Origin of the sequence: Helicobacter suis, from assembly GCF_902196135.1 — a bacterium.
Lineage (GTDB): Bacteria > Campylobacterota > Campylobacteria > Campylobacterales > Helicobacteraceae > Helicobacter > Helicobacter suis_A.
This window is the reverse complement of the sequence record NZ_CABIKE010000011.1, coordinates 1-55,358: the sequence shown is the minus strand read 5'-3', so window position 1 is coordinate 55,358 and position 55,358 is coordinate 1. Positions and strand designations below refer to the sequence as shown.

The 55,358-nt window shown below is 40.8% G+C and carries 70 protein-coding genes (1 of these 70 running past the window's edge); 42 read left to right on the top strand and 28 right to left on the bottom strand.

All coding sequences use genetic code 11. The features are described from left to right. From G6Q06_RS06850 to G6Q06_RS06830, 5 genes are all read left to right on the top strand, one after another. Positions 1-308, top strand: partial view of a tRNA dihydrouridine synthase gene (locus tag G6Q06_RS06850; protein WP_205435987.1) — the final stretch only. 682 nt of this gene lie to the left of the window's left edge; only the last 308 of its 990 coding nucleotides appear in the window; its start codon lies off the left edge, out of view; the stop codon is at positions 306-308. Further along, the gene (locus G6Q06_RS06845) at positions 309-1,301 is read left to right on the top strand and encodes an outer membrane beta-barrel protein (protein ID WP_163566123.1); all 993 of its coding nucleotides are present in this window, start codon (positions 309-311) and stop codon (positions 1,299-1,301) included. Positions 1,302-1,415: 114 nt separating this feature from the next. Then, positions 1,416-1,868, top strand: coding sequence for a TonB-system energizer ExbB (gene exbB, locus G6Q06_RS06840; protein WP_163564032.1), 453 nt, complete (start codon positions 1,416-1,418; stop codon positions 1,866-1,868). Beyond that, positions 1,868-2,257 (top strand): TonB system transport protein ExbD, encoded by a 390-nt coding sequence (exbD, locus tag G6Q06_RS06835; protein WP_006564231.1) that lies wholly within the window; start codon positions 1,868-1,870, stop codon positions 2,255-2,257. The genes exbB and exbD overlap by 1 nt, the downstream gene beginning before the upstream one ends. Then, positions 2,223-3,023 (top strand): energy transducer TonB, encoded by an 801-nt coding sequence (locus G6Q06_RS06830; RefSeq protein ID WP_163564031.1) that lies wholly within the window; start codon positions 2,223-2,225, stop codon positions 3,021-3,023. The genes exbD and G6Q06_RS06830 overlap by 35 nt, the downstream gene beginning before the upstream one ends. A 42-nt stretch (positions 3,024-3,065) precedes the next feature. On the opposite strand, the gene G6Q06_RS06825 is transcribed toward G6Q06_RS06830, so the two are convergent. From G6Q06_RS06825 to G6Q06_RS06780, 10 genes are read right to left on the bottom strand one after another with little or no spacing between them, the layout of a single operon-like run. After that, positions 3,066-4,472, bottom strand: coding sequence for a 4Fe-4S binding protein (locus tag G6Q06_RS06825; RefSeq protein WP_163566122.1), 1,407 nt, complete (start codon positions 4,470-4,472; stop codon positions 3,066-3,068). 21 nt (positions 4,473-4,493) lie between these two features. After that, entirely contained in the window at positions 4,494-5,495 is a 1,002-nt protein-coding gene (locus G6Q06_RS06820) for a L,D-transpeptidase family protein (protein ID WP_205426686.1), read from the bottom strand. A 38-nt stretch (positions 5,496-5,533) separates the two neighbouring features. Further along, complete coding sequence (gene era, locus G6Q06_RS06815) at positions 5,534-6,424, bottom strand: GTPase Era (RefSeq protein ID WP_205435986.1); 891 nt, start codon at positions 6,422-6,424, stop codon at positions 5,534-5,536. Next, the gene (hslU, locus tag G6Q06_RS06810; RefSeq protein ID WP_163534447.1) at positions 6,421-7,761 is read right to left on the bottom strand and encodes an HslU--HslV peptidase ATPase subunit; all 1,341 of its coding nucleotides are present in this window, start codon (positions 7,759-7,761) and stop codon (positions 6,421-6,423) included. The genes era and hslU overlap by 4 nt, the downstream gene beginning before the upstream one ends. Continuing rightward, positions 7,761-8,303, bottom strand: a complete 543-nt coding sequence (gene hslV / locus G6Q06_RS06805) for an ATP-dependent protease subunit HslV (protein WP_163533551.1) — start codon at positions 8,301-8,303, stop codon at positions 7,761-7,763. Before hslV ends, hslU begins: the two co-directional genes overlap by 1 nt. Before the next feature lie 7 nt (positions 8,304-8,310). After that, positions 8,311-8,757, bottom strand: a complete 447-nt coding sequence (rplI, locus tag G6Q06_RS06800) for a 50S ribosomal protein L9 (RefSeq protein WP_163533449.1) — start codon at positions 8,755-8,757, stop codon at positions 8,311-8,313. A gap of 57 nt (positions 8,758-8,814) precedes the next feature. Then, positions 8,815-9,891 (bottom strand): tetratricopeptide repeat protein, encoded by a 1,077-nt coding sequence (locus tag G6Q06_RS06795; RefSeq protein WP_163566121.1) that lies wholly within the window; start codon positions 9,889-9,891, stop codon positions 8,815-8,817. Between the two features lie 8 nt (positions 9,892-9,899). Further along, positions 9,900-11,027 carry a tetrahydrodipicolinate N-succinyltransferase N-terminal domain-containing protein gene (locus G6Q06_RS06790; protein WP_163566120.1) on the bottom strand — a complete coding sequence of 376 codons (1,128 nt, stop codon included), beginning with the start codon at positions 11,025-11,027 and terminating at the stop codon, positions 9,900-9,902. Continuing rightward, positions 10,993-12,075, bottom strand: coding sequence for a flavodoxin-dependent (E)-4-hydroxy-3-methylbut-2-enyl-diphosphate synthase (gene ispG, locus G6Q06_RS06785; protein ID WP_163566119.1), 1,083 nt, complete (start codon positions 12,073-12,075; stop codon positions 10,993-10,995). Before ispG ends, G6Q06_RS06790 begins: the two co-directional genes overlap by 35 nt. Positions 12,076-12,134: 59 nt before the next feature. Beyond that, on the bottom strand, positions 12,135-13,199 hold the full coding sequence (locus G6Q06_RS06780) for an ATP-binding protein (RefSeq protein ID WP_240329312.1): 1,065 nt from the start codon (positions 13,197-13,199) through the stop codon (positions 12,135-12,137). Between the two features lie 160 nt (positions 13,200-13,359). Here G6Q06_RS06780 and rpsJ point away from each other — a divergent pair, with 160 nt between their 5' ends. From rpsJ to G6Q06_RS08440, 30 genes are all read left to right on the top strand, one after another. Further along, a complete protein-coding gene (gene rpsJ / locus G6Q06_RS06775; protein ID WP_006564220.1) occupies positions 13,360-13,674 on the top strand; it encodes a 30S ribosomal protein S10 in 315 nt (104 codons plus the stop codon). A 42-nt stretch (positions 13,675-13,716) separates the two neighbouring features. After that, complete coding sequence (gene rplC / locus G6Q06_RS06770; RefSeq protein WP_163564026.1) at positions 13,717-14,301, top strand: 50S ribosomal protein L3; 585 nt, start codon at positions 13,717-13,719, stop codon at positions 14,299-14,301. Continuing rightward, entirely contained in the window at positions 14,295-14,918 is a 624-nt protein-coding gene (rplD, locus tag G6Q06_RS06765) for a 50S ribosomal protein L4 (RefSeq protein ID WP_205435988.1), read from the top strand. Before rplC ends, rplD begins: the two co-directional genes overlap by 7 nt. Positions 14,919-14,920: 2 nt before the next feature. After that, positions 14,921-15,202: a 50S ribosomal protein L23 gene (locus G6Q06_RS06760; RefSeq protein WP_163533443.1), complete on the top strand. Its 282-nt coding sequence runs from the start codon at positions 14,921-14,923 to the stop codon at positions 15,200-15,202. Between the two features lie 9 nt (positions 15,203-15,211). Then, on the top strand, positions 15,212-16,042 hold the full coding sequence (gene rplB / locus G6Q06_RS06755; RefSeq protein WP_163564024.1) for a 50S ribosomal protein L2: 831 nt from the start codon (positions 15,212-15,214) through the stop codon (positions 16,040-16,042). After that, positions 16,042-16,323 carry a 30S ribosomal protein S19 gene (gene rpsS / locus G6Q06_RS06750; RefSeq protein ID WP_006564215.1) on the top strand — a complete coding sequence of 94 codons (282 nt, stop codon included), beginning with the start codon at positions 16,042-16,044 and terminating at the stop codon, positions 16,321-16,323. The genes rplB and rpsS overlap by 1 nt, the downstream gene beginning before the upstream one ends. Before the next feature lie 28 nt (positions 16,324-16,351). Beyond that, on the top strand, positions 16,352-16,678 hold the full coding sequence (rplV, locus tag G6Q06_RS06745; protein WP_163566118.1) for a 50S ribosomal protein L22: 327 nt from the start codon (positions 16,352-16,354) through the stop codon (positions 16,676-16,678). Next, positions 16,678-17,370 (top strand): 30S ribosomal protein S3, encoded by a 693-nt coding sequence (rpsC, locus tag G6Q06_RS06740; protein WP_163533440.1) that lies wholly within the window; start codon positions 16,678-16,680, stop codon positions 17,368-17,370. Before rplV ends, rpsC begins: the two co-directional genes overlap by 1 nt. Positions 17,371-17,372: 2 nt before the next feature. Beyond that, the gene (gene rplP, locus G6Q06_RS06735; RefSeq protein ID WP_163533439.1) at positions 17,373-17,798 is read left to right on the top strand and encodes a 50S ribosomal protein L16; all 426 of its coding nucleotides are present in this window, start codon (positions 17,373-17,375) and stop codon (positions 17,796-17,798) included. Further along, a complete protein-coding gene (rpmC, locus tag G6Q06_RS06730; RefSeq protein WP_163566117.1) occupies positions 17,785-17,985 on the top strand; it encodes a 50S ribosomal protein L29 in 201 nt (66 codons plus the stop codon). Before rplP ends, rpmC begins: the two co-directional genes overlap by 14 nt. Then, positions 17,975-18,235 (top strand): 30S ribosomal protein S17, encoded by a 261-nt coding sequence (gene rpsQ, locus G6Q06_RS06725; RefSeq protein WP_034376677.1) that lies wholly within the window; start codon positions 17,975-17,977, stop codon positions 18,233-18,235. Before rpmC ends, rpsQ begins: the two co-directional genes overlap by 11 nt. A 2-nt stretch (positions 18,236-18,237) precedes the next feature. Continuing rightward, the gene (rplN, locus tag G6Q06_RS06720) at positions 18,238-18,606 is read left to right on the top strand and encodes a 50S ribosomal protein L14 (protein WP_006564210.1); all 369 of its coding nucleotides are present in this window, start codon (positions 18,238-18,240) and stop codon (positions 18,604-18,606) included. Then, a complete protein-coding gene (rplX, locus tag G6Q06_RS06715; protein ID WP_163533436.1) occupies positions 18,606-18,827 on the top strand; it encodes a 50S ribosomal protein L24 in 222 nt (73 codons plus the stop codon). The genes rplN and rplX overlap by 1 nt, the downstream gene beginning before the upstream one ends. A 3-nt stretch (positions 18,828-18,830) precedes the next feature. After that, entirely contained in the window at positions 18,831-19,376 is a 546-nt protein-coding gene (gene rplE, locus G6Q06_RS06710; protein WP_163566116.1) for a 50S ribosomal protein L5, read from the top strand. Further along, positions 19,376-19,561: a type Z 30S ribosomal protein S14 gene (locus G6Q06_RS06705; RefSeq protein ID WP_034376675.1), complete on the top strand. Its 186-nt coding sequence runs from the start codon at positions 19,376-19,378 to the stop codon at positions 19,559-19,561. The genes rplE and G6Q06_RS06705 overlap by 1 nt, the downstream gene beginning before the upstream one ends. 9 nt (positions 19,562-19,570) lie before the next feature. After that, positions 19,571-19,966, top strand: a complete 396-nt coding sequence (gene rpsH, locus G6Q06_RS06700) for a 30S ribosomal protein S8 (RefSeq protein WP_163534451.1) — start codon at positions 19,571-19,573, stop codon at positions 19,964-19,966. 8 nt (positions 19,967-19,974) lie between these two features. After that, complete coding sequence (gene rplF / locus G6Q06_RS06695; RefSeq protein WP_163533433.1) at positions 19,975-20,511, top strand: 50S ribosomal protein L6; 537 nt, start codon at positions 19,975-19,977, stop codon at positions 20,509-20,511. Positions 20,512-20,520: 9 nt separating this feature from the next. Then, entirely contained in the window at positions 20,521-20,877 is a 357-nt protein-coding gene (gene rplR, locus G6Q06_RS06690) for a 50S ribosomal protein L18 (protein ID WP_163533432.1), read from the top strand. An 8-nt stretch (positions 20,878-20,885) separates the two neighbouring features. Beyond that, a complete protein-coding gene (gene rpsE, locus G6Q06_RS06685) occupies positions 20,886-21,326 on the top strand; it encodes a 30S ribosomal protein S5 (protein ID WP_006564203.1) in 441 nt (146 codons plus the stop codon). 8 nt (positions 21,327-21,334) lie between these two features. Next, positions 21,335-21,739 (top strand): 50S ribosomal protein L15, encoded by a 405-nt coding sequence (gene rplO / locus G6Q06_RS06680; RefSeq protein WP_163566115.1) that lies wholly within the window; start codon positions 21,335-21,337, stop codon positions 21,737-21,739. Further along, on the top strand, positions 21,739-22,998 hold the full coding sequence (gene secY / locus G6Q06_RS06675; RefSeq protein WP_163566114.1) for a preprotein translocase subunit SecY: 1,260 nt from the start codon (positions 21,739-21,741) through the stop codon (positions 22,996-22,998). The genes rplO and secY overlap by 1 nt, the downstream gene beginning before the upstream one ends. Continuing rightward, on the top strand, positions 22,998-23,759 hold the full coding sequence (gene map / locus G6Q06_RS06670) for a type I methionyl aminopeptidase (RefSeq protein ID WP_163566113.1): 762 nt from the start codon (positions 22,998-23,000) through the stop codon (positions 23,757-23,759). The genes secY and map overlap by 1 nt, the downstream gene beginning before the upstream one ends. Next, complete coding sequence (gene infA / locus G6Q06_RS06665; RefSeq protein ID WP_006564199.1) at positions 23,760-23,978, top strand: translation initiation factor IF-1; 219 nt, start codon at positions 23,760-23,762, stop codon at positions 23,976-23,978. Between the two features lie 61 nt (positions 23,979-24,039). Then, a complete protein-coding gene (gene rpmJ / locus G6Q06_RS06660; RefSeq protein WP_006564198.1) occupies positions 24,040-24,153 on the top strand; it encodes a 50S ribosomal protein L36 in 114 nt (37 codons plus the stop codon). 2 nt (positions 24,154-24,155) lie between these two features. Continuing rightward, the gene (gene rpsM, locus G6Q06_RS06655; RefSeq protein WP_006565265.1) at positions 24,156-24,518 is read left to right on the top strand and encodes a 30S ribosomal protein S13; all 363 of its coding nucleotides are present in this window, start codon (positions 24,156-24,158) and stop codon (positions 24,516-24,518) included. 10 nt (positions 24,519-24,528) lie between these two features. Next, entirely contained in the window at positions 24,529-24,921 is a 393-nt protein-coding gene (rpsK, locus tag G6Q06_RS06650) for a 30S ribosomal protein S11 (RefSeq protein ID WP_163564020.1), read from the top strand. Positions 24,922-24,930: 9 nt separating this feature from the next. After that, positions 24,931-25,557 carry a 30S ribosomal protein S4 gene (gene rpsD, locus G6Q06_RS06645; RefSeq protein ID WP_163533427.1) on the top strand — a complete coding sequence of 209 codons (627 nt, stop codon included), beginning with the start codon at positions 24,931-24,933 and terminating at the stop codon, positions 25,555-25,557. 9 nt (positions 25,558-25,566) lie between these two features. Continuing rightward, complete coding sequence (locus G6Q06_RS06640; protein ID WP_163564018.1) at positions 25,567-26,577, top strand: DNA-directed RNA polymerase subunit alpha; 1,011 nt, start codon at positions 25,567-25,569, stop codon at positions 26,575-26,577. After that, entirely contained in the window at positions 26,577-26,927 is a 351-nt protein-coding gene (rplQ, locus tag G6Q06_RS06635) for a 50S ribosomal protein L17 (protein WP_163534457.1), read from the top strand. Before G6Q06_RS06640 ends, rplQ begins: the two co-directional genes overlap by 1 nt. Further along, a complete protein-coding gene (locus tag G6Q06_RS08440; protein WP_100069285.1) occupies positions 26,927-27,091 on the top strand; it encodes a hypothetical protein in 165 nt (54 codons plus the stop codon). The genes rplQ and G6Q06_RS08440 overlap by 1 nt, the downstream gene beginning before the upstream one ends. On the opposite strand, the gene G6Q06_RS06630 is transcribed toward G6Q06_RS08440, so the two are convergent. From G6Q06_RS06630 to G6Q06_RS06605, 6 genes are all read right to left on the bottom strand, one after another. Then, positions 27,086-27,559: a methylated-DNA--[protein]-cysteine S-methyltransferase gene (locus G6Q06_RS06630; RefSeq protein ID WP_163566112.1), complete on the bottom strand. Its 474-nt coding sequence runs from the start codon at positions 27,557-27,559 to the stop codon at positions 27,086-27,088. The genes G6Q06_RS08440 and G6Q06_RS06630 overlap by 6 nt on opposite strands. Next, positions 27,556-28,935, bottom strand: a complete 1,380-nt coding sequence (gene glcD, locus G6Q06_RS06625; protein ID WP_163566111.1) for a glycolate oxidase subunit GlcD — start codon at positions 28,933-28,935, stop codon at positions 27,556-27,558. The genes G6Q06_RS06630 and glcD overlap by 4 nt, the downstream gene beginning before the upstream one ends. Positions 28,936-28,944: 9 nt before the next feature. Further along, positions 28,945-30,027, bottom strand: a complete 1,083-nt coding sequence (locus G6Q06_RS06620) for a plasminogen-binding N-terminal domain-containing protein (RefSeq protein ID WP_205435983.1) — start codon at positions 30,025-30,027, stop codon at positions 28,945-28,947. Then, positions 30,020-30,619 (bottom strand): NUDIX domain-containing protein, encoded by a 600-nt coding sequence (locus G6Q06_RS06615; RefSeq protein ID WP_163564014.1) that lies wholly within the window; start codon positions 30,617-30,619, stop codon positions 30,020-30,022. The genes G6Q06_RS06620 and G6Q06_RS06615 overlap by 8 nt, the downstream gene beginning before the upstream one ends. Continuing rightward, positions 30,620-31,723 carry a peptidoglycan DD-metalloendopeptidase family protein gene (locus G6Q06_RS06610; protein WP_240329318.1) on the bottom strand — a complete coding sequence of 368 codons (1,104 nt, stop codon included), beginning with the start codon at positions 31,721-31,723 and terminating at the stop codon, positions 30,620-30,622. Positions 31,724-31,799: 76 nt separating this feature from the next. Next, the gene (locus tag G6Q06_RS06605) at positions 31,800-32,060 is read right to left on the bottom strand and encodes a hypothetical protein (RefSeq protein WP_163566109.1); all 261 of its coding nucleotides are present in this window, start codon (positions 32,058-32,060) and stop codon (positions 31,800-31,802) included. A gap of 64 nt (positions 32,061-32,124) precedes the next feature. Here G6Q06_RS06605 and G6Q06_RS06600 point away from each other — a divergent pair, with 64 nt between their 5' ends. The 3 genes from G6Q06_RS06600 (at position 32,125) to flgK (ending at position 34,656) form a co-directional block, all read left to right on the top strand. Next, the gene (locus tag G6Q06_RS06600; protein WP_163533419.1) at positions 32,125-32,334 is read left to right on the top strand and encodes a flagellar biosynthesis anti-sigma factor FlgM; all 210 of its coding nucleotides are present in this window, start codon (positions 32,125-32,127) and stop codon (positions 32,332-32,334) included. A 61-nt stretch (positions 32,335-32,395) separates the two neighbouring features. After that, positions 32,396-32,824, top strand: a complete 429-nt coding sequence (locus tag G6Q06_RS06595) for a hypothetical protein (protein ID WP_163566108.1) — start codon at positions 32,396-32,398, stop codon at positions 32,822-32,824. An 11-nt stretch (positions 32,825-32,835) separates the two neighbouring features. Then, on the top strand, positions 32,836-34,656 hold the full coding sequence (flgK, locus tag G6Q06_RS06590; protein ID WP_163566107.1) for a flagellar hook-associated protein FlgK: 1,821 nt from the start codon (positions 32,836-32,838) through the stop codon (positions 34,654-34,656). A gap of 552 nt (positions 34,657-35,208) precedes the next feature. Here the strand turns inward: flgK and G6Q06_RS06585 are convergent. The 12 genes from G6Q06_RS06585 to accB all read right to left on the bottom strand — a co-directional run bounded on the left by G6Q06_RS06585 (position 35,209) and on the right by accB (position 48,363). After that, positions 35,209-35,787 (bottom strand): 4Fe-4S single cluster domain-containing protein, encoded by a 579-nt coding sequence (locus G6Q06_RS06585; protein WP_163566106.1) that lies wholly within the window; start codon positions 35,785-35,787, stop codon positions 35,209-35,211. A gap of 2 nt (positions 35,788-35,789) precedes the next feature. Continuing rightward, positions 35,790-37,397, bottom strand: a complete 1,608-nt coding sequence (locus tag G6Q06_RS06580; RefSeq protein ID WP_205435982.1) for an AAA family ATPase — start codon at positions 37,395-37,397, stop codon at positions 35,790-35,792. Further along, complete coding sequence (locus tag G6Q06_RS08435; RefSeq protein ID WP_205435976.1) at positions 37,346-37,633, bottom strand: hypothetical protein; 288 nt, start codon at positions 37,631-37,633, stop codon at positions 37,346-37,348. Before G6Q06_RS08435 ends, G6Q06_RS06580 begins: the two co-directional genes overlap by 52 nt. A gap of 2 nt (positions 37,634-37,635) precedes the next feature. Next, positions 37,636-38,979: a hypothetical protein gene (locus G6Q06_RS06575; RefSeq protein ID WP_163566105.1), complete on the bottom strand. Its 1,344-nt coding sequence runs from the start codon at positions 38,977-38,979 to the stop codon at positions 37,636-37,638. After that, positions 38,976-41,336, bottom strand: a complete 2,361-nt coding sequence (locus G6Q06_RS06570; RefSeq protein ID WP_163566104.1) for a hypothetical protein — start codon at positions 41,334-41,336, stop codon at positions 38,976-38,978. The genes G6Q06_RS06575 and G6Q06_RS06570 overlap by 4 nt, the downstream gene beginning before the upstream one ends. Beyond that, complete coding sequence (locus tag G6Q06_RS06565; RefSeq protein ID WP_163533412.1) at positions 41,333-42,166, bottom strand: DEAD/DEAH box helicase; 834 nt, start codon at positions 42,164-42,166, stop codon at positions 41,333-41,335. The genes G6Q06_RS06570 and G6Q06_RS06565 overlap by 4 nt, the downstream gene beginning before the upstream one ends. 7 nt (positions 42,167-42,173) lie before the next feature. Continuing rightward, positions 42,174-42,512, bottom strand: a complete 339-nt coding sequence (locus G6Q06_RS06560) for an AAA domain-containing protein (protein ID WP_275896961.1) — start codon at positions 42,510-42,512, stop codon at positions 42,174-42,176. A gap of 14 nt (positions 42,513-42,526) precedes the next feature. Further along, positions 42,527-44,392 (bottom strand): AAA domain-containing protein, encoded by a 1,866-nt coding sequence (locus G6Q06_RS06555; protein WP_163566103.1) that lies wholly within the window; start codon positions 44,390-44,392, stop codon positions 42,527-42,529. A gap of 77 nt (positions 44,393-44,469) precedes the next feature. After that, positions 44,470-45,219 (bottom strand): hypothetical protein, encoded by a 750-nt coding sequence (locus tag G6Q06_RS06550; RefSeq protein WP_163566102.1) that lies wholly within the window; start codon positions 45,217-45,219, stop codon positions 44,470-44,472. A 173-nt stretch (positions 45,220-45,392) separates the two neighbouring features. Next, positions 45,393-46,544 (bottom strand): pyridoxal phosphate-dependent aminotransferase, encoded by a 1,152-nt coding sequence (locus tag G6Q06_RS06545; RefSeq protein ID WP_163533408.1) that lies wholly within the window; start codon positions 46,542-46,544, stop codon positions 45,393-45,395. Positions 46,545-46,547: 3 nt separating this feature from the next. Further along, positions 46,548-47,891 (bottom strand): acetyl-CoA carboxylase biotin carboxylase subunit, encoded by a 1,344-nt coding sequence (locus tag G6Q06_RS06540; protein WP_163533407.1) that lies wholly within the window; start codon positions 47,889-47,891, stop codon positions 46,548-46,550. Between the two features lies 1 nt (position 47,892). Then, positions 47,893-48,363, bottom strand: coding sequence for an acetyl-CoA carboxylase biotin carboxyl carrier protein (accB, locus tag G6Q06_RS06535; RefSeq protein ID WP_163535362.1), 471 nt, complete (start codon positions 48,361-48,363; stop codon positions 47,893-47,895). Positions 48,364-48,488: 125 nt separating this feature from the next. On the opposite strand from accB, the gene aspA reads away from it, so the two are divergent. The 4 genes from aspA to polA are packed head-to-tail and all read left to right on the top strand — an operon-like array spanning position 48,489 to position 54,355. After that, on the top strand, positions 48,489-49,901 hold the full coding sequence (gene aspA, locus G6Q06_RS06530; protein ID WP_163533405.1) for an aspartate ammonia-lyase: 1,413 nt from the start codon (positions 48,489-48,491) through the stop codon (positions 49,899-49,901). Next, the gene (locus tag G6Q06_RS06525) at positions 49,876-51,159 is read left to right on the top strand and encodes a transposase (protein WP_240328688.1); all 1,284 of its coding nucleotides are present in this window, start codon (positions 49,876-49,878) and stop codon (positions 51,157-51,159) included. The genes aspA and G6Q06_RS06525 overlap by 26 nt, the downstream gene beginning before the upstream one ends. An 8-nt stretch (positions 51,160-51,167) precedes the next feature. Beyond that, complete coding sequence (gene thyX / locus G6Q06_RS06520; RefSeq protein ID WP_163533404.1) at positions 51,168-51,788, top strand: FAD-dependent thymidylate synthase; 621 nt, start codon at positions 51,168-51,170, stop codon at positions 51,786-51,788. Then, entirely contained in the window at positions 51,785-54,355 is a 2,571-nt protein-coding gene (polA, locus tag G6Q06_RS06515) for a DNA polymerase I (protein WP_163566101.1), read from the top strand. Before thyX ends, polA begins: the two co-directional genes overlap by 4 nt. Positions 54,356-55,358: the final 1,003 nt, after the last annotated feature.

The window sequence follows — 55,358 nt, the reverse complement described above, 5'->3', positions numbered from 1 at the left end:
TTCAGCCTTGGATTTTTTGGCAAATCAAACATAACACTGAAGAATTACCCGCGATTCTTAAAAAAGATTTAGTCTTAGAGCATTTTGATAAAATGGTGGCTTTTTATGGGGATAGGGGGGTTGTCATGTTTAGAAAAAATCTCCATGCCTATGCCAAAGGGCATGTAGGGGCTGGGGCTTTTAGATCGGCTGTGAATGCGATGGTGTTGCCGGCACAGAGCCGCGCTCAGATTGAGGATTTTTTTAGCACCCATGCACCCCTTAGCCCCCTACCACAAATCATTACTCTAAATCGCCAAAGCCTTTAGATGAACAAAAGCCTTGTATTTTTTGTTATCTCAAGTGTGCTTTGTTGCCAGTTTTTAGGGGCAGTTAAAAACCATGTCTTTACCGGTGTGCGTCTGGGTTATATTAAAAATTCTGCTAGCACCTTGAGTCAACAAGTGAGCATGCAAAATCCTAGCACTATGCCAAATGGTACTTTTGTTTGCCCTAATGAATTATGTAAAGAAAATAAAATTGTAGGTTTTTATAAATCCAATACACTTAGTCCAGCCTTTACTTACACGCTAGGCGATGAAATCTTTTTTGATAAATTGGCCATTAGTGGGATTCGTGTTTATGGGACTATTGAATACGCACAGGCTAATTTAGGGAGTCGTTATAAGATTCAAAATCAAGGGGGGCAAAACTATAACCCACAATCCATTAAAGCCATTAATTCTAACAATAATCAAGTCATTGGGGGGAGTATCCCCAGCGATTATGCCTCCCCTTGTGCTACTCTAAGTACAACTAACCCTCTAGGATTATGCCCTACACCAAACCCGCAAGAGATTTTATTACAACGGCCGGCTAACTTGGTTACTCTAGGGCTTAATGTAGATTTTTTTCTGAATATCCCCCTTGATTACTGGATCAAACGCCTTTATTCTAAAATGTTCTTTTTTAAAATGGGGGTTTTTGTAGGCGGGGGTGTGGAGTATGCGATGCTTTGGAGCGATGATTTTAACAACCAAGCTTTAAGTACTCTGGGTGGATCTTCTCTTAGCAAAGGCCATATACAAAAAACCCGCTTTTTTACCGCTGGCAATGGCTTTTATGTGAATGTGGGCTACCAATTATATTTAGGAAGACATAACCGCTTTAATTTAGGCTGGAAGATTCCCTACTATAAAATTACCGCCCAAAATTGGTATAACTATGGAAATAATAATCCCGGTACCCAACAAACTATCAAGCAAACCCTAAGTATTTCTGCACAAAGCCAATTTTATGTTAGTTATGCCTTTTTATTCTAAATTCTTAGAATCGTATTTATTATTATTGTCATAATAGGGCTTTTTGTATTGACTTTTTATTACAAAGCCAATACAATCAACACTTCTTTTTTAACTTTTTCAACAAGGATAGCCATGCACTCTGGTTTATCTGTTAAGCTAATTGGCGAGTATGTAGACATCGCCATTTTTTCGGCACTAGGTTTAATGAGCTTTATAGCGGTATGGTTTACCATTGAGCGAATCATCTTTTATACTAAACTAGATTTTAGTTTATATGACGATCCAGATCGCCTAGATTTAGATTTAAGTAGAAATCTAACCACTCTTTATATTATCTACTCTAACGCACCCTATGTAGGGCTTTTGGGCACGGTTTTAGGGGTGATGGTTACTTTTTATGATATGAGTACGAGTTCTACAGGTCTAGATGCTAAGGCTATCACTTTAGGGTTATCTCTAGCTTTGAAAGCTACAGCCTTTGGCTTGGTGGTGGCAATTCCAACTTTGGTTGTTTATAACGCGATGTTGCGTAAAACTGATGTGCTATCTGAGCAATTTAAATTAGCGCATAAAAAGAGGGCTTAATGCGTGCCAAATTAAGAAGGGGCGATGGTTTAAATATCGTTCCCTTTATTGATGTGATGTTAGTGCTTTTAGCATTAGTTTTAAGTGTTTCTACCTTCATCGCTCAGGGCAAAATCAAAGTTAATTTACCCAGCGCCTCTAGTGCAGAAAAGGCAGGGAAAGAGGATAAGAAAGTTACAATTGTGGTAGATAAATCCGATGGGATTTTTATAGATGATAAACAAAAGAGTTTAGAGCAGTTACGCGCCTTAATCTCTACTCTAGATCCAAAAACCCTTGTAGATTTGCGTAGCGATAAAGATTCTAAATTTGGTACTTTCATTGAGATCATTGATATTCTCAAAGAACACAACCATGAAAACTTCTCCATCTCTACAGAAAAAAAGTAAGTCTGCAACCTGGATTAGCTTTTTTATTACTTTAATCTTATACGCAGGGGCGCTTTGGGCTTTTTTTTCTAACTCTAATCATATCCAAAAAATAGCTCAGGCAGGTACGCAATCTGTAACCATGAGCCTAGCTAGTATCAACACACATGCCAATCATCTTAGCCATGCTAAGCAAGCCCCACAAGTACAAGAAAAACCTAAAGATAAACCTAAAGAACAACCTAAACCAAAACCCAAACCAAAGCCCAAGCCTAAGCCTAAACCTAAACCAAAGCCTAAGCCACAAGAAAAGCCTAAACCCACGCCTGAGCCCAAACCTGAGCCTAAACCTAAGGTAGAGGAAAAACCTCAGCCTAAGGAGGAAACTAAAGAAGCGCCCCCTCAAAAAGCGCCACCAGCCAAAGAGCCACCTAAAGAGAAGAAGGTAGAGCAATCTAACCAGACAGCAGAAGGGGCTAAGGCAAGCCTAGCGTATAATCAAGGGGTTAGCGATGCCTTTTTAATGCAAATTCAACAGGCTATCTCATCTAAAAACCGCTACCCTCGCATGGCTATGGCAAGGGGCATTGAGGGGGAAGTTTTGGTTGAATTTGTACTCAATGCTAATGGCAGCACTGAGGATATTAAAATCTCTAAAAGCTCAGGTTCAGATATTCTTAACCATGCCGCCTTGCAGGCTGTTAAAGAGGCTTCTAAACTCTTCCCTGCTCCCAAACACACCGTGCGTTTGCGCATTCCCATTGCCTATACAATCAAAGAAGAATAGTCTTTGTTAAGCTATTGGCTAAAAGATAATCTTAAGCTTAAGCTAGCGTAAAATTGAGGTGATGTCTAGCATGTCTTCTAGCATAACCTTAACCTTGCAATCAGCGCAAGCATAAAGAGAGGCGATACGGCGCGCATCGCCTTTAAAACGAGGTTCCATAAATTTAGCAATTTTTAGCACACTTTTAGTTGTACCCATAGGTTTACCACACACACGGCAGGTAAATAAGCTATCTTGAGCCATGACTTGGGGTTTAAAATAGGCCGGGTTTAGAGCAATTCCATCGCGCTCTAAACTCAAACAATCTTTTTCAGGACAAGTAGGTACGCAGTAGCCACAAGTGGTACAAAGAGATGGGTTAAAAAGCAAAGTATACTCGTTTCCATCAATGCTTAAAGCATGGGTATTACACGCCCCCACACAAGAAAGACAAAGGGTACAATTATCTTGGATTTGAATATGCCCATAACGGATAAAGTCTCCACAGCCTACCTGACCATAATCTTTTTCTCCAACTACATACGCTAGCCGTTTAGCAAAGAGATCGCGCTTGGTATGTGTGGGAGTTGTTGGCGGGCTAAAGTGGGTGTACTCTAAAATTCTAGCCTGTTCTAAACATTCTTTAAGTTTAGTGGGATCGGAGGCATATAAAATCGCATCTAATCCATAGAGTTTTTGATAAATGCTATTAAGTAGTGTGATACTCTCTAAAGTCCCTATCCCTAGTTCTGGTGCATACAACACCACCTGTGCACCGCTTTCTTGCAAGAGTGTTAAAAGATAGGTTTGTTCTAAAATATTAGCATTCAAGCATAGAGGCAAAACTTCCTGTTTGAGCGCAACATTAGGCAAGGTTACATTGCGATCTATAACCAAAGGGATATAATCCTGATAAAGTTTAGCCACAGCCTGCATGCATTCTAAACTCAAAGCCCCATATTCCAAACTCCCACTAGGACAAACCGCTATGCATTTACCACAATCAATACAAGACTCGTATTTAAAAACCAAGTGGCGGTTATCATGGCATTCTAAACCCTTTTCTTGGGCAATTTGTGGATCTAGTTTAGTGATAGCCAAAGTTGGACACACCTCGCTACATTTGCCACAACATTCTACGCGTCTTTGATGGTATTGGCAGATATTATTATCATAGGTGAAGTATTCTATAAGAGAACCTTCCTGCGTTTCTAAAGTTTTAGTGTGTTTAAAGTCAAATTGCAGGCCATGAAGTTCATAGAGTAAAGAAAGACTCTTGGCTAATTCTAAAGGATCTTGGGCGCTGTGCTCTATTAAAAAATTAATTTCAGGCGCTACTCTTTGAGCGCCCTTTAAAGGCACATTAGATACCACACATTCTACATCTATAGGAGCATCTAACACTTGAATATGATCATGGAGTACCGCGTGGGGATAATGTGGGTTTTTAACATAGACAAATTCAACCATGTACTAGCCACCCAATAATATTTATTTCTCCACTAAAATTTGCATCTTTTTATTTTTGAGTTCTACATATAACTCTTTAATGCCATGTGAGGAGTAAGTGGGTTTTTTGTGTTTGTAAGCTTCATAATCTTGTAAAAAAGTGATGCGGAAAAGCCGTTTGCCTTCAATATTAGGGTAGGGGGTGATGTTGATATTTGAAAAGCGAATTGTCTTATCCTCATTTTTAGCAAAAATCTTAGTTTTGAATTTTTCAAACTTTTTTAAACCCATGCCATTAAAGTGCTTGAAATTAGGGGAATAAAACTCTAAATAAGAGATCAAATTATTCTTAGCCCAAGCCATGCGCCAAGCATATAAATTACTCAACAACAATGCTAACTCTTGTTTACTTGCATGGGGAAAATCTCCCTCATAAACAACTAATAGGGTCTTTTTATTCCGCACCAACTTATCGTAATTTTGTAAGATTTTATTATCAATGGCAATACAGCCCTTAGTGTAGGAATTATCGCGATCACCTTTTAAAGGCATGCCATGAATCCAAATTCCATGACCTGTATGTTTAAGCACCACATCTAAGGGATTTGGATAGTTAGTTACAAGGGCTAAGGGTCCATAGTAAGCACTTAAACTGGTGATCTTTTTAATAATCTGATAAACACCAATGGGAGTAGCCTTATCCCCTTCACTCACCTTCATCCCGATTTTAGAACCCACCAATGCCTTACTTTCATTAACCTTAGAGATTTTTTCCCCATCCATTTTGTAAAGAATAAGTTTGGGATCGGCTTTATTAATGATAAAAAGATAGTCTAGGCTTTCATAGTATCCATAGGTGGTGTCTTTTGTTTCTAGCACATCCTCCCAAAAATCTTTTTGGCTTAAATAGGACTGCAAAAGTCTTTCAATAGAGCCTATCCCCTTTTCATGGTAGGCTTTAACAAAACCCATTAAAGTGCCTGCTTGAGCCCCTAAAGTTAGAGCAAAAATTAAAAAAGCAGATCGCAAACCCATTCTAACCATTCAAAACCCCTAAGCGTAAAAATCAAAAAGAAAACGCGCTATTCTATCATATAGCCCATTTTTTTTAGCTGATCTTTTTCCTGAGTCCAGTTTTTCTGTACCAGTACCTCTAGCTGTAAAAACACTTTTTTTTCAGAAAAAGCCTCTATTGCTAACCTTGCCTCCCGCCCGATTTTCTTAACCACACTCCCCCCTTTACCAATCACCATTCTTTGTTGGCTCTCTTTTTCTACGATGATTCTAGCATCAATAAAATCCCTAGTCTTTCCCTCCTCTATGCGCATAATCAGCACATCGCTAGCATAAGGGATTTCCTCACTTAAAAAGCGAAAAATCTGTTCGCGAATCATCTCTTTATAAATCTCTTTAGTCTGTATATCGCTAAGGAGCTTGGGATCATAATAAAAAGGAGATTCAGGCAAGAGTTTAGCCACTTCTTCTAAGAGAATTTCTAAATGATAGCCCTTAGCCGCGCTTAAGGGAATAAGTGTACTAAAGTGCGCGCTATAAACTTGGTAGGCTTTAATCTGGGCTAGAATTTTAGCAGGAGTGGCTGTATCTGTTTTATTAAGGGCTAGGATATGGGGTTTGTTGGGGGCTAGATTTAAAAATTCTTGGTATTTTTCTGGACTGTCATGGATACTAGCTAGAAATACAGCCAAATCACAAGACTCTAGGGCATGCCTAATTTGCTTTGTCATAGCTTGGTTAAGTAATTTAGTGGGCTTACAAATTCCGGGGGTGTCTAAAAAAACCATCTGGCATTCTATATCCCCTTGAGTATAGGGTACAATGGCCTTTAAGATTTTGCGGGTGGCATTAGCTTTATGAGAAATTAGGCAAAGACGCTCATAAACTAGCGCATTAATTAAGGTGCTTTTACCGGCATTTGGCCGGCCAATGAGTGCAATAAAGCCGGCTTTACTCATAAAATAAAACGCGCTAGATCCACATCCTCTACCAAATCTTGTAATGTTTGGCTCACATTTTCTTTAGAAACCACCACTTTTTGCCCCGCATAAGCTGTAGCGTTAAAACTAATATCCTCTAGCACTTTTTCTAAAGTGGTGTGCAAACGGCGCGCGCCAATATCCTCTGTTTTTTGATTGGCTAAATATGAGAATTTAGCAAGTTCTCTTAAAGCTTCAGGTTCAAAAGCCAAATCTACATTTTCTACTTCTAAAAGCGCTTGGTATTGCTTAATCAGCGAACTTTTAGGGCGAGTCAAAATCTCATACATAATCTCCTCAGACAAACTTTCTAATTCCACACGCAAAGGAAAGCGCCCTTGTAATTCAGGGATCAAATCGCTAGGTTTACTTAAATGAAAAGCCCCAGCGGCAATAAAAAGAATGTGATCGGTGGCTATGGGCCCATATTTAGTTTGAATGGTGCTCCCCTCCACAATGGGCAAGAGATCGCGTTGTACACCCTCTTTACTAGGGTCTTGAGTACGCCCCTCTTTTGAACCAACTGCAATTTTATCAATCTCATCAATGAAGATAACCCCGCACTGCGCGGCTCTTTGTACTCCCTCTCTTTGTACTTGTTCCATGTCTAAAATGGCTTGAGAAACATCGTGGCGTAAAGCTTCTTTGGCCTCTTTAATGGTCATTTCTTTACTAACCTTTTCACTCCCTTTATTTAAAATTTTAGTTAGACTTTCTTGAACTTTGATAATTTCAGGTGGCATATTAAAATCCCCCTCTACGCCCCTTTTATCTAATTCAATTTGGATTTTTTGATCATCTAAAACATGGCTGCGTACTTTTTGTTTGGTTTTCTCAAAATTTAGCGCATACTCTTGCTGTTTATCCTTACCTACACCGCTAGGAAGGGGGGGCAAAAGCTTTTTAGTGATGCGCTCAATGATTAAATCCTCAATCTTAGCTTGATTTTTTTCCTTCTCCTCGTTTTCTACTAAATGAATACTTGCCACGACCAAATCGCGCACCATAGATTCTACATCGCGCCCTACAAAGCCTACTTCTGTGTATTTACTAGCCTCCACTTTGATAAAGGGTAAACCCATCATCTTAGCCATGCGCCGTGCAATTTCGGTTTTGCCCACACCTGTTGAGCCTATCATCAAAATATTTTTAGGCATGACCTCCTCTTGGAGTTCTTTACTTAATTGCAAACGCCGCCAGCGATTACGCAGAGCAATAGCAATCATCTTTTTTGCATCTTGTTGTCCGATGATATAGTCGTCTAAATAATGGACAATCTCTTGAGGTGTTAAATTTAATTTTGCATGGCCTAGCATTAAAGCTCCAAAATTTTAATGTTTTGGTTGGTATAGATACAAAGATTACCCGCGATTTTAAGCGATTCTTCTACTAAAGTTTTAGGCGGTAGGTGTGCAAATAAATCAAGCGCACGGGCTGCACTTAAAGCATAATTACCCCCACTCCCAATAGCAGCGATCTTGCCATCTTCAGGTTCAACTACATCTCCTGTTCCGCTTAAAATAAAGATAGATTGTTTATTAAGCACGATCATCATTGCCTCTAAACGGCGTAAAAATTTATCCTTGCGCCACTCTTTGCTAAAATCCACCACACTTTTAAACAAATCCCCTTTTTTACCCTCCAAAATGCGCTCAAACATATCAAATAAACTAAAGGCATCGGCTGTACTACCTGCAAACCCGCTTAAAATTTGGCCATGGTGGAGAGTGCGGATTTTGGTAGCATTGCCCTTAAGAATACAATTATTAAAACTAACCTGTCCATCTCCGCCAATAATGGCATAATCCTTCCCCTCAAAATGGGTTTTATAGCCCAAAATCGTAGTGGCATGAAACATTATAAAATCACTCAGCCACGACATCAATTTTTAAAACACCTACAACGCCTAATCCAAGCTTAACATCAATTTCATAAATCCCGGTACTTCTAATAGGCGTTTTAAGATCCAATGTTTTTTTATCAAGGCTGATAGGGTGGTTTGCCTGCAGGGTTTCAATCACCTCCTCTTTAGTGATAGAACCAAAAAGTGCGCCATTAGCCCCTACTTTTTTGCTAATTTTTAGAATAATCCCTTCTAGTGTTTGGGCAAGCTCTTGTTTGGCAGCTAACTCCAAAGCCTCTTGTTGTGCTCGTTTTTGCACATTGGCTTTATATCTACGAATCACCTCTGTAGTGGCTAATTGGGCTAAATTTTTAGCCAGTAAAAAATTGTTTGCGTAGCCATCTTTAACCTCACATACATCTCCAGCTTTGCCTAGATTTTTAACATCTTGTAGCAGTAATACTTTCACATCTATCCTTTTAAAATTAAAATTCCTAATTGTAAAATATTCGGGTTGAAAGTGCCTTTAACGCAAATTAGGATCAAGCGGGAGAAACAAACGCCCATAATTGGGATTAGAGCGCAATAATTTTTCTTTAAAAATGCCGTAATTATCACAACCAGATTGCAGGCCATACTGGCACACATAGGAAAATAAATCAAGGGCGCGTTTGTCATTTTGGGGCACGCCTAAACCCTTTTGGTACAACACACCTAAATTATTGCAACTAGAAAGATTCCCACTCTCACAAGCTAGCTGGAAATACTTAGCAGCATAAAAATTATTAATGGGTACGCCCTCTGCTCCCTTAGCATAAATCCAACCTAAGTTGGCACAACCCTGCATGTCCCCCGCGTTACAAGCCAAGTAATTTAAATCTACATTGTTTAATTTAGCCTTATCAATTCCATAAATATTTTTAACATTACTCATTAAACCTAAATTATAACAACCTAAATCACTCCCATGTTCACAGGCATATTTGTAATAATCTATCGCTTTAAAATAATTCTTAGGCACTCCCACCCCATTAGCATACATCCATGCTAAATTATTACAGGCTAAAGCGCTCCCTCCACGACAACCCACCGCATAAAGCTGGGCAGCCTTTTCTTTATCATCTAAGGTTGCATTTTGTTTATAGTCATAGGTCTGGGCTAAATCTGCACAAGCGCTTGCATCGCCTCCACTACAGCCCATTTCATAATAACGCGTGGCTTTTTCCGTATCGGTTTGGATACCCACCCCATTAGCATACATCGTACCCACCGCAAAACAACCGGCTGGATTACCCTGATCACAGGACCTAGAAAAGAGCTTAAAGGCATCTTTATAATCCCCACTTTTAACCGCAGCAATGCCCGCACTCAAGGCATCTTGTGCCACTGCAGGAGGGGTGAGGCGATCTGTCATGGGAGGGGAGGGGGGAGGAGCTGTTAGAGCGGGGGGTGTATTTGTAGGGGGTCTGGCATTTTGTGGGGCTGTAGGAGGCGCAGCCGGAGGTGTGGCTTGAGTTTGGGCATTAGGCGGTGTGGGCGCGGCATAGATTATATTTAAAAGGAGCAAGCAAAAAAGACAAAAACCCCATTTTTTAAAATCCATTTTATTCCCTAGTGGTGTAAATCCGTGTTGAGCGCAATCAAGCGCGTACTACGCAAAACGACCATTTTACCCGTTTGGCTGTGTTGTCTAAAATGCAAACCATGCAAACCGGATAATTCTCTACCCTTATACAGCCCTGAATCTCTTGTTTCTAGTTGTGGGTTGATCTCTTGCAATTTGGCTAATTCCTCAGAGGCTATATAAAAAATTGTACCGGCTAGCACGCCAATACCTGCATCTACAATACAACCATTTCCTAAACTAATGCCTAGTACACTATTAACCCCCAAAAGACAATCTTTTCCCACACTAATAGGTTTACTATTGCCTCCGCTAAGTACGCCTAAAATCCCCGCGCCCCCGCCAATATCTGTACCCTCCCCTACAATCACAGAGGAGGAGATACGCCCCTCATTCATGCAAGCCCCCTCTACACCGGCATTAAAATTAATATAGCTAGCCCCGGGCATCTGGGTATAGCCCCCTTTGCCAAGATAAGCTCCAAAGCGCGTTTTAGCGCTATCTAGCAGGCGGATATTATCAAACTGAGGGGTAATTTGCATTAAATAGCGCGGGAATTTGTCTACAAAATCTATACAAGGAAATTTATCCTGCATTTTTAAAGAAATTTCATGTTCGCGTAACCATTCTAATTCATAGGCTTTATGGCCACTCCAAGCCACATTAGGCAACAGCGCAAAAATACCCTCTAAATTCAGACTGCGCAAAGGGGCTTTACCTAGAGAAAGGGCATGGAGTTTAAGATAAGCCGTTTGTAGACTTTGGCATGGCGCGTCTTCATAGAGAATAACAAAGTGATAAAAAGAAAGCTGCGGGTTTTGCTCTTGCTTATCTAAGGCTAAAAGCACTTCTGAAAGGGGGGTTTTTTCTTGGGAAATGTAGGGGAGAACTTGCTTTACAAAGGATTTATCAATGCTATAAATGGCCTCGCTTGGGGTTTGGCTTAGGGGTTTTAACCCTTCCAAAGCCTTTAAAATGGAGTGTTCTAAAGGTTGCCACTCCAAACATAAAAAACACGCACTCAAAGGTTTTTGACTCTTTTGTCCATACTGCATTTTTGCAATGCCAAAGGCAAGGGGTTTAATAGAGAGCATGAATCTCCTTTGCATGTTCATCTGCTAGGGCTTGCACTTCAGCAACAAAGGTTTCTAAAAGCTGATCTTCAGGTAGTTTATGAATCACCTTACCTTTTTTAAGAATGAGCCCGCTTTTATGGCCAAAGGCAATCGCAATATCGGCGTGTTGAGCCTCCCCTAGCGCGTTGACCACACAACCCATCACGCTCACATCTAAAGGGATTTTAATGTGTGCTAGGCGTTGTTCTACCTCAGCCATTAAAGCCACTAGATTAGACTCGATGCGCCCACAAGTAGGGCAGGAAATGAAAGTAATACCCTCCTTTTGCCTCCCGCTATAACGCAAAATAGCCTTAGCCACGCGAATCTCCTCCTCTAATTCTCCAGTGATAGAAACCCGCATGGTATCGCCTATGCCTTCTCTAAGCAGTTGGCCTAGAGCCATCGCGCTTTTAATGCTGGAGTGAAACAAACTTCCGGCTTCTGTTAGACCTAAATGAAAGGGGTAAGAAACGAGTGGACGGAGTTTTTGGTAGGCTAAAACGGTGCGCTCTACATCGCTAGCTTTTAAAGAAATCTTAATATTATCAAACCCGACATCTTCTAAAAGCTTGGTGTTATAAAGAGCGGATTGTACCATCCCCTCAGGTGTAGGGCCATATTTGAGCGCAAATTGTTTTTCTAAACTCCCTGCATTTACCCCAATACGGATAGGCAAAGAGCGCGCATTGCAAGCCTTAGCAACAGCCTTGATTTTTTCTAATGAGCCAATGTTTCCGGGGTTAATCCGGATAGCATCCACGCTTTCAGCGGCAATAAGGGCGAATTGATAATGAAAATGAATATCTGCAATCAAGGGTAAAGAGGTGGCTTTTTTCAATTCTTTAAGCGCAAGGGCGTCTTTTTTATAGGGCACAGCCACGCGTACCATATCCGCTCCCGCTAATTTGAGGCGATCAATTTGGCTTTTAGTGGCCTCTATATCATGGGTTTGGCTATAGGTCATGCTCTGCACACTAATAGGCGCATCACCTCCCACAGCCACAGGACCGACAAAGATTTTTTTAGTCAGAAAGCGCGCAACCAAAACTTCCAACCTTAAGATTTAATAGGGCGCTAGTCTAGCTAAAAATACATGAGAGAGAGCTAAAGAATGGGGAGGACTTTTAGAGAAAAAGTGAGGAAATCACAAAGGGTACAGGGGAGTTTGCAGCAAAAGGGTAGGGGGTTAAGACTGATACAAAAAAGCGGGTCTGCGGGTATCTTTTTTAAAAGCAGGGGTAGACTGTATTCAAGTTGCTCTTGTGTGGGGAAAGCTAAAGGGAGAAAGCAATAGGCGCGCTGATTTGTTTGTACTCTTAAAACGGAGGATAAAGAGGTGAGGGCAGATAATCCAAAAAAGCGGGCTAATTCTAAAGCAACCATGTTTTCAAACACGGGTGGGAGAGGGTGGCTGTAACTAAAGGTGTAGGGCAAAGAAAAGTCATAAAAATATAGCTTAGGATAGCCCTTTTCTGTTGGAATAGATAAGAGCATTTGGCTAGCATGCAAGTAGGCAAGGAAGCGATAAAGGGTATCTTTAGAAATTTTAAGTTGCTTTTTAAGCTGGGTGTAGAGGTGATTTGTACTCAAACTTTTAGCTTGGAAAGGCAAAATTGCTTTAAAAAGAGGGGTTTGTGCGCCAAATTCTAAGGCAAAAAGCGCTTGTTTTTTAAGCATTTTCTCATGCGGGCAAAAGGCTAGCATTTCAGGCAAATTACCCTCTTTTAAAAAACGAGCAAGGAGGGCGGAGGGTTCTTTGTTGCAAAAATGGACAAATTCAGAAAAACTTAAAGGAAAAATGGCTTGTTGCTTAAAACCTTCTGGGGTGTGGCTGGTATCTCTTTGGATGAGTAAAGTAGGCAAAGTAAGCAGGGGAAAATCTTTAGGGGGGTGTTTGAGGATGAGTAGATCTGTCCCATAGTCTTGAGCAAAGGAGGGTAGAAATTTAAAAAGCGCATCTAAGGGCAAACGCCAGTCTGTGGCATCTATGAAAATGGGCTTTTTATAGTTTTTAGCAACAAACAGAGCCAAAGCGCTTTTACCCACCTTAGCCCCCCCATAAAGCAAAGTAGAGGGCTTAATATCATAGTCGCGGGGTTTGAGTTGTCTTTGGCTAGCCTGTGTAAAACTAGTTTCTAAAATATTGGCAAGCAGGGGTAGATTTTGCATAAGAGTTATTATAATTTTCCTTTATAAAAGGAAACTTTTATATCTAAAAATTCTATCAAAGAGGCGTTAAATGGGGGTTTGTGTTCTTGACTTCTCTTATTTTTTGAGCTATAATTAAAGTTTTTAATCGCTAAAAGTTTGATAGTTTTTAAGGATCTAAATGGAAAAGATACGACTCAAGTTGAAAGCCTATGATCACCGCGTGTTAGATCGCTCTGTCGTGGCGATTGTGGAGGCGGTGAAACGATCGGGCTCTGAGATTAGAGGGCCTATTCCTCTGCCAACTAAAAACAGGCGCTATACCGTGCTACGCTCCCCTCATATCAACAAAGACTCTAGAGAGCAGTTTGAAATCCGCGTACATAGCCGTTTGATTGATATTATGGCAGCCACTCCAGAGACGGTAGATAGTCTCATGAAACTTGATCTAGCCCCCGAGGTGGAAGTAGAAGTTACTTCTATGGAGGAAAAATAATTCCCAAATGGCCAGTGCGATTTTGTGGAAAGGAGAATGTGAATGGAATATTTAGTACAAAAAATCGGGATGAGTCGCATCGTGGGGGCTAGTAGTGTACCTGTAACTTTGCTTAAAGTTTTAGATAGCAAGGTTTGCGAGATTAAAGAAGGGCAGTTGTTGGTGGCTTATGCCCTGCATAAAAAACACAACAAGGCCATTGCCGGCCAGCAGAAAAAATACCAGCTAAGCCAAGAATTTAACCGTTTTGCTACTTTAAAAGGGCATGCGGAGGCGGTAGGGGATTTGAGTATAGAACCTTTAGAGGGAGTGCAGTCCATCAAAGCCACCTTTTATACTAAAGGGCGGGGCTTTAGTGGGGCGATGAAGCGTTGGAATTTCCAAGGCGGACCAGCAGCCCACGGGAGTCGTTTCCACCGCCGTTTAGGCTCAATTGGGAATAGAGAATGGCCGGGGCGGGTACAAAAGGGTAAAAAAATGGCAGGGCATTATGGCAATGAAAAAGTAACCTGCCATAACCAAGTACTCTCCTTTGATAAAGAAAACAAAATTCTAGTCCTCAAGGGATCGACGGCTGGCTATGCAGGCGCTTATGGCCGTATCAGTATCCAGAAAGGAAAATCATGAAAGCAAGAGTCTTAGATCAGCAAGGGCAGGCAACAGGAACACTCGATCTGCCTGCTAGGTATCAAGAGATCAACGCGCATAATTTATATTTATTTGTCAAGTACTACCGCGCTTTAGCACGCGCCAACACCGCTAAAAGTAAGAATCGCGGTGAAGTCAGTGGCGGGGGGCGCAAACCTTGGAGTCAAAAGGGAGGCGGACGCGCTAGAGCAGGCAGTATCACCTCTCCTGTGTTTGTGGGCGGGGGTGTATCCCATGGGGCTACTAATGAGCGCAACTACTCCCTTAAAATCAATAAAAAGCAGAAAAAATTAGCCCTAGAGTACGCTTTAGCTCAAAAGGCTTTAGCAGATAAATTAGTGGTAATGGAAAATATCCAAATCCCTAGTAAAAAAACTAAGGACGCCCACGCTTTCTTGAAAAATTTAGGTTTTAGAGATGTGTTGTTGATCCAACATGCTTTAGATGAAAACTCAGTTCTAGCTTTTAGAAATTTACCTAATTGCTTTTTAGTAGAATCAAGCGAGGTAAATGGGTACTTAGTTGCAGCCTTTAGCGCTGTTATCATGGAAAGGTCCGCATTTGAGGCTCTTATCTCAGCCAAAGAAGGAGAATGAGCATGGCAGACATCACCGATATAAAAGCAATTCTTTATACAGAAAAGTCCCTGTCTATGCAGGAAAGCGGGAGGATTGTGATTCAAACTTCTCTTGGTGTGAGTAAAAACCAACTCAAGGCAATTTTTAAGGATTACTTTGGTTTTGTGCCTCTTAAAATCAATTCTTTGCGTCAAGGGGGCAAAACCAAGCGGTTTAAGGGTAGGGCAGGACAGCGCAGTAGCTATAAAAAGTTTTATGTAACCCTCCCTAAAGATGCCAATATCGCGGCTTTAAGCGCTTAAGGAGACATTATGGCTATTAAAACTTACAAACCCTACACCCCCAGCCGTCGTTCTATGAGCACGCTAAGCTCTGCAGACATCAGCGCAAAACCTAGTGTAAGAAAACTTTTAATCAAACTCCCCGTACACGCCGGGCGCAACCACCAAGGCCGTATCACTAGCCGCCACAAAGAGGGCGGAGCTAAGCGGCTTTATCGCATCCTTGATTTTAAACGCGATAAATTTGGCATTGAGGGCAAAGTTGCTAGCATTGAATACGATCCTTACCGCAACGCCCGTATTGCTCTTATAATCTATCCTGATGGAGATAAGCGCTACATTTTACAACCCAGCGGTCTAAAAGTAGGCGATACCATCATTGCCGCAGAGGGCGGGTTAGATATTAAGCCGGGCTTTGCGATGAAGCTTAGAAGTATCCCCATTGGTACAATTGTACACAATGTAGAAATGCATCCGGGTGCAGGCGGGCAGTTAGCCAGAAGTGCCGGAATGAGCGCACAAATTATGGGCAAAGAGGGCAAGTACACGACTTTACGCATGCCAAGTGGCGAAATGCGCTACATTCTAAGCGAATGCATGGCCACCATTGGAGTGGTGGGTAATGAGGATTTTATCAACACCACCATTGGCAAAGCAGGGCGCAACCGCTATAAACGAGTCAGACCTCAAACTAGAGGTAGCGCAATGAACCCTGTTGATCACCCACACGGGGGTGGTGAGGGTAAAACTGGATCTAGCGGGCATCCGGTTTCACCTTGGGGATTACCTACTAAGGGTTATAAAACTAGACATAAAAAAGCAAGCGATCGCTTGATCATTTCACGCAAGAAAGGCAAGTAATGGGAAGGTCAATTAAAAAAGGTCCCTTTATTGATAAACATCTCATGGATAAAACCCTCAAACACAAAGCCAAAAAAGACAACAGACCCATTAAAACTTGGTCGCGGCGCAGTACAATTTTGCCTGAGATGATAGGTTTGACTTATAGCGTGCACAATGGGCGGATTTTTATCCCCGTTTATATCACCGAAAACCATGTAGGCTATAAATTAGGAGAATTTGCCCCCACCCGCACTTTTAAAGGGCATAAGGGCACAGTCCAAAAGAAAATAGGCAAATAACGATGGTACACTATACAAAGGAATATCAATGAGCGTGGCACTCCTTAAATACACCAGACTCTCCCCCACAAAGGCGCGCTTGCTAGCTAGGCAGATTCAAGGCATGAACGCTGAAGTTGCAATCGCTAGGTTAGAATTTACCCCAAACAAAGCTGCTAGAATTCTCTCACGCGTGATTAGCGCAGCTGTCTACAATGGCCAACATGACTCTAAAGAAGTAGAAGTTTTGAGTTGCCGCGTGGATACAGGTCCTGTTCTTAAACGGCATATGCCAAGAGCTAGAGGCCGCGCCTCTTCTATTAGAAAACCCACCGCACATATTCGGGTAGAGGTGGGCAAAGAAGGGAGCAAGTAATGGGACAAAAGGTTAATCCTATTGGCTTGAGACTGGGCATTAATCGCAACTGGACTTCCCGCTGGTTTCCTAGTTCTAGTGTGGCAGTGGCTAATATTGAAGAAGATTACCGTATCCGTAAGTTTCTCAAAAAAGAGCTTTACTACGCGGGGGTGAGTGAGATTCTCATTGAAAGGGCGGCTAAGAAGTTGCGTATCACTGTAGTAGCCGCACGCCCCGGGCTTATCATTGGTAAAAAGGGTGTAGACATTGAGAAAGTCAAAACCTCTTTAAAAGATTTGATCCGTAAAGAAGTCGCACTCAATATTAAAGAGGTGAAACGGCCTCAAGCTGATGCCCAACTTGCCGCCGAAAATGTAGCAACTCAACTAGAAAAACGGGTGGCTTTCAGGCGGGCGATGAAAAAGGTCATGCAAACCGCGATGAAAGCAGGCGCAAGAGGGATTAAGGTGCGGGTTTCAGGCCGTTTAGCAGGGGCTGAGATTGCCCGCACAGAATGGTATATGGAAGGGCGCGTACCCTTGCACACGCTGCGGGCTAAAATTGATTATGGCTTTGCGGAAGCTTTTACGGTTTATGGAAACATTGGGGTAAAGGTGTGGCTCTTTAAGGGCGAGGTGTTGCATAAGGGGATTGTATCTGAAAGACGCGAAGAGAGTGAAGAAAAACGCGCTAGAAAAGGGAGAGAATAGCCATGTTAATGCCTAAAAAAACCAAATACCGCAAGCAGATGAAGGGGCGCAACCGGGGCAAGTCTACCCGCGGTGCTAGCCTGGCCTTTGGTGATATTGGGATTAAAGCCATCGAGCATGGGCGTATCGATTCGCGCCAAATAGAGGCAGCGCGGGTGGCGATGACGCGCCACACTAAAAGAACGGGGAAGGTGTGGATTCGCGTATTTCCAGATAAACCCCTAACTGCCAAGCCTTTAGAAACACGGATGGGGAAAGGGAAGGGTTCTGTAGAAAAATGGGTGATGAATATCAAGCCCGGGCGCATCATTTATGAAATGCTAGGGATTGAGCAGGAGGTAGCGCGTGAGGCTTTGGCTTTAGCGCAAAGAAAGTTGCCTTTCAAAACCAAGATTGTAACTAGAGAGAGTGAGAATGAAATTTATTGAGCTAAAAGACAAAAGCCAAGCAGAGCTACAAACCTTGCTGAAGGATAAGAAATTAGAGCTTTTTGAGTTGCGCGTGAAGTTGAAGACTATGCAGTTAACTAATCCTTGTCAAATCCGCGCCTTGCGTAAAGATATTGCCCGCATCGCAACGGCTATCAGTGCTTTAAAGGATAAACATGGAGTCTAAACAAGCGCATAAACGAGTCATTCAGGGTAGAGTACTGCGTAGAATCGATGCCCGTACCGTGGTGATCTTGGTGGAGAGAAAAGTAGTACACCAAAAGTATCATAAAATTGTGAAACGCTTTAAAAAGTACACTATAGATGATGTCCAAAATAGCGCGGAAGTAGGAGATGTGGTGAGTGCAATGGAGTGTAAACCTATTTCTAAGACTAAGACTTTTGCGCTTAAAGAAATTGTGAGCAAGGGAGAGTAGAGATGATACAGAGTTTCACAAGATTAGTGGTGGCGGATAATAGCGGGGGGAAGGAAATCATGTGTATTAAAGTTTTAGGGGGAAGCCATCGCCGGTATGCTAGTGTAGGAGATGTGATTGTGGCCTCTGTGAAAAAGGCTATCCCCAATGGCAAGGTGAAAAAAGGGCAGGTTGTTAAGGCGGTTGTGGTGCGCACTAAAAAAGAGGTGCAAAGACCTAATGGCTCACTGATTCGCTTTGATGATAACGCTGCTGTAATTTTAGATGCCAAACGCGATCCTATTGGTACTCGCATTTTTGGGCCTGTGAGTCGTGAAGTCCGCTACGCTAATTTTATGAAGATCATTTCTTTAGCCCCGGAGGTACTCTAATGCGGATTAAAAAAGAGGATATGGTGAAGGTGATTGCAGGAGATGATAAGGGCAAGGTGGGCAAGGTTTTAGCCGTCTTTCCTAAAAAATCTATGGTTATTGTAGAGGGCTGTAAATTAGTCAAAAAGAGCATTAAACCAACAGATGAAAACCCTAAAGGCGGGCATGTTTTTAAAGAGATGCCCATGCATATTTCCAATGTTAAAAAAGAAGAGGAGTAGGGTATGTATGGTTTGAAAAGCTTCTATGAGAAGGAAGTAAAGACACAGCTAGCAGCCGATTTAAATATTAAAAATCCTATGTTGCTCCCTAAAATTGAAAAAGTTGTACTCAGTGTGGGAGCGGGCAGTTATGCTAAAGACATGAAAATCATGCAAAATATCGCCCAAACCCTCTCACTTATTGCCGGCCAAAAGGCGGTGATCACCACAGCTAAAAAGTCAGTAGCAGGTTTTAAAATCCGTGAAAAAATGGCGGTGGGAGTAAAGGTTACTTTGCGCAATAAAATCATGTATAACTTTCTAGAAAAACTCATTGTGATTGCTTTACCTAGAGTGAAGGACTTTAGAGGGGTTTCTAAAAATGGTTTTGATGGACGGGGGAATTATAGCTTTGGGCTTAATGAACAGTTGATTTTCCCAGAAGTTGTTTATGATGACATCTTAGTAACACACGGGCTTAATATCGCCATCATCACTTCTACAAATAGCGACAAGGAGGCATTTAAGTTGTTAGAACTACTCGGAATGCCATTTGCGAAAGGACGCTAATGGCTAAAAAATCAATCATTGCAAAGGCACACCGCAAACCCAAGTTTAAAGTCAGGGCTTACACCCGTTGTAATATCTGTGGCCGTGCCCACTCAGTTTATAGAGATTTTGGGCTATGCCGTGTGTGTTTGCGCAAAATGGGCAATGAGGGGCTAATCCCCGGCCTTAGAAAAGCCAGTTGGTAAGGGAGTTGTATGGTAAATGATATTGTGGCAGATTCTTTAACCCGTATCCGCAACGCAAGCATGCGGCGATTAGAAGTAACCGAGCTGTATTATGCCAAAATCGTAGAATCCATTTTAGAGATTTTTAAGGCGCGGGGTTTTATCACCAACTACCGCCTCATTGAAAAAGACGGGAAATCTTTTATTTCTGTGGAGCTAAGCTATGATGAAAAGGGTAGACCGGTGATTAATGAGATCAAGCGATTAAGTAAGCCGGGGCGACGGGTGTATAAACAATCTCGCGAACTTAAGCGGTTTAAAAATGGCTATGGCGTGGTGGTAGTGAGCACAAATAAGGGTGTGATCACTAATGAGGAAGCCTACAGACAAAATGTAGGTGGTGAAGTGCTTTGTAGTATCTGGTAGGAGTTGGCATGTCAAGAATTGGTAAAAAAGTCATTGCTATCCCTAGTGGGGTACAGGTGAGTTTAGCAGGATCGTGTTTGCATTTTAAAAACCAAAAGAGCAGTCAGGAATTAGAAACCCATGGGCGGGTTAAAATTCTTTTAGAGGGAAATACATTGCGCTTTGAAGCGGTTGGAGAAAGCGCACAAGATCGCGCCTTTTGGGGAACTTATGGGGCTTTGGCAAATAATATTGTTATGGGCCTAGATAAGGGTTTTAGCAAGGTTTTAGAGGTAAATGGGGTTGGTTATAAAGTGGCTTTAGGGCATAAAGTTTTAGAACTTAATTTAGGTTTTAGCCATCCGATTAAATACCCCATTCCAGAAGGTGTAGAGATTGTTGTGGATAAAAATACCATCACAATTAAGGGGAGTAATAAGCAACAAATTGGCCAAATTGCGGCTAATATCCGGGCTTTGCGCCCCCCTGAACCTTACAAGGGCAAGGGCATTAAATATAAAGACGAAGTGATAGTCCGCAAAGCCGGTAAAACCGCGAAAAAATAGGGGATAGAGATGACAAAAAATGTTTTAGAAAAGAAAAAAGCCCAGAGACTCAAACGCAAAAAGCGCGTCCGTTCTAAAGTGTTTGGTACGCAAGAGCGCCCCCGCGTGAGTATTTTTAAATCTAATAAACATCTGTATGCGCAGGCTATAGATGATGATAAACAGATCACGCTTGCCCATGTGGATGGTAAAAAGCTAGGGCTTGGAAAGAGTGTAGAAGATAGCAAAAGAATCGCGCAAGACTTTGCGATCCAGCTTAAAGAAAAAGGCATTGAAAAGGTGGTTTTTGATCGCAATGGGTATTTATACCACGGCGTAGTAGCGGCCTTTGCAGAAACTTTGCGCGAACAAAACATCGCCCTTTAAGGATTGGCATGGAAATTAATAGAGAAGAATTTCAGGAAGTGGTGGTTAACATTGGGCGGGTTACTAAGGTTGTTAAAGGCGGGCGTCGTTTCCGTTTTAACGCGCTGGTGGTTGTGGGCAATAAAAATGGCCTTGTAGGCTTTGGGCTTGGCAAGGCTAGAGAAGTCCCCGATGCGATTAAAAAAGCGATAGATGATGCCTTTAAAAATATCATAGAGGTGAAGATCAAGGGTACGACAATTGCCCATGATATAGAACAAAAATATAACGCAAGTAAGATTTTGCTTAAACCAGCTAGTGAGGGTACAGGCATTATTGCCGGGGGTTCTACCCGCCCGATGATAGAATTAGCCGGCATTAAAGATATTTTAACCAAGTCTTTAGGGTCTAATAACCCTTATAATGTGGTACGCGCAACTTTTGAAGCGCTTTCTAAAATCAAAGGCTAGGAGATTGCATGGCATTAGAAAATTTACAACCCGCAAGGGGCAGTGTATCTAGCATTAAAAGAGTGGGCAGAGGACAGGGCTCTGGAATGGGCAAAACCTCCACTAGAGGCGGGAAAGGTCAAAGTGCGCGTACAGGTTATAAACACAAACGAGGCTTTGAGGGCGGACAACAGCCTTTACAACGCCGTTTGCCTAAAGTGGGTTTTACAAGCCACACTAAAAACTACAGCTACAGTATCAATGTAGACAAATACCCGCAAATTTTTAAGCTTGAGACTCTTAGTTTAGAGCTCATCCGCAAAATCCACCCCTTTTCTAGCGCGATTAAAAAGCTAAAACTCATTGGGACAAAGGCTAGAGAACTTAGCGCTAGAATCCAAGATGAAAGAATTAGCACTAGCGGACAAAAATAATGACAAAAGCCATAGCCACTAAGATTTTTATCACTCTGGGCTATCTGTTTCTCTACAGAATGTTAGCCTATGTGCCCATTCCGGGAGTGGATCTGGCAGCCATTAAGTCTTTTTTTGATCATAACTCTAGCAACGCTCTAGGCCTATTTAACATGTTTAGCGGAAATGCGGTTTCGCGTTTAAGCATTATCTCACTAGGAATCATGCCCTATATCACCTCCTCTATTATTATGGAGCTTTTGAGTGCGACTTTTCCTAATCTAGCCAAGATGAAAAAAGAGCGCGATGGAATGCAAAAATACATGCAAATTGTGCGCTACGCTACTATAGGCATTACTGTCATTCAAGCTGTTAGTGTTTCCTTTGGGTTGCGCTCTATTGGGCATGGGAGCAATGGGGCGATCATGATTTCTATGCAAACTTTCTTGCTTATCTCCACCTTTTCCATGCTCACAGGTACGATGCTTTTAATGTGGATTGGCGAGCAAATCACCCAAAGGGGTGTGGGTAATGGGATTAGCTTAATCATCTTTGCAGGCATTGTTTCCGGTATTCCAAGTGCCATTGCAGGTACTTTTAATTTAGTCAACACAGGCGTGATCAATGTTTTAGTGTTGCTTGGTATTTTTGCTATCATTTTAGCTACGATTTTTTCCATTATCTATGTAGAGCTTGCCGAACGGCGTATCCCTATTTCTTATGCCCGTAAGGTAGTGATGCAAAATAGAAATAAACGCATCATGAACTACATTCCTATTAAACTTAATTTAAGCGGGGTAATTCCTCCTATTTTTGCCTCCGCCTTGCTGGTTTTTCCCTCTACAATCTTGCAAGCCTCTTCTAATAAAATTTTACAGGCCATCGCAGATTTTCTTAACCCGCATGGCTATATTTACAATGTCTTAATGTTTCTGCTCATTATCTTTTTTGCCTATTTTTATTCCTCCATCGTTTTTAACTCTAAAGATATTGCAGATAATCTTAAACGCAACGGGGGTTTTATCGCCGGTTTAAGACCGGGTGAGGGGACGGCTAATTTTTTAAACACCGTGGCGAGCCGTTTGACTTTATGGGGGTCTTTATATCTGGCTGTTATTTCTACTTTGCCTTGGATTTTAGTTAAGGCTATGGGTGTGCCCTTTTATTTTGGCGGCACAGCTGTACTCATTGTGGTACAAGTGGCGATTGATACCATGAAAAAAATTGAAGCGCAGGTTTATATGAGCAAGTACAAAACCTTGAGCGCTATAGGTTTTTAATGGCCATTGCCATTAGAAATAGCAAGGAAATCGCACTTTTGAAAAGGGCAGGGGAGGTGGTAGGACAAACCCTGCAATTTCTCACACAAAAAATCCACGCGGGCATGTCTCTTTTAGAAATAGATTCTCTAGCTGAGGAGCACATCTATAAAATGGGCGCAACCCCTGCTTTTAAGGGGCTTTATGGCTTTCCTAACACGGCTTGTATTTCTGTAAATGAGGTGATTATCCACGGTATCCCAACGGATTATTGTTTGCAAGAGGGCGATATTGTGGGTTTAGATTTAGGGGCGCAGATACAAGGCTATTTTGGCGATGCAGCCATCACTCTTGCTATAGGTAAGCCTAGCGCTAAAGATGCTAAACTCATTGCCTGTGCTAAAGAGAGTTTATATGAGGCCATTGCAAGTTTGGAGGTGGGGATGCATTTTAAAGAGCTTAGCCAGATTTTAGAGAATGCAATTAGAGGGCGGGGCTTTGTGCCTTTGTTTGATTTTTGCGGGCATGGGATAGGTAAAAAACCCCATGAAGAACCCCAAATTCCTAATTATTTAACCCCCGGGATCAAGGCTAAAGCGGGACCTAAAATTAAAGAGGGAATGGTTTTTTGTTTAGAACCTATGGTGTGCCAAAAAGAGGGCAAGCCTAAGATTTTAGCCGATCGCTGGAGTGTGGTTTCTATAGATGGGCTTAATACTAGCCATTATGAGCATACGATTGCAATAATTAATAAAAAAGCGCAGATTTTAACGGAGGTTTGAGTGGCAAAAGATGATGTAATTGAAGTGGATGGAAAGGTGATTGAAACCTTGCCTAATGCGACTTTTAAGGTAGAACTAGATAATAAGCATGTTGTACTTTGCCGGATTTCTGGCAAGATGCGCATGCATTATATCCGCATCGCCTTAGGCGATAAGGTGCGTTTAGAGCTTACGCCCTATAGTTTAGATAAAGGGCGAATCACTTTCCGTTACAAGTGATTTAAGTGTTTTATAACTAACATTTTTTTATAATTAAAGCTTTTTCACGAGGAGTTATTAAATGAAAGTAAGACCTTCTGTTAAAAAGATGTGTGATAAATGCAAGATCATTAAAAGGCGCGGGGTGATCCGCGTGATTTGTAGCACACCCAAACACAAACAAAGACAAGGATAGGCATGGCAAGGATTGCAGGGGTGGATTTACCCAAGAAAAAACGCATTGAGTACGCATTAACCTACATTTATGGTATAGGTTTGAAGAGTTCAAGGGATATTTTAGCTAAGGTTAATATTTCTCTGGACAAGCGAGTACATGATTTGAGCGAGGATGATATTTCTAGCATTACCAAAGAAATTCAGGCTAATTATGTTGTAGAGGGGGATTTGCGCAAAAAAGTACAAATGGATATTAAAGCCTTAATGGATTTGGGCAATTACCGGGGGATTCGCCACCGCAAGGGTTTACCTGTGCGCGGACAAACCACAAAAAATAACGCCCGTACCCGTAAAGGCAAGAAAAAAACCGTGGGCAGTAAATAAGGGAGCATAAATGGCAAAACGAACGGGTGTCAAAAAAAAGGTTGTCAAAAAAAATATCGCTAGGGGAGTGGTCTATATCGCTGCTTCTTTTAATAACACCAATATCACGGTAACAGATGAAATGGGCAATGTGATTTGCTGGTCTACAGCGGGCGGGCTTGGCTTTAAGGGGTCTAAAAAATCCACACCCTATGCAGCCCAACAAGCCGTAGAAAATGCGATGATGAAGGCCAAAGATCATGGCATTAAAGAAGTGGGTATTAAGGTGCAGGGTCCGGGGAGTGGGCGAGAAACGGCTATTAAGAGTGTAGGGAGCATTGAGGGCATTAAGGTTTTATGGATTAAAGACATCACACCCCTGCCCCACAATGGTTGTCGCCCCCCTAAACGAAGAAGAGTATAAGGAGAGAGAATGGCAAGGTATCGATCTGCGGTTGAAAAATTAGAACGCCGTTTTGGGGTTTCTCTAGCTTTAAAGGGCGAACGCCGTTTGAGTGGCAAAAGCGCGCTAGATAAACGATCCTATGGACCAGGTCAACATGGACAAAGGCGCGGGAAAATTTCTGATTATGGCTTGCAACTGCGTGAAAAGCAGAAAGCTAAGGCGATGTATGGGATTTCTGAAAAACAATTTAGATCCATCTTTAAAGAGGCAAATCGCATGGAGGGTAATACGGGGGAAAATTTAATCTGTCTACTTGAGCGCAGATTAGATAACGTGGTCTATCGCATGGGTTTTGCCAGTACGCGAAGCTTTGCCCGCCAGTTAGTTACACATGGGCATATTCTAGTAGATGGCAAACGCTTAGATATTCCCTCAGCCTTTATTAAGCATGGGCAAAAAATTGAGCTGATTGAAAAAAGTAAGCAAAACCCTCAGATTGCGCGCTCTGTAGAACTTAGCAAGCAAACAGGAATGGTGGCGTGGATTGATGTGGATCAGGATAAAAGGTTTGGGATTTTTACCCGTTATCCTCAAAGGGAGGAAGTGGTGATTCCTATTGAAGAGCGCCTGATTGTAGAGTTATATTCAAAATAGGGGGAGATTATGAAGGTGATTAAAACAGCGCCCCATGTCCCTACTGATATTCGTGTAGAGAAGCTGGGCGATAGGAGTATCCGTGTCTCTGTTTCTGCCTTTGAAAGTGGCTATGCTATCACTCTAGCCCATCCTTTACGCCGTTTGTTACTACAAAGTTCAGTAGGTTTTGCCCCTATTGCGATTAAAATAGAGGGCGTTGCGCATGAATTTGACTCTGTGCGGGGCATGGCCGAAGATGTAGCGCTCTTTATTGCTAATCTTAAAAATATCCGTCTAGTGGCCAAAAATTTAGAAAATGCAGAAGATCAGTTGGTGGTGCATTATTCTTTCAATGGTCCAGCTAAGCTAAGTGGCAAGGATTTAGCAACAGAGCAAGTAGAGGTGGTGGATACAGAAACTTATTTAGCAACCATTAATGAAGATGGGCAACTAGGGTTTTCTTTGATCATACAAAAAGGCATGGGTTATGTGCCCTCTGAGAGTATCCGCGGGTTTATCTCTAGCGATTACATTCCTTTAGATGCCTGCTTTACCCCTATTAAAAAGGCGATCTATCATATTGAAAATATCCTAGTAGATGGCAACCCTAATTTTGAAAAGGTGATCTTTGAAATTGAAAGCGATGGGCAGGTTGATCCCAAACAAGCCTTTCAAGAAGCCATTAAAACCATGCATGCCCAAATGCACATCTTTAGTACAAACTTAAGCGATTCTAAAAATGCCTACCACTTGGAAAATAATCTTGAGATTAAAGAGTTAATTAAAAAAGTTGAGGATTTGGATCTGAGTGCGCGCTGTTTTAATTGCCTAGATAAGGTGGGGATTAAATATATTGGTGAATTAGTACTCATGGATGTTTACGAACTTAAAGGGATTAAAAATTTAGGCAAAAAATCCTATGATGAGATCGCTGAAAAATTAGAGCAACTCAAATACCCCGTAGGTCAAGAACTCCCCGAAGGGTTTAAAGCCTCTTTAAAAGCCCGTATTGATAAATTAAAAAGCGAGGAAAGTTAATGCGCCACCAAAATAGATTTAGAAAATTAGGCCGAAGCTCAGCCCACAGAAAGGCTTTACTTAAAAATTTAGCGATCTCTTTAATTGAACATGGCCAAATTGAAACAGGGATTTATAAAGCTAAAGAGTTGCGATCTTTTATTGAAAAACTTGTCAGTACTGCTCGCAAAGGGGATTTTAACGCCCACCGCTTTGTCTTTGCCTCTCTCCAGCACAAAAAAGCCACCCACAAACTCGTAAGCGAGCTAGCGCCTAAGTACGCTGAACGCAAGGGGGGCTATACCCGTATCCATAGAAGTGCTATCCGTAGAGGCGATGCCTCCACTTTAGCTAAGATTGCCTTTGTATAATGGAATTTTTGGGCTTTCTAGCCACTTTGGGAGTGGCAGGGATTTTATACTTTAAACCCACCTTAGAAAAGCTCGCCTTTAGGATTTTTATCTTTATCTGGCTAGTAGAACTTGTGATGTTTATAGCCCACACCTCTACTATTTTGCCTAACATGAATTTATAATCCGCAATTCTTTTTTTCATGTGCAAGTAACCACGCCTTAATATCCACCCCACCCCCATAACCTCCTAAATCTCCATTTTTGTATACGACGCGGTGGCAGGGAATAAATAAAGGGCAGGGGTTTTTGTAATTAGCCTGACCCACAGCACGGCAGGCTTTTGGTTTGTCTAGAATTTTAGCTATTTCTTGATAACTCATTGTTTGTCCATAGGGAATCTGTTTTAAAGCCTGCCACACTCGCTTTTGAAAAGAAGTACCTTGAAGCACCAGCGGGATATTAAAACGCCTAAGAGAGCCTTCAAAATAACCCTCTAAAGCCTCTATCACAGCACACATCTGCCTATCTGGTTGATCACTTTTTAAACATAACTTTGTAAATTCTAGGCTATAAAGCCCCTCTGTATTGGTACAAAGCCGTAAGTAAGGCACCGGAAAATTTAACGGGGTCTTAAAAAAATAGACACTCATAACCCCATCTTAAAGGGGTTTAAAATGTTATTTGGATCAAAAGCCTGTTTGATACTTCTAAAAAGCCCCATTTCCTCAGGGCTAAAGGCTAGGGGCATAAATTTAGCCTTAGAAAGACCAATGCCATGCTCGCCGCTTAAAGTCCCCTCTAAAGCCACCGCACACTTAAAAATCTCCTCCATTGCCTTTTGCCCCTTTTCTAGTTGCTCCTCTGGGTTTTCTAGCATGATATTAACATGCACATTGCCATCACCAGTATGCCCAAAACAAGGAATGGGCAGGTTATAAGCCTGACTGATACGCCCCACCTCCTCAAGTAAAGCGGGCAAACTCGCACGGGGCACGGTAACATCTTCGTTAAGTTTCTTGCGCCCATAAACGGTGATGCTTTGTGAAGCGTTGCGGCGCGCAAACCACAGATCTTCTTCTTCTGTGGCATTTTGTGCGGTTTTAAAATCCGTACAACCATTGGCTTTAAAATGCTTTTCTATCTCTTGGAGTTGCCAAGCAATTTGCTCGCTCACACTGCCATCTACTTGGGTGATAAGAATCGCGCCTGCTTCTATGGGTAAGCCCTTTTTAAAACGCTCCTCCACAGCTCTAATGCTTAAATTATCTAAAAATTCCATAGCTACAGGTACCACCCCGCTAGCCATTGTTTTATACACCGCTTCCATCGCTTCTTTTATGCTAGAAAAAACCCCCATCGCCGATTGTTTGAGTTTGGGCTTGGCTAGAAGTTTGAGCGTGATCTCACTAATGATTGCTAAACACCCCTCGCTGGCTATTAAAATCCCGGCTACATTAAAACCTGCTACATCTTTAATTGTTTTCTTGCCTGCGCGAATAATTTGCCCATTTGGTAAAACCGCCCGCAAAGCCATCACATAATCCTTTGTAATGCCATATTTAGCTGCACGCATTCCCCCCGCATTCTCGCTCACATTACCCCCTAAGGTGCTTTGATCTTGACTGGCTGGATCGGGTGGATAAAAAAGCCCGTATTTTTCTACCTCGTTTTGAAAATTTTTATTGATCACTCCGGGCTGGACGCGAGCTATCAAATTCTTTTGATCAATTTCTAAAATTTGATCCATGTGCTTTTCTACACTTAGCACTAACCCCCCGCGTACGCTTAAAGACCCCCCAGTAAATCCGCTCCCCGCCCCTCTTGGCACGATAATAATGCGGTGCTGGTTGCAGTAGGCTAGAATCTGGCTAATATCTTGCTCATCTCTTGGAAAGATCACCCCATCGGGTAAATAATGTTCTCTAGTAGCATCGTAGGCATAAGCGCTTAAGTGGGCTTTATCGGTGAAAAAATTATCCACTCCAACAAGATTACTTAAATATTTGGCATGGCTTTCTTCTAACAAGTAAACCTCCTATTCTTGCTCTTCCTTGCGGATTTGCTTAGATTTCTTTTTATCTTTTTTCCTCGCTTCCCTCTCTGCTTTTCTTTTGGCTTTGGCTTCCATGCGCTCTTTAGCTAATTCTTTTTTATAGGCTTTCTTAGCCTCTTTAGCTTCTTTGGCTCTCTCTTTACTACTGGTAGCATCTAAAGACCTTTCCTCCTGTTCTTGCTTCTTAGAAAGATCCGGCATGATGGATTGTTTTTCCTCTTTAATTTCTTCTTTATACTCTTTCTCTAAGGTCTTTTTCTCTTGGCTAGTTTTGGCATCTTTTATATCCTTTTTAAGTTCGCGTTTATCCTCTGTTTTGACATCTTTAACTAGTTTTTTCTCTGATTGTTTGCGCAATAAAGCATCGTAATAGGCAAAATAATGGGTGGCTCTCCCCCCTGCAAAAAGTTTACCAAGAGTGCCTCGATCAATGCCTTCTACGCGTGAAAAGAAAGGGGTATAAGTACGGCCTACCCTTGAGGTATCTAGCGGGCTAGATTCTAAAATAGCAAAACTCTGGCAATCAAGAATACTTAGCCGATTAGTGCTAACAACAAATAACAAGCCCACGCTATAAATATCACAGGCCTTCCGCACAACCCTAACCGTAGGATCAAACCCATTCAAAAAAGTCATGAGCAAATCTGAGCTAATAAAATTGGTGTCTGGATAGCTATCTTTAACTTTTTCATATGTGTGTAGATCTGGAGCGATCAAAAAGGCTTGGTTATTAAATTCACGAAAGATAGCCAAATTCCCCTGTTTAGGCGTCATTCTTGGGGTTGGCAAGTGGGGCTGTTTCATGACATTAAAAGGGCCATATTTACCAAGAGCCACCCCATCTTGGATAGAAAATACCTCCACATTAGCCACGATAACACTATAATCTGTCAGTTTGGCTAAAATATACCCACTCTCCCCCACTTTTAAATCATAAGCCTGAAAACGCACGATTTTTCTTATTTTGTCTACTGAATCAATATTAATTTTTAAGGGTTCACTCCAAGTTTGCGCGTGCAACACCGCATAAAAAATCAAAACCCCCACAAAAAACCCCCTAAGCATGCCCATCCTTAAAATATTGCCCAAACCACAAGAGCGCATATCCTAGCCCAACGCTTTTACAAATCTGTTCATTTGCCATAAATGCCTTGTACTCCTCTAGCGGCAAATACACTAATTCAATCTCCTCAGTGTCAATTCCCCCGCCCCGGTGTTTATAATGTTTCTCTCCAATGCTAGCAAAAAACATTGTCTGTTTACTCCCGCTAATACCAGTAGCCGCATAAAAGACTCCGATTTTTTGTAGTATCTCAGGTTCAATAGCATACCCGCACTCCTCAAACACTTCCTCGCAGGCAATTTGCTCTAAACTTTTATTAGCCTTGTCTACTAATCCTGCACATAATTCGTAAGTATAACCATCTACACTTTGCCCTGCGTATAAACAAGCGTTAACAAAAACAGCCGGCCTAAATTGTTTGACTAAAAGTAGACTTTGTTTGTCTGTGTGGTAGAGTAGAATGGAAACACTATCATGGACGCGCACCATATCCCAACTTTTGGCCACTCCATTTTCCTCGTATAAAATCCGCTTGGGTTTAAAATAAGGGGAGTGGGGGCAATCAACAACTTGGATTTGATCGTAGGCAATCATTTAATAATCAACTTTATTCGTTTCTTGGGCATATTCAAAGGAAATTGCATCTTCTAAGAGAGCTTGATAGGGTTTGATTGCTTGGCTAAAGAGTTGCTTTTTATGGCCGCTAAGCTGGCTTTTAGCCGTGCGGATACGCCCAAGTGGATCGATGGGGCGATCGTTTTTATACACACCAAAGTGTAAATGCGGCCCTGTGCTAAGACCTGTGCTACCTACTTTGCCAATCACCTGCCCTCTTCTTACATAAGCATGTAAGTGTAACCCTTTTGCAAAAGCACTCATATGGGCATAAACTAAGCGTAAATCACTGCCATGCTTGATCTCAACCGTATTACCATACCCACCCTTATAACCCTTAGAAACCACATAGCCATCCGTAGCCGCTCTAATTAAACTCCCTCTTTTAGCCGCATAGTCCACGCCATAGTGGGGGCGGATTTGTTTAAGAATGGGGTGCATGCGCCCTAGTGAAAATCGTGAAGAAATACGGGAGTAGTGCACGGGGGTTTCTAATAAAAACTCAACCACTTCCTTCCCTTCTGTATCGTAATACTTGCCATTGTAAGAAAAAACATAGTGGCTACGCTTATGCGTTTCTAGCATGGCTGCTTTGATACTAGGATAGCCAAAGGGTTGGTTGAGGCGGTATTTACGGGTGTAGACAATAGCGAGTTGATCGCCTTTGATCACGGCGCGTTTAAGATTGATCGTTTTTTTATAAATCCCAATGAATTCTTGAGCTAATTTAGTATCGCCGGTAGCTTTCAAAATGTCCTGATAGGGGGAGTGTTGTAGGCGCATAGAGAGAACTTTTTGTGCGCTATTGACAACAATGGGGATAAAATCTAAGCGGTATTGGCCATGATCGTTAAATAAACGCAACTGTACAGATTCACCCACAGGCACTAAAACTTGTAAAAGCTTGCCTTGATCATCTCTAAGTGTGTAATAGGGGATACCGGCTCTAATTTCTGTTCCCAATTCTTTATCTTGATAAGATAGGTTGTAGTAGATTTTGGCATCTATATGGTTTTTATTTAAAAAACCAAGCAATGTCATGCCCTCTTCCCACACCAAACGCTCCCCTACCGCTGCTATCATAAAACCCGTGCAAAACAACCACGCTAAAACCGCCCTAATCACCACAACACTTCCTTATTTTGAATTTTATTTTAAATCAAGCTAGCGGGTTGTAGTATACAATAACTTTTTTAAAGCTTATGGAGGTTACAATGGAAAAATCTGCAGAGAGGTCTGTGTTGTCTGTGTGGTTAACACCTACCCTTGTTTTTTCGCTGTTTTGTTGTGTTTTAGTGGTGATGGTGGTTTTTGCGTTTAGAGGTTCTGACTGCGCTTTTTCTGCTTCAGAAGGGTTTAAAAAATCATCTACAACCACTAAAGAGTTGCGCAAAGAATTAATAAAACGCATGATGTACATGCAATAGTTTAATATTTTTCAAGTTTAACCGATCTGGAATTGAAATTTTGCAGAAAGGGTTCTCATGGTCAAGTCTGTAGGAAATAGTCCCTCTTTCACTCCCACTCACTTAAAAAGCAATGTTGTGCATGACTCCTCTTCTGCACAGACTTCTAAATCAGAGGCGCATGAAAACAACAAGGCAGAACAGATCAAAAAGGCGATTGAAGAGGGGAATTACAAAGTAGATACGGAAAAAACAGCCCATAAAGTGGCACAAAATTTGCTTGGCTAAGAAAATACCAAGCGCTTAAGAGTTTAAGGCGCTTTGGATAAATCTAGCCAAAGGGTCTTACATGCTTTATCATTATCTCCAGCAATCTTTAGAGGATCTCCAAACTCTTATCAAACTCACCGCCCAAGACTTAGAGGATATTCATAAGGCTAACCACGAGGCCATTTTTGCGCGCAATGCCACTAAAAAAGAACGCATCGTCTCCTTTGAAAATTGCAAAAATCTCTTTGATCAAGAGATGTTAAAACTCATGCAAAAACATCCGGGCAAACCCTTAGCTGAGTTGCTAGATGAAAAAGGGAGCGCACTTTTAAAACAAATGCGACAATGCCTTAATGAACTTAAAGAAATCAATGCAGATTATGCGCGGATTGTCTTTGCCGTTTCAGAGTTTTACTCTACTTTAATGCAACAAATCGTACCGCATGAAAGTGTGGGCTATTACAACCAGCAAACCATCGCGAGTAGTTTTTTACAAGTACAGGCTTAAGGGAGTTTTTTATGGGCGGTATCCTTTCCTCGCTTAACACCTCTTATACTGGTTTACAAGCCCACCAAGTGATGGTAGATGCAACGGGCAATAACATTTCTAACGCTAACGATCCCTTCTATAGCCGCCAAAGAGTGATCGCCACACCTCAAAGTACGCTCATGTATACCAACCGCAACATGAACATGGGCGTTAATGTCCAAAGTATCCAGCGTGTACATGATGATTTTGTTTTTGCTAGATACACCCGCGCTAACCAAGAACACGCCTTTTATAGCACCCAGTTTGATAATTTGCGTGAGGTTTCTTCTTATTTTCCGGATATGGACGAGGTGGGGATTGATAAGGATTTGAAAGAGTATTTTAACGCGTGGAAAGATTTAGCCAAAAATGCTAAAGAACCCGCCCAAAAACAAGCTTTAGTGCAAAAAACCAAAACCCTCACCCAGAATATCCATGATACCCGCGCGCGGGTGGTGGCTTTGCAAAAAAAGGCAAGTGCGGAGCTTACTAGCACGATTAAAGAAGTCAACCGCTTAGGGTCTGAAATTGCTAATATCAACCGCCATTTAAAGGAAATAGAAGATCCAAAAATGCTCAAACAGGCCAATGAGCTTAGAGATAAACGCGATCAATTAGAATTCCAGTTAAAAGAGCTCATCGGGGGGAGTGTTTTTAAAAAACATATCCAAACCAATTCTATGAATGATATTAAAGTAGCAGATTTTGACGATGGGTATGTGCTTAATGTGGCTAATGGGTTTAATATCGTAGATGGGGCTATTTTTCATCCTTTAGTGGTGGAGGAAAATAAAAATCAAAACCAATTAGCTCAGGTGTATTTTAGAGGCGATGATTTTAAGGTGGTTAATATTACCGATCGCATCCAAGAGGGCAAGGTGGGGGCTTTAATGGGGATTTATAACGATGGCTCACATGGCACAACTAAGGGCAAATTACAGGTTTATGTAGATGCGCTAGATACTTTTGCAAAGGGCTTAATTGAATCAACAAATGCTATTTATGCTCAGAGTGCTGCGCACAATATTGAGGGGAAAATTATGGATTTTGAAGGCGATGAGGCCTTGAAGGATACCAACCATAATATTAAAGTGGGCAGTTTTGATCTCATCGCCTATAACACAGATGGGCAAATCATTGCTAAAAAAACTATCCAGATCACCCCTATTACTACCATGAACGATGTGATTGAGCAGATCAATGCAAATACTGATGACAACAACGACAACAACACTACAAATGATTTTGATGACTATTTTGTCGCCCATTATGATAACAAGGCTAAGCAATTTACTATCCAGCCTAAAAACGCTTCTGAAGGGCTTTTTGTCTCTATTAAAGATCATGGGAGCAATATCACCGGGGCTTTAGGTCTTAACCCCTTTTTTGAGGGCAATAACGCTAGAGATATAAAGATCAACGAGGCTTATAGACGCGAACCCACCACTTTAAGACCTTGGCTAGCCCCCATTCAGGGTAACTTTGATGTGGCCAATATGATGCAACAACTCCAGTATGACAAGGTGGATTTTTACCAAAATAAGTTTAATGATAAACCCATGACTATAGAGGAGTACTACCAATTTGTAGTGGGCAAAATCCACACAGAAGCCGAACATGCTAAAAATACACTAGATAGCAAAGAAGCCGTGTTGCATGTGGTTAAAAAAGAGCAAGAGGCCATTTCTGGGGTGAGTAGCGATGAGGAAATGGTTAATCTTATTAAATTTCAGAGTGGCTATGCGGCTAATGCTAAAGTTATTACTGCCATTGATCGCATGATTGAAACCTTGCTTGGAATTAAAGAATAAACAGATTAAAAAGAAATGAATAAACTCCATGATTGGAAAAATTTTACCAATTGCGCGCTAAAGCCCGCAAGCTTAGCTAAAGCGATTAAGAGCGCTATGCTAAAGGTTTTGTGCTATAACCGCGCGCTCAAGCCTTGATGATTCTAATCAATCCCCTAGCTTAACGCGCGGGGAGTATATCAAAAACAGATTTTAGAGTGCCCGTGGGGGGTGGAAGAAACTAAAACATTTATGGGAGAGGCACAGGTAGAGAGTGTGAGGGTAGAGAGATAAGTTTAAGAGGAAGTTGAAGGAAAACAAAGAAAACCAATTTGATCTTAAGAGCTGTGGGCTGGGCAAAAAAGAGTCTCAAAAGTTTAACATTCCGGAAAAGTGCATAATGAGCACCGGTGGACATGTTTAAAATCTCTACTTTTAGCGTACGAGCAACTTTTAGAATGATTGGCTTTGGTTATTTTTTACAAAAAATGCCTCATTTATTTGGCTAAAGCTTGTGAGCTCAAATAGCGCGAGTTGTTTTATTATTTTTCCACTCAACCGCTATCCTTTTAATCAATCCCAAATAAAAGGTAGCCCATTTCCCAAAATTTTACCATCCAAGCTAATACGCCATTCATTGCTAGTACATGGCATGGTTTCTATAGAGGAGTTGTAACGATTGCTAAGATAATGGAAGCGCTGGTTAGTAGAACCCACCCAGTTTCTGCGCGTTTCAATTTTACTACTCTCAAATTCTCTATCTACTAGAACATCTGTAGATTTTAAAAGAGCACTACTGCCTTTAAATTTTTGATCTTGTAGCTCCTCTAGTAAGTATCCTGAAAACACCATAACAGATAACCCCAAATGTTGGCAAAAGCTTGCAATATGGGCTAAAGCACTTGCTTGTAAAAAAGGTTCGCCTCCTAAGAAAGTGATGCCCTCAAGGTCTTTATGTAAGGCATAGATGCGTTGGATTTGTTCTTGAAGTTTCTTTACAGACACTAACCGAGCCGGTTTAATAGGAAGTAAATGTGCATTACAACACCCCTTGCAGCGCTTTAAACACCCCTGCACCCAAAGAGCTATGCGTAAACCCGGACCTTCTGCTTGGGTGGCATCTATCATATTGGCTAAGTTGATCCATTCCATAGCTAGAGCAAGTCAAAATCAAAAGCTTTACCGGCTTGTACCACTTGGATAACGCGCCCCATTAAAGCCTTTTTATCTGTGGCATGGATAAATAAAAACTCTGCTAAAGGATCCATAAGATGTTTAGTCAAAATATTTAAAACTCCCCTCCCTCCATGCCTAATATTTACAAAGCCACACAAAGTATCTAAGGCTTTATCTTGATCTATAAATTTAAATTCCTTAATCCCCCATTTTTCTTTCAAGTATTCTATTAAGGGATTGAGCTTAATGCGGATAATATCTTTGATGATACTAGTGTCTTGGATAAAATTAAAGGGAATGATATTAGCCTCCCCAATGCGTCCTAATAATTCAGGGCGTTTAAGCACCTCAACAAAATGCTTTTGTACCATTCTTCTAAATTCCTCTTGAATATTGCGATTCATATCGCTATTTATATCCATATCCATTTTGGCCGCTATTTCAGTCGCTCCAATATTGGAGGTAAAAACTATAAAAGTATCTACAAATTGCACAGTTTGCCCCTTTCCATCTGTTAGTCTCCCATCTTCTAAGATTTGTAAAAATTTATCCAAGATTCTAGGGTGTGCCTTTTCAATCTCATCAAATAAGAGCAAACAAAAGGGCTTTTTTTGCACAGCATTTGTCAATTGCCCTCCCTCTTCAAAACCCACATACCCCGGAGGTGCACCCAACAAGCGTTGATCGGCATGTTCGTGGTTAAATTCTGACATGTCAAAGCGAATACATGCCTCTTCTTCTCCAAACAAAAATTCTGCTAAAGAGCGCGCTAATTCTGTCTTCCCCACCCCAGTAGGCCCTACTAAAAATAAAACTCCCTTAGGGCTTTTTGCCTTGCTAGAATGTTGCAACCCAGATAAACCTGTATAAGCCCGTTTTAAAATCTTTTCCACTGCATCAATGGCATGATCTTGTCCTTTAAGGCGTTTTTGCAAAGTGGTTTTAACCTCTTGTAAGCGTTTGTGATCTAGCTTTTCCCAAGGGGAGTCTTTTTTCCCAAATTTATACAGAGAAATTAAAGCCCGCACACTCAATATATCCTTTTGCTGGCTACTTAGATAGGCTAAATTTTGAATATCTTTTAAACTCAACCCATCGCTTTGTACGCCAAACTCAACCAAATCAGCGCTATTTGGCTCTAAATCTTGCTGGACTTTAAACACGGTTTTGTTAGCTAAAATGGCTTCTTCTCTTTCTTTAGCACTAGGATAGGGCACGGGGACTTGTGTAATAGTAGCGTTGTTTAGATATAGCGAAGGGGGGAGCACATTTTGCGTGGGTACAATAAATACTAAAAGATGTTGAGACCGCGCTTTTTGTGCGTCTCTAAGAGAAGTACCAATGGTTTGTAAGAGTCTTCTCTCCTGAGCAGTTAATGCATTAGCAGGACCAAAAAGATAATTTGACCAATCTATCACAAAGGCTATTTTCTGATTCTGTTTTTCAGAAGTTAAAGTTTTAGCCACCACTTCAAAAAATTCTTCTTCAGGTACTTTTATTGCAGTGGGGTTAGTTTGTTTTTCTTGTTGATCCCCTATATCATATGCTTCCTCGTTAGGACTGCGCGTGCCTTTAATCTGTCCCATGTCTTTAAATCAATGCCTTGTATGCCTAAAGCTAAGCTATAAAACACCACATGTACAAAACCCTGTGAGGCGGTACTCCATTCGTGTAAATGCAAAAGAGCATCTTCTAAGACCTTATTAAAAGGTATTAACTTACCATGCCTTGAAAATTGTAAGTCTAGAGTGTTCCCACTCATGATCAAGCCAGAATATGCTAACACCTTTGTACCAAATTCCTCTAGCCAATTATTTAGCATCCCTAACCCCTAGTTTGGTTTTGAGTTGGGTTTAAGGGGCGTGCTTCTTTGTCTAAATCATCAGGATTTTCCCAAATAACCCTTTCCTCAGACAAATCCACACCATATACTTGACTAAGCTGAGGCAATACCTTATCCATATCTGCTTTGCATGTTTTGCCTTCATAGTGATCAAAACGATAATTGAGCACGCCATCTAAAGAAATCTTAAAATTAGCTTGGTTACCATTAGGGCGGTTTGCGCGTACGATTACAATGTCTTTTTCTTTATCTAAACTAGGTTCTTGCACCACAAACCCCGCCTGTTTTAAAGAGGCATAAACTGCTTTTACCATTTCTTTACGCACAGCCTCATCCTCTGCACGCTTAGCTTGAGCTTGTTCTATAGCTTGTACCTCTTTTTGCAGATCTGCTAGATTCAGAAGTTTTGCATGCTCGGGTAGTTGTGGGTAGCGTTTTAATAAATCTTGTTTGTATGTTTGTTCTAATTCTTGCTGTTCTTTAGCCTGTTGCTCTTGTATGCTAGCAACAAACTTAGCCTCTAGGGCTAAAACTTGGGATTTAAGATCTTGTAGCGTGTAATCTTGTAGATTTTCAAAAATATTTGCATGCAAGTCAGAGAGTTCCTCTAAGGCTAGATTGCGAGCAGATTTATTTTGCCAAGATTGTAACGCCTCCTGCCATGCCACACCCAAAGCCTGCAAATGTGCCAGCCTTTGCCCCTCTTTTTCTATTTCCTCTTGGCGTTTTTTTTCAACTTGGCGCTTTTTGCATAGTTGAGGTAGTTTATTAACCTGATTAGTTAATTGTACGCTTAATCGTTCAGCTAAAAGAGGATCATTTTTAGACATATCCTCAATCTGGCTCATTTGTTTTTGGATATATTCAAATTCTGCTGTGGCATATTTTTCTAAACCCTGACTTTTAAGAGAATCAAGTGTGTCTTTAAAATTCTTTAAATGAGTAGAAATAACCTCTTTTGCCTCTTTCTCACGGCGTTTCCTTTCAAACTCTTCAACTTGGCGCCTTCTACATAGTTGAGGTAATTCATTGACCTGATAGGCTAATTGCTTGCTTAACTGTTCAGCCCCAAAAAGATCGTATCCAGACTCAGCCTCAATCTGGCTCATTTGTTTTTGGATATATTCAAATTCTGCTGTGGCATATTTTTCTAAGTCTTGATTTTTAAGAAGATTAAGGGTGTTTTGAAAACTCCTTAAGTTAGTAGAAATAGCCTCCCTTGCCCTCCTTTCATTTTCTCTTCTTTGTTGCTCTCTTAGTTGCTCTCTTATTTCCCTTTCTATTTCTATCCGTAATCGGTATTCAGCTTCAGTTTCGTGGCTCATTCTTTTCCTTTCTTTTTGTTTTTATGTTTGTTACTCTTGTGTGTGGAGTTTTCAATCGCCTCCACTTTTAAACCAAAACGGTGTGCATCAGAGGTTAAACTTTTATTATTGCTATAAATCACAACATCATTTAGGCAATAATGATACGCGCAGGCTAGTATTTGATCTAGCTTGCTATAGTCTTTATTACCAAACATGTGTTGTAATAGGAATGATCTAGGAGAGACTTCTTGTAAAGAGAGTACACCTTGTGGCAATTCTAATTCTTGCATGCTAGCTTTTAGTAATACCCTCCCCTGTATCCTATCTTTAATTTCTTTGACTCGCACCTGTTTTAAAAGATCGAGATCCAACAGAGCGTATTTTTCCTGGGTAGGCTCTTTAAAATTTTGATCAATCTTGTTTTTATAATCTTGTAATTGCTGGAGTAAGTCTTGGAAATTTGGATGGAAACAGCTTTGTAAAAGTTCTTTAAACTCCTTAATACCTCGCTCTATCTTTTGGAGTGTCTCTAAAGAGACTTTACTCTCTTTTAAAAGGCGTTGGAGTGCGCAGTAGTTTTTAATACCCGGAACCTGTATATTTGCAAATACTTGGCTAGGGTCTTCTTGCATCGATCGTTTAATGAGTTTTTCTACAAAATGCTTAGAAAGTTTTGCTAAAGGAATATCCCCACCAACTAATTTTCTAGTAATCTTTAAGTCTTCAGAGTTATCAAGTAAGGGCAAATATTCTAGCCATGCCTTTGTCCCCATATCTTGTTTCCAAGTTTGCTTGATTTTTTCGCATAACTCCACACACTCTTGCAAATTAATTTCAGGCCTAGTGCTAAAAAGCGCCTCTACCCATTCCTCTTTTTCAATAAAATGTGCCGCAAATACATAGACATCAAGATTATAAACACATAACAGACCCTGCCAAAAGTTCTGCCAATCCCATGCTCTAGCCATGATGATATAACGAGGGGTGTAATAGCGGCTATTGTTGTAGTAATAGGGCATGTTTGCATATAAAATCTGCTCGGTTTTTTCTCTATCTTTGATTGCATACACACAAAGACTACCCTCAGAATCTTTAGAGTTAGTGGCTGGGAGTTTTAGATGTTGGCCTTGTAAAGAAGGAGTTTGTATAGAGGCATCATAATGGATTGTGGGGATATTTTTTGGTACTGGATATGGAGATTCTTCCCAGGGAAGAGCTGAATTAGCATGGTGTAGAGATTCTCCCCAGATAAGAGCTAATTTGGCATATGATGGGACTTGGAGGGCTATTTGGCCTGTTCTTACCTCTGACCATTTTAAATCCAGATTCTTAGCATTTTCATCTCTAGGAGGTAAGAAAGGACGCACAAGTTCTTGATACACCACCTCCTTATCTAACCGTTCTACCCACTTATCAAAATCTTTAGAATCTGTGTGGATAGAAAGATTATTATTATCATCTATCTCTAATTCTAGTGTTAAAGGGCAAAATCGCTGAGATGTTGCCTCATAGTGTTTATAATCTGTAATCTCTGTGTTATTAGGATCATACCACTCAAGGCTATTGGAGTTTCTATTTAAAAACTCTAATAAATGCTCAAAATCTAAATCAAATCTACACACATCCTCAAGCACCACAGAGTGGTACCCAACTTCCTTTAGTTTTACAACACGATCTTCAATCTTTTCTTCTTCAATCTCCTTCCATGCATCCTCTTTTCGTGAACACATCTTATTTTCACTAGCGTAGTCTATAAAGAATTCTAACTTCTCATCCTTTCCCCTACTTAGTGCTTTCTTTTCCTTAAAAAACTTCTGTCCTGCCTTAATCTTTTCTTCTTCAATCTCCTTCCATGCATCCTCTTTTCGTGAACACATCTTATTTTCACTAGCGTAGTCTATAAAGAATTCTAACTTCTCATCCTTTCCCCTACTTAGTGCTTTCTTTTCCTTAAAAAACTTCTGTCCTGCCTTAATCTTTTCTTCTTCAATCTCCTTCCATGCATCCTCTTTTCGTGAACACATCTTATTTTCACTAGCGTAGTCTATAAAGAATTCTAACTTCTCATCCTTTCCCCTACTTAGTGCTTTCTTTTCCTTAAAAAACTTCTGTCCTGCCTTACTTAAACGCATAGCACCCGAATGTTCTTCTATAAACCCAAGACTTTTTAAATGCTCAAGCGCTTTTTTAAAGAGTTTTATTTCTACCTTAAGAACCTCTGCTAACTCCTCTGGCGTGCATGGAATTTGCTCAGACACCAACTCTAAGATCAGATTTTCAAAGGCGGTAACTGGCCGTTCTGTTGTATAGCTTAAATTCAAATTATAAACACCAATGGGATAGGCAATTTTTTCTTTAAGAATAGTGCTACTCATTTAGAATCCTTTAAGGCAATCTCTAGAGATTTTTGGTATTCCTCCATAGAGCATGTGCTAGATTCTGGGAATCCAAATTCTAAATCTTGTATGGTTTCTCTATAGACTTTAACTTTTTCTCTACTAGAGAGATACACTTCTTGTTCTTTAAAAACTTCCATGCTGCCAAATACCATGAGTAGATTTTGCGCCCTAGACCACGCCACATTGACAAATTCATATCTAGCAGTGTTGGCATGTTGACTCTTTTTAGTCCTAGTAGCCACCATACTCACTAAGATCATGGGTTTTTCCTTCCCTTGATAGCGAATCACTGTATTCACATCTACATTTAAAGCCTTAAAATTTTCAAAGCTCCCCATTTCCTTTCTGATTTCTTCTTTAATGCGCCTAACCTGTGCTTGGTAAAAACTCACCACCCCAACTTGTACTTTTTCTTCTCTTTGTCCTAGTTGTAAATCCATAGTTTTAAGGGTTTTGGCAATCAAACTAGCTTCTTGTTGGTTGTAATTATCCTTTGTTTGGATTTCTGTAGTGGTGTCTATCCACAGACAATGAGTTTCTGGTGTTAGAAACTTCCCTAATTGCAAACCATGGGATCTATCTTTATCAGGATTAGCACAAATTAAAGGCTCTTTATAAAAACGATTCACCATTCTCATAATTCTTGGATGCATGCGGTACTGCTCTGTTAACTGTTCCTTGATCATCTCAGGCGCTTGTTCAAATAATTCTTTTAATAAAGTAGCGCTCACCATTTTTCTAAATCTAAAAGATTGATCTTGATTGAGCATGCTCTCCTCGCCCATTTCTTGTAATTCTTTAATCAATTCCTCTTCATAAGTGTATATCCTCTCCAAAGGTAGGCGGGAGCTGGCGGTAATCTCCAATCAAAATTGCTTTTCTAGCCCGCATTAAAGGCATTAATAATTCTAAAGGGGTGGATTTAGACACCTCATCAATGATCACCACATCAAAATAGCCCCAATGTTTATCAAGTTGTTTGCTGCCACTATTAGATGTGATAGCCACGACATTACAACGAGGTTTAAAAGTGTCTTCTATTTCCTTATAATCACTTGCAACAGAACTTTCACCTACTACCTGCACCCATTTTTCAAAAATTCTTTGGTGTTTTCCAAACTTTTCTCTATGTTCTCTTAGTTTATCTTTAATCTCTTGCTGGACTTTTATAGCTTGTTTTGTGCCTCATCTAAATTAAGCTCAGAGTTTTCAAGATTTAAGAGTTCTTGGAGTTTTTGTAAGCATTCTGTGGCTTGTTTTTCCTTTTGTTCTCTAAATTTTTGCTGGACTTGTTGTTGCTCTTGTAAAACTTGGATTTCTTGTTGGAGTGAGTCATTGTATAGCGGTTCTGCTGGAATGTGCCTAGTCTGTATTTCCCGCACCACAGCTTTTATACAGTCTTGAATCTTAGAATTACTCTCTGAAAGATGTTTTAGCCTTTGTTGTAGCAAATTTGCCAAGTTTCTAGCTTGTAAGATACTTTCAATAGGCGCACACACATTTTCATGGTCTTTAAATATTGCGTAACATTCGTGGTTTAAAGCAGTGTGTTTATTTTTAAGTTCTGCTCTTTGATTGCGCAATTCCCTCCACCTTTGATTTAAATCTTCCCCGGCCTCCATTGCCTGCTCTATTTGTTTAAGTTCTTGTTCGATCTGATCTATCTGGACTTTAGCCTGTGTATCTTGTAAATTTTCTGCTTGCAACTGCGACAAAAACAACATATCTTGTTGAATCTGATCTTGGAATTTTAGAAGTTGTTGGTGGTTCTGATATAGAAATTTTAATACATAGATTTTATTTTCATGACTAGAGCGATCAAAGTCAAAAGAATCAAAAGGCCGCTTCAAAGCACACCTTTCATGTAAAACCAATAAATGCTTTACAAGATTTTCTACACTAGAAGGCAATCTTTCCATATCCATAACATCTAAGCGTCTCACATACAAAAACTCTTGCAAAGACTGCCATGCTTTTATTAATTCTAGCTCTTTTCTGTAGGCCTCTAGGGCCACTTCATAGGCCTGTAACTCTTGATCTCTTATGGCTTTTTTCTCTGATATTTCTGTATTAAGGGTGTTAAGCTTAGTAGCTGTAGATTCTAAATGCTCTTGGATATAACCCACGCCTTTTAGCCACTCCTCTAAAATATCTACCTGCTTTTGCATTTCTTGAGGGGAGTTTAGAATTTCTTGGGCATAGTCTTTTGAAGCACTATAATAGCGCCTAAGGGAATCTTCTTCAGCATAGGGGCTATCCTTGATTCGTTTCTTGTCTTTATTTAAACGAATCACCTTAAGGCTTAGATGATTAGGAAGGCGCTCTAGCGCATTATCAATTGCCTCATGGGATTGGCTAGATAAAAGCACACTCTGGCCTCTTTGTACAAATTGCAAAATAGCTTCTGCAATCACTGTGGTTTTCCCTGTGCCCGGGGGCCCCTGAACTAGTGCAATATCTCTAGCACCTAGCATCTTTTGTACCGCTAATCTTTGCTTTTCATTCAAATCTGTATTAAACCAAGTGTCTATAGACTTTAAAGTTCGAGGCTGGCGTGCGCGGCTAATATCAAATAAGAAATCTGCTAAATAGGGGTTAGCACAATTTTTATTGCTTACAATGTCTTGATATGCCCTCTTTTGTCGCTTTATTTGGGCTAATTCGCCTAACACCGACATTCCCCAAAACCCAACCCCAGGTACTTCTGATTTTTGTTCTTCTTCTAGCTTTATTTGGATTTCAAGAAATTTATAATCAGCAACTTCAACTTGCCGTGCTTGCTGTGATAGAACAGCATCTTCAACTTGCTGCTTCTTGTGTTTTTTCTGCGATAGAAAAGATAGATAGCCCCGCAACCACTTAGCATATTTTTTAACTAGGTTTTGGTTTCTAACCTCGTGATAACCTAAAAATCTATAGCTTTCTGGCTTTTTATCTTTGTTATTTTTATCTTTGTTATTTTTATCTTTGTTATTTTTAAAATCGGGGTTAGGCTTAAAATCTACAGGGTGTAAAGACGCGTCCCGTGGCACAATCTCACAGTCTGCCCCTCTAAAACTAAGATACGATCGGATATACTCTAATTGCTTTCTGTATGAATCAGCTTTAATTACCAGTACGCATTTTTGGCTCTGTTTCTCTGTTTCTCTGTTTCTCTGTTTCTCTGTTTCTCTGTTTCTCTGTTTCTCTGTTTCTCGTAAAAATCCTCGTTAAATACTAAAAATTTCTGCCTTGTGTGAAACTCAATGTATTCTTCCTCAAACTTTAAATAGTCCATCCATTCCGCTAATCTCTCAGATGTTTCTATCCCAAATTTTGGTAGTTGTTGTATCCATGCTGAATTAACAAGATTATTAACAGCACGCTGACCCCTCCCACTCTCAATTTTAATACATGCCACCTCTAATTCTTGTTCATACGCATTAGCATCACTAGATGTCAGACTCACTTCATTAGAATAAAAAATAGGAGAGGACGCACCATAGGGCAAAAACCCCCGTACTAACAAAGACATTCCCTTAGGTAGAACCTTAGAAAAAGTGGGGTGATTAGGGATACGCACCCCCAGAGTGATATTTTTCTCCTTATCCTCAATGTCTTGAGCCAGCTTATCCTCTAGGGACAAATTAGAGAAAAAACACTGGAGCGCAATATTTGCGCGATTTAAGAAAAACGCCTGTAAAAAATACTCCACAACCTCTTGGCTATTCTCTTGGCTAAGAATTGGTGCAATTACATTATGATTTTTATAGGGGCTTAAAGTATCCTGCAAGGTTTTTTCAAACCGCTTCATTCGTTCCGTTGCATCTTTACCTATTGTATCAATTTGGTAATAAAAGTTCTTTATTTCCGATGCCACAAACACACCTTATCAGAAACACAATCATTGTAGTATATTCAAAGCATGTTTTGTTAAACAAAAATAGACAATTAAAAGTCTTAAGGGTTATATTAGTTTTACTTTAGACCACAATGCCCTAGTAAGCTAGCAGTCTAAACATGCGCTCAATGTAAATTAAACAGTTCAAAGAGTTATCTCTTTTGCATAAACACCTTAAGCCTTTCTAATCCCTGTTTAATCTGTTCTAAAGAGCAAGCATAAGACATACGCACAAACCCTTCCATGCCAAAGGCACTACCCGGTACAAATGCTACCCCCTGTTCCTCTAACAGTTGTTGGCAAAATTGCGTTGAATCCCCCGGAATTTTAATCCACAGATAAAAAGCCCCCTGTGGTTTGATCATAGTTAAACCCGGGATTTGGCGTAGAGTTTCAAAAGCCACATCGCGCCTTTCTTTAAAAGCTAGGCGCATGGTTTCTATATCTACCTGTGCACACCCATGCAGAGCAGCTAGAGCAGCCCTTTGGGTAATGGAGTTAATGTTAGAAGTGCTATGGCTTTGCAGGGCTACCATATGTTTAAGTAAAGTTTTATCTTTTGTGCCTAAATACCCCACACGCCAACCTGTCATGCTAAAGGCTTTGCTTAATCCATTGATACTAATGGTGCGATCAAGCATGTTAGGCAAAGCCCCAAAAGAATAAAACGCCCCCTCATAAACGAGTTTTTCATAAATTTCATCGCTTAGTACCCAAACATTAGTTTTTTCTAAGACGCTAGCCAAAGCCTGCAATTCCTCTTTGCTATAAATCATACCCGTAGGATTAGATGGGCTAGAGAGAATGAGCATTTTAGTTTTAGGTGTGAGGGCGGTTTTGAGTTGCTCAGGGGTGATCTTAAAATTACTTTCTAAGCTAGTGGGTAAAAATACACTTTTGCCCCCGCTATAATTCACAATTTCAGGATAACTCACCCAGTAAGGCGCAGGGATGATCACCTCATCACCGGGGTTTAAAAGGGCTTGAATCGCATTAAACAAACATTGTTTAGCTCCATTGCTTACCATCACCTCATCGGGTGCATAATCTAGGCTATTTTCTTGTTTAAATTTATCTGAAATTGCTTTGAGCAACTCTGGAATGCCCTTTACAGCAGTGTATTTACTAAAACCCTGTTCAATAGCCTTAATCGCGGCCTCTTTGATAGAGCTAGGCGTATCAAAGTCAGGCTCTCCAGCGCTAAAACTCAAAACATCTTTACCCTGTGCCTTGAGTTCTTGGGCGAGGGTGCTAATGGCAATGGTCTTAGAGGGGGCAAGGTTTTCTACTTTAGAGGCATACATTGGCTACTCCTTTTGGCTTTCTAAATATTTGGTATGGATTTGGTTGCGTCTAAAATCAGGATTTTCTAACATAGCAAGGTGAAAATCGCGCGTGGTTTTAATCCCCTCTACAAGAAATTCTTTAAGCGCGCGCTTCATTTTAATAATGGCTTGATCTCTACTAGGTGCATGCACGATAAGCTTACCAATCATAGAATCATAAAAAGGCGGTACGACATAGCCGGCATAGGCATGGGTATCAAAACGCACCCCCATGCCTCCGGGAGAAATCCATGCATTGATTTTACCCGCACTAGGTGTAAAGGTCTTAGGATCTTCAGCTGTAATGCGGCACTCAATAGCATGCCCAGTACACTTAATGCTTTCTTGAGAGGGGAGTTTTTCGCCCTGTGCAATCTTTATCATCCACTCTACTAAATCTAAACCACTCACCATTTCACTTACCGTATGTTCCACCTGCAAACGGGTATTCATCTCCATAAAATAAAAATCTACCCCATTGGCATCTAATAAAAACTCAAAAGTCCCCGCTCCCACATAGCCAATATGCTTAGCTGCTTTAATGGCAGTGGCGAGTAATTTTTCTCTCACCCCCTCTTTAAGCGCCAAAGCAGGGGTTTCCTCAATGAGTTTTTGTTGCCGCCGTTGGGTTGAACAATCCCGCTCACCAACATGAATCACATTGCCATGTTTGTCGGCTAAAATTTGTACCTCAATGTGTTTAGGATTTTGGATAAATTTTTCAATATACACACTCCCATCTCCAAAGGCACTTAAAGCCTCTGTTTCAGCGGCTAGATAAAGATTTTTAAGTAAGGCTGGATCACTCACCACACGCATTCCCCTACCCCCGCCCCCATTGGCTGCCTTGATAATGATAGGAAAGCCAATACGCTGCGCCACCTCTAAGGCCTGATCATAACTTTTTAAAATGCCCTCAGAGCCCTCAACCACCGGCACCCCCACCTCTTGCATGCAAGTTTTAGCTTTAGATTTATCCCCCATTAAGGCCATTACCTGCGCACTTGGGCCGATAAACTCCAAGCCATGGTGTGAACAAATTTCTACAAAATTTTGGTTTTCACTTAAAAACCCATAGCCCGGAAAAATCGCGTCTGCTTCAAAGAGTTCAGCAGCGCTAATAATGGCTGGGATATTTAAATAACTTTGTGCTGATTTTGGCCCCCCGATACAAACCTTAGCATCGGCAACATTAAGATAATGGGCGTCTTTATCTGCACTAGAATAAATCGCGATGGATTGTTTGCCCATTTGTGCGATGGTCTGGATAGCTCTTAGCGCGATTTCTCCTCTGTTTGCTATGAGGATGCGTTCTATATTTTTCATCTTAAAGTTTTTCAATTTTAACAAGCTGGGTGCCATATTCTACGGCTGTCGCATCTTCTACCTCAATAGAGAGGATTTTACAATCACATTCTGCTTCAATTTCATTCATGATCTTCATTGCCTCCACAATACCAATAATTTGCCCTTTTTTAATGCTATCGCCTACTTGTACATAAGGACTAGCCGTAGGGGAGGGGCGGTGATAAAAAGTACCTACCATAGGTGAGAGAATGTAATCTTCTTTGGTATTTTCTTTAGCACTACTGCTCACACTTGCTGCCCCTGCTACACTATTTAAAGAACAGGCGCTAGCGGTGGGGGTTTGGATGGGTAAATGATCAGAAACAACCGCCCCTTTTTTAGTAGAAACTTTATTTAACACGAGTTCTACATTCTCCATTTTGAGTTTAAAATAGCTGATATTACTTTGATCAAAAGCAACCATTAGACCTTGTATGTCGGTTGGATTCATAGCGATCCTTAGAAATTAGAGTTTGGAATTTGGATTATGATAACATGTTTAATTGTTCCTTTGTGCCAATATTAATTTTAAATTAGTAGAATGCCACACTATCTTATCCACAAGGAGATCTTAAAATGGCAACTAGAAAAGAGCATGATTTTATCGGCGAGATGGAAATTGAAGACGATCTGTACTATGGAATCCAGACGATGCGCGCGGTGGAGAATTTTAACATCACCCATGATAGGCTGTTTAACTACCCTGTTTTTATCCGTTCTTATGCTCAAGTAAAAAAAGCTGCGGCTTTGGCTAACGCTGAACTCGGACTTGTAGATATTAAAATTTCTGATGCCATTTGTAAGGCCTGTGATCGCATCATTCAAGGAGAGCACCACGATCAATTTGTAGTGGATATGATTCAAGGCGGAGCGGGCACAAGTACAAATATGAATGTGAATGAAGTGGTTACTAATTTGGCTTTAGAGATTTTAGGGCATAAAAAGGGCGAATACCAATACTGCCACCCAAATGATCATGTTAATCGCTCCCAATCTACAAACGACACCTACCCCTCAGCCCTTAAAATTGCAATCTATGAACGGCTTGATAAGCTCGTTCAAACTCTTAAAGTCCTCAAAGATGCCTTTGATAAAAAAAGCAAAGAATTTGCCCATATTTTGAAAATGGGGCGCACACAACTTCAAGATGCCGTGCCCATGACTTTGGGTCAAGAATTTGAAACCTTTGTTTCTATGGTAGAAAAGGATATACAGCACCTTTTAGATGCGCGCAATTGGACACGGGTACTTAATCTTGGAGGAACGGCTATTGGCACAGGCATTAACTCCCACCCAGACTATAAACGCATCGTAGAGAAAAAAATCCAAGAAGTTACAGGTAGACCCTTTACTATTGCCCACGATTTGATTGAAGCTAGCCAAAGTACGGGGGCTTATGTACAAGTGAGCGGGGCGCTTAAACGGGTTTCTGTCAAACTCTCTAAAATTTGTAACGATCTTAGGCTTTTAAGTTCAGGTCCTCGTGCTGGGCTTAATGAAATTAATTTACCTAGAATGCAACCTGGTAGCTCTATTATGCCCGGTAAAGTTAACCCCGTTATCCCAGAAGTGGTGAATCAAGTTTGCTTTTCAGTCATTGGCAATGATCTTTCTATTACAATGGCAGCTGAAGGCGGACAACTCCAACTAAATGTCTTTGAACCTATCATCGCCTATAAACTCTTCCATTCGTTTTTAATGCTCGATCGCGCGATTCACACTTTGGTAGATAAATGTATTTTAGGCATTAGCGCTAATGAAAAAGTCTGCCATGATTATGTGTTTAATAGCATTGGTATTGTTACCGCCCTTAATCCCCATATTGGGTATGAAAAGTCTGCCTCCATTGCTAAAGAAGCCCTTGAAACCGGCAAAGCTGTACATGAAATTGTCTTAGAGCGCAAACTTTTAACACAAGAACAACTTGATGAGATCTTCCAACCAGCTAACATGGTAAGCCCCCATGTCTTTAAAAAGCATAAGGATTAATTATTTTAGGGGAATTATAGCTCTAGCTATTCTTAGCTCTTTTGGCTCTGCTAAAGTGCGCCCCCGCCTGCTTTCTCCTCTGCCACCTGCTAGGCAGGTTGTGGTGGCTTTAAAGCCATGTAGTGAAGATTGTCTAAAAGAACTTTATGCTAAGGGACAGGTTTTTTCTTTTCTAGCGCGCTATTCTACAGAGATTAAAGATCACCAATTACAGGATAATTATGCCATTATCAACGACTGGCTCAATCCCAAACTAGCCACTAGCCAACCCCAACAAGAAAACGCACAAAATCAAGAGCAATCTTATAAAGTTGCTCTTTTAGTGCCTAAAAAAGTCATCGGGAGTTATTCTGATCTTTCTACGAATGCCATTTTGGCTTATTTAGCCCTTAAAAACCATGATTTTACCTTTAAGGTTTTTGATAGCCAACAAGAAGATCCAGATAATCTCAAACAAACTTATCAAAGCATCGTGCAAGAGGGCTTTCCTTTCGTGATCGCTCTTTTAACCCAAGAAGGGGTACAAAACCTAGTGGCTAAAACGCCTCTAACTTTACCTACAATCATTCCCACCGTCAACAAACACCAATTAGAAAAGCGCATGGATTTACCCTCCATGCTTATCTTTGGCGGGATTAATTTCCCCTCTCAAGTAGATATGCTTTTAGAATTAAGCCAGCACAAACCCCTAGTGGTTTATGACGATGATAGCTTTAGGGGGGCGATGCTTAGTAAGAGTTTAAAAGATTTAGGGGCTAATGTTTTGTATGAAGATACAATCACTTTTAAAAAAGCCAGCACCTTTGGGCGTGAATTAGTACACCAGCGTAAATATTTCAAAGATGCCGTTGTGTTTTTTAATACCTCCATTGTCAAAACAGGGCTTTTACTCTCCCAAATTGGCATGTTAGCTAGTAGAGATCGGCCTTTAATGTATCTCTCCTCTCAGATTAATTTTAATCTCTCCATGTTCATGCTCACCCAGCCCAAAGATCGCAAACATCTTTATATTACAAGTGCTATTAGTAAAACAAGCCCTTATTTGAGCCAAACAGCTACCCTTTTGAATGCTGATTTAGAATATGACTGGGTGAGTTATGCTAGTGTTGATTCTTTAGAACACATGTTGTTGCGTTTAAATCCTAATTTAGAGCGTTATTTTAAAGAACCTATGGAGAATCAACAAATTATTTATACAAATACAATCTATACGCCTAAATACTTGGGTTTTAGCCCTTTAATCCCTCCAACTCATTAAGAAGGTCCATGCAAGTACACTTAAAACACGCCACTCCGCTAAGTTGTTGTTATGAAGCTATCCGTACCTGTTATCAAAGTTTTGCCTACAGCGATGGGGGTGGGCGCAAGGATTTAGAGCTTATCGATCGCGTAGCTAATAAATACCGCCACAATTCCACCCTTGAACATCTCTTTTATAATTTTGATATACAAGGCATTAGCCGCGCCTGTTTACAAGAACTTGCCCGCCACCGCATGGCTAGTTTCTCGGTTAAATCTAGCCGCTACACTCTTAAAGAACTCAAAGACGAGGCTAGTTTTTTACCTCCAGAGCAAAATTTAAAACGGGCCCAAAAATTCCTAGTTTTTACAGGGGTAGAGGCGGTGGATTTAGCTAGTATCCATGCTTTAGAAAATTTGCGCCTCTTACTTACTCAGCATATTAAAAACGATCATGCTAAATTTGCCATGCCAGAGAGTTATAAAACCAGCCTAGCCTTTAGTATCAATGCAAGGAGTTTACAAAATTTCTTGAGTTTACGCACCGATTCTAAAGCCCTTTGGGAAATCCGCAAACTTGCTTTTAAACTCTATGAAGCCCTGCCTGAAGATCACCGCTATCTCTTCACCCATTGCCTAAATACATGAAAACCCTGCACTTAGTAGATACCTTTGGGTTGCTCTTTAAGTTTTACTATCCCTTGGCTGATTTGCAAACCTCAAAAGGTATCAACACAGCGTGGTTAAGCGCCTTTGCTAAAATCATCCACCAACTTTATAGCTTTAAGGCAGATAGACTCATCTTTGCTTTAGAAAGTAAGAGTAATCATAGAAAAAGCCTTGATCCTGCTTATAAGGCTAATCGCATCGCCCCGCCTCATCTGCATGCCCAACTGCCTATTATCTTAGAGTGGATAGAACAAATGGGTTTGTGTGCGCTGAGTGTGGAGGGGTATGAAAGCGATGATGTGATTGCTAGCCTTTGTTATGCCTTTAAAGATCATTTTGTGCGGATTATAAGTTTTGATAAGGATTTTTACCAACTAGTAGATTCTCAAGTGGTGCTTTGTGATTTAAGTAGCCGTAAGGAAAGCGGCGTTACAGAATGCATGCAAAAATATGGCATTGAACCCTACCAGTTTAGAGATTATCAGGGTTTGGTGGGCGATAGTAGCGATGGGTATAAGGGCGTAGAGGGCATAGGCCCTAAAAATGCTAGTAAACTTTTAGCCAAGTATGCTAACCTTGAAGCCCTCTATGCCAATTTAGATAGCCTTAAACTTTCGCCTAAACTAATAGAGGCACTCAGAAGAGATTACAACCAAGCCTTTTTAAGCCGTGAGTTGGCCACTCTTAAAACCTCGCTTTTTATGAATCAAGATTTAAGCACAAAGGGGCTTTTTCCTGAAAACCATCCGCTTTTAAAGATAGAAGCAGAGTTAAAGCGCTATGAAATGTTTGGCTTACTCAAACAAATAACCCCCAAAGTCAAACCTTTAACCCCACAAAAAATAGATCTCTGCCCCCCACAAGAAGCCTTAGAAAAAATTAGCAGCGCTCAGGGGAGTGTGATTCAGATTTTAGAGCTTAAAGAGGGGCTGGGGTTAGCTGTACTCTTATTCAATGCCTTAGATCAAGAGGGGGAATTTTTTTGCATTGTTTTAAACCAAGAGAGTAAAGAATGTCTGCACCTATTAAGCCAGCATAAACTCATCGCCTATAATCTTAAAGAGGTCTGGAGCTTGCTTAAAAGTTATGATATTCCCTTTCCAAGTTGCTATGAAGATATTGGGATTTTAGCTTGGCTAGAAAATTGCTATTTAGAACCTTCTTTGCACGCCTTAGGGCAGTATTTAGGAGAGCAGGGTTATGATTTAGCCGGTTTAGAGGAGTCAGAGGCGCTTTTTAAAGCCTCTATCAATGCGCGTTTAATCTTAAAAGCCTACAAATACTATAAAAAAAATTTAAGTCAAGAATTGTATCAAGTTGCTTACAAGCTTGAATACCCACTTTTAGAATTGCTCTATACAATGCAGGGGCATGGATTTTTGCTAGATATTGCCTATTTTAAGGCTTTGCAACAAGAATTTAAAGAGAATTTAGAAAATTTAAAACAAAGCATGCAAAACATGCTTTCTATGCCAATTAATGTCAATTCCTCTAGGCAGTGGGCACAAGTGCTTTATGAACATTTAGGGCTTGAAAGCAAGGGGATTAAAAAAGGCAAAATAGGGCTTTCTACCAACGAGGCAAGTTTAAAAGCTTTGCAGGCAATTTATGCGCAATCAGAAGTGCGGGGGGTTTGTGTAGGTGTATTACTCACTAAACTTTTACACTACCGCGAAATATTCAAACTCCAATCCACCTATGTAGAACCCCTTTTAAAACGCCATATTCAGGGAAAAATCCACACCATTTTTTACCAAAATAAAACCGCCTCCTCAAGACTGAGTTCTGCTAACCCTAATTTGCAAAATATCCCTATGCGCCATGATTTAGGCAGAAAAATAGCCCGGGGTTTTATTGCCTCTGCTGGCTGTGTTTTAATTGGGGTAGATTATTCCCAGATTGAATTAAGGCTTTTAGCACATTTTAGTGAGGATCAAGCCCTCTTAAAAGCCTTTGAGCAAAAAGAAGATATCCATCTTAACACCGCTACCGCGCTTTTTGGCAATCAGGCTCAGGCTAAGCGCCCTATTGCAAAGGCAATTAATTTTGGCTTAATTTATGGCATGGGGGCTAGAAAATTAGCCCAAACCCTGCAAATTAGCCAAGAGGAGGCTAGGGCTTACATGGAGTGTTATTTTAATAAGTTCCCCACGATTAAAAATTTTTTAGAGGAGCTGAAAGCGCGTATTTTACAAGAAGGGCAGGTTACTACGCTTTTAGGGCATGTGCGCCGTTTCTCTTTTAAGCAAGCTAGCCCTAAACTACATGCTGATTATCTACGCGAGGGAGTTAATACCCTTTTTCAGGGAAGTGCTAGCGATTTAGTTAAATTAGCCATGTTAGCAATTTATCAAAAATATGAAAGTCGCACAGATATTAAAATGCTAGTACAGGTGCATGACGAGCTGATTTTAGAGGTAAGGGAGATGGAGGCTAGAGAGTTGCAACAAGAAATTAAAACCCTTATGGAGAATATCTACCCCTTACGCGTACCATTAGAATGCCATGCTAGCATAGCTAGTAACTGGGCAGATTTAAAGGTTTAGGTGGTAATGGAATTACAACTCCCAGAGAACTTTGGTTTGCTAGCAATAAAAGGGCTAGTACAGGGCCTACAAAAAGTTTGCCAAGAGTCTAAAATTCAGATTGTAGGTGGAATACTATTGTTTCTAAAAGTTTGAATTTAGCAGTAATACTTTTAGCTAGCAGTGCAAACCTTTCTTGTGGCAAAAAAGGCAGATGGTGGAGTTAACTAGATATACCAAAGGGCTAATAAACAGAGCTCCTGCCAAATTAGCCTAGCGGACATGACGACTCTATTAGCTGATCTCACAAAAAACCAGTTAGTAACCAGCATGGTGGAAACAGTAATACAACAAAAATTGCATGCCCTTAGTCTATACACTTTATAGAATTTTATAAGATTTTATGCGATTTTGTAGGTTTGTAAGAGCGGTTTAGGTGTGGCGATCTCTACTACATTCTATAACACCGCCCGCTTTAGCACTCTTGCCCACTTAAACTCTTATATAGAGCTCTATGTGTTGCTAGTGCGCCACTCTAGGGACTTTTGGGTGTGGTGGGCTCTGTTATCTTTGTAATACCGCCTATTTAGCGCACTTGTTACCGCCGCTAGCGTTATTTTCTTGAGATTTTTCTAGCACGCCACACGCTTACTACTTTTTAACTTTAGCCTATCATACTCAAGTTATCTAAGCTTAAGACTATAATACTTAAACCCCTATTTAAGCCCCATTTAAGTAGCCCTTTTCCTTTCTTGGCCTTAACTTTGACTTGCGCGGGAGCGGTGGTTTTAGTAGTAGCTTTGCGTACAAGAGCTCTTGATCATCTTATGAAAGTGCCTATTTTAGGGGCTTTCTAGTAGTGTTTTTCACCGCTAGAGCTCTTGCATACCTTTAAAACCGCGTTGTTATGGGCATTTGTTGGGCGGTGTGGAGCTCTACTAATTGCTAACACCGCCTTTTTGTGTGTGCCACTTGTAGATTTTATCCATAGCTATGGGTTTTTAACTTTAGCCTATCATACTCA

Coding starts and splice junctions, on each gene's coding strand:
- exbD (WP_006564231.1), top strand. CDS start 1,868: ATGCGTGCCAAATTAAGAAGGGGCGATGGTTTAAATATCGTTCCCTTT.
- rplQ (WP_163534457.1), top strand. CDS start 26,577: ATGCGCCACCAAAATAGATTTAGAAAATTAGGCCGAAGCTCAGCCCAC.
- G6Q06_RS06580 (WP_205435982.1), bottom strand. CDS start 37,397: ATGGGACAGATTAAAGGCACGCGCAGTCCTAACGAGGAAGCATATGAT.
- G6Q06_RS06595 (WP_163566108.1), top strand. CDS start 32,396: ATGCTTTATCATTATCTCCAGCAATCTTTAGAGGATCTCCAAACTCTT.
- rplN (WP_006564210.1), top strand. CDS start 18,238: ATGATACAGAGTTTCACAAGATTAGTGGTGGCGGATAATAGCGGGGGG.
- rplB (WP_163564024.1), top strand. CDS start 15,212: ATGGCTATTAAAACTTACAAACCCTACACCCCCAGCCGTCGTTCTATG.
- rpmJ (WP_006564198.1), top strand. CDS start 24,040: ATGAAAGTAAGACCTTCTGTTAAAAAGATGTGTGATAAATGCAAGATC.
- rpsJ (WP_006564220.1), top strand. CDS start 13,360: ATGGAAAAGATACGACTCAAGTTGAAAGCCTATGATCACCGCGTGTTA.
- G6Q06_RS06545 (WP_163533408.1), bottom strand. CDS start 46,544: ATGTATGCCTCTAAAGTAGAAAACCTTGCCCCCTCTAAGACCATTGCC.
- G6Q06_RS06570 (WP_163566104.1), bottom strand. CDS start 41,336: ATGAGTAGCACTATTCTTAAAGAAAAAATTGCCTATCCCATTGGTGTT.
- G6Q06_RS06790 (WP_163566120.1), bottom strand. CDS start 11,027: ATGAACATGCAAAGGAGATTCATGCTCTCTATTAAACCCCTTGCCTTT.
- map (WP_163566113.1), top strand. CDS start 22,998: ATGGCCATTGCCATTAGAAATAGCAAGGAAATCGCACTTTTGAAAAGG.
- G6Q06_RS06585 (WP_163566106.1), bottom strand. CDS start 35,787: ATGGAATGGATCAACTTAGCCAATATGATAGATGCCACCCAAGCAGAA.
- G6Q06_RS06575 (WP_163566105.1), bottom strand. CDS start 38,979: ATGAGCCACGAAACTGAAGCTGAATACCGATTACGGATAGAAATAGAA.
- G6Q06_RS06540 (WP_163533407.1), bottom strand. CDS start 47,891: ATGAAAAATATAGAACGCATCCTCATAGCAAACAGAGGAGAAATCGCG.
- rpsC (WP_163533440.1), top strand. CDS start 16,678: ATGGGACAAAAGGTTAATCCTATTGGCTTGAGACTGGGCATTAATCGC.
- G6Q06_RS06760 (WP_163533443.1), top strand. CDS start 14,921: ATGGCAGACATCACCGATATAAAAGCAATTCTTTATACAGAAAAGTCC.
- G6Q06_RS08435 (WP_205435976.1), bottom strand. CDS start 37,633: ATGCTAAATAATTGGCTAGAGGAATTTGGTACAAAGGTGTTAGCATAT.
- rpsK (WP_163564020.1), top strand. CDS start 24,529: ATGGCAAAACGAACGGGTGTCAAAAAAAAGGTTGTCAAAAAAAATATC.
- G6Q06_RS06845 (WP_163566123.1), top strand. CDS start 309: ATGAACAAAAGCCTTGTATTTTTTGTTATCTCAAGTGTGCTTTGTTGC.
- exbB (WP_163564032.1), top strand. CDS start 1,416: ATGCACTCTGGTTTATCTGTTAAGCTAATTGGCGAGTATGTAGACATC.
- G6Q06_RS06825 (WP_163566122.1), bottom strand. CDS start 4,472: ATGGTTGAATTTGTCTATGTTAAAAACCCACATTATCCCCACGCGGTA.
- rpsM (WP_006565265.1), top strand. CDS start 24,156: ATGGCAAGGATTGCAGGGGTGGATTTACCCAAGAAAAAACGCATTGAG.
- rplR (WP_163533432.1), top strand. CDS start 20,521: ATGACAAAAAATGTTTTAGAAAAGAAAAAAGCCCAGAGACTCAAACGC.
- G6Q06_RS06705 (WP_034376675.1), top strand. CDS start 19,376: ATGGCTAAAAAATCAATCATTGCAAAGGCACACCGCAAACCCAAGTTT.
- hslV (WP_163533551.1), bottom strand. CDS start 8,303: ATGTTTCATGCCACTACGATTTTGGGCTATAAAACCCATTTTGAGGGG.
- rpsS (WP_006564215.1), top strand. CDS start 16,042: ATGGGAAGGTCAATTAAAAAAGGTCCCTTTATTGATAAACATCTCATG.
- G6Q06_RS06615 (WP_163564014.1), bottom strand. CDS start 30,619: ATGATTGCCTACGATCAAATCCAAGTTGTTGATTGCCCCCACTCCCCT.
- G6Q06_RS06605 (WP_163566109.1), bottom strand. CDS start 32,060: ATGTACATCATGCGTTTTATTAATTCTTTGCGCAACTCTTTAGTGGTT.
- G6Q06_RS06525 (WP_240328688.1), top strand. CDS start 49,876: ATGTCTTTAAAAAGCATAAGGATTAATTATTTTAGGGGAATTATAGCT.
- rplE (WP_163566116.1), top strand. CDS start 18,831: ATGTATGGTTTGAAAAGCTTCTATGAGAAGGAAGTAAAGACACAGCTA.
- thyX (WP_163533404.1), top strand. CDS start 51,168: ATGCAAGTACACTTAAAACACGCCACTCCGCTAAGTTGTTGTTATGAA.
- rplX (WP_163533436.1), top strand. CDS start 18,606: ATGCGGATTAAAAAAGAGGATATGGTGAAGGTGATTGCAGGAGATGAT.
- rpmC (WP_163566117.1), top strand. CDS start 17,785: ATGAAATTTATTGAGCTAAAAGACAAAAGCCAAGCAGAGCTACAAACC.
- secY (WP_163566114.1), top strand. CDS start 21,739: ATGACAAAAGCCATAGCCACTAAGATTTTTATCACTCTGGGCTATCTG.
- rpsD (WP_163533427.1), top strand. CDS start 24,931: ATGGCAAGGTATCGATCTGCGGTTGAAAAATTAGAACGCCGTTTTGGG.
- polA (WP_163566101.1), top strand. CDS start 51,785: ATGAAAACCCTGCACTTAGTAGATACCTTTGGGTTGCTCTTTAAGTTT.
- G6Q06_RS06620 (WP_205435983.1), bottom strand. CDS start 30,027: ATGCTTAGGGGGTTTTTTGTGGGGGTTTTGATTTTTTATGCGGTGTTG.
- rplP (WP_163533439.1), top strand. CDS start 17,373: ATGTTAATGCCTAAAAAAACCAAATACCGCAAGCAGATGAAGGGGCGC.
- rplV (WP_163566118.1), top strand. CDS start 16,352: ATGAGCGTGGCACTCCTTAAATACACCAGACTCTCCCCCACAAAGGCG.
- rplF (WP_163533433.1), top strand. CDS start 19,975: ATGTCAAGAATTGGTAAAAAAGTCATTGCTATCCCTAGTGGGGTACAG.
- G6Q06_RS06780 (WP_240329312.1), bottom strand. CDS start 13,199: ATGCAAAATCTACCCCTGCTTGCCAATATTTTAGAAACTAGTTTTACA.
- accB (WP_163535362.1), bottom strand. CDS start 48,363: ATGAATCCAACCGACATACAAGGTCTAATGGTTGCTTTTGATCAAAGT.
- G6Q06_RS08440 (WP_100069285.1), top strand. CDS start 26,927: ATGGAATTTTTGGGCTTTCTAGCCACTTTGGGAGTGGCAGGGATTTTA.
- G6Q06_RS06630 (WP_163566112.1), bottom strand. CDS start 27,559: ATGAGTGTCTATTTTTTTAAGACCCCGTTAAATTTTCCGGTGCCTTAC.
- rplC (WP_163564026.1), top strand. CDS start 13,717: ATGGAATATTTAGTACAAAAAATCGGGATGAGTCGCATCGTGGGGGCT.
- rpsE (WP_006564203.1), top strand. CDS start 20,886: ATGGAAATTAATAGAGAAGAATTTCAGGAAGTGGTGGTTAACATTGGG.
- G6Q06_RS06610 (WP_240329318.1), bottom strand. CDS start 31,723: ATGATAGCAGCGGTAGGGGAGCGTTTGGTGTGGGAAGAGGGCATGACA.
- G6Q06_RS06795 (WP_163566121.1), bottom strand. CDS start 9,891: ATGGATTTTAAAAAATGGGGTTTTTGTCTTTTTTGCTTGCTCCTTTTA.
- flgK (WP_163566107.1), top strand. CDS start 32,836: ATGGGCGGTATCCTTTCCTCGCTTAACACCTCTTATACTGGTTTACAA.
- G6Q06_RS06820 (WP_205426686.1), bottom strand. CDS start 5,495: ATGGTTAGAATGGGTTTGCGATCTGCTTTTTTAATTTTTGCTCTAACT.
- G6Q06_RS06600 (WP_163533419.1), top strand. CDS start 32,125: ATGGTCAAGTCTGTAGGAAATAGTCCCTCTTTCACTCCCACTCACTTA.
- era (WP_205435986.1), bottom strand. CDS start 6,424: ATGAGTAAAGCCGGCTTTATTGCACTCATTGGCCGGCCAAATGCCGGT.
- rpsQ (WP_034376677.1), top strand. CDS start 17,975: ATGGAGTCTAAACAAGCGCATAAACGAGTCATTCAGGGTAGAGTACTG.
- rplO (WP_163566115.1), top strand. CDS start 21,335: ATGGCATTAGAAAATTTACAACCCGCAAGGGGCAGTGTATCTAGCATT.
- rpsH (WP_163534451.1), top strand. CDS start 19,571: ATGGTAAATGATATTGTGGCAGATTCTTTAACCCGTATCCGCAACGCA.
- G6Q06_RS06830 (WP_163564031.1), top strand. CDS start 2,223: ATGAAAACTTCTCCATCTCTACAGAAAAAAAGTAAGTCTGCAACCTGG.
- aspA (WP_163533405.1), top strand. CDS start 48,489: ATGGCAACTAGAAAAGAGCATGATTTTATCGGCGAGATGGAAATTGAA.
- hslU (WP_163534447.1), bottom strand. CDS start 7,761: ATGCTAGGCCATGCAAAATTAAATTTAACACCTCAAGAGATTGTCCAT.
- G6Q06_RS06640 (WP_163564018.1), top strand. CDS start 25,567: ATGAAGGTGATTAAAACAGCGCCCCATGTCCCTACTGATATTCGTGTA.